At 70.8% G+C, this 57,341-nt stretch carries 53 protein-coding genes and 1 riboswitch (2 of these 54 running past the window's edge); of the genes, 32 read left to right on the top strand and 21 right to left on the bottom strand.

The window, feature by feature from the left end; translation table 11 throughout:
• Positions 1-620, top strand: the 3' portion of a protein-coding gene (locus tag ACEN2M_RS07855; protein WP_441647554.1) for an alcohol dehydrogenase catalytic domain-containing protein. Its footprint begins 427 nt before the window's first position; the window shows 620 of its 1,047 coding nt (coding positions 428-1,047); its start codon lies off the left edge, out of view; the stop codon is at positions 618-620.
• 351 nt (positions 621-971) lie between these two features.
• Here the strand turns inward: ACEN2M_RS07855 and ACEN2M_RS07850 are convergent, their stop codons facing one another.
• Entirely contained in the window at positions 972-2,357 is a 1,386-nt protein-coding gene (locus ACEN2M_RS07850; RefSeq protein ID WP_441647553.1) for a glycine--tRNA ligase, read from the bottom strand.
• 207 nt (positions 2,358-2,564) lie between these two features.
• On the opposite strand from ACEN2M_RS07850, the gene ACEN2M_RS07845 reads away from it, so the two are divergent.
• From ACEN2M_RS07845 to ACEN2M_RS07805, 9 genes are all read left to right on the top strand, one after another.
• Positions 2,565-3,446 (top strand): polysaccharide deacetylase family protein, encoded by an 882-nt coding sequence (locus ACEN2M_RS07845; RefSeq protein ID WP_441647552.1) that lies wholly within the window; start codon positions 2,565-2,567, stop codon positions 3,444-3,446.
• 127 nt (positions 3,447-3,573) lie between these two features.
• Entirely contained in the window at positions 3,574-5,856 is a 2,283-nt protein-coding gene (locus tag ACEN2M_RS07840) for a carbon starvation CstA family protein (RefSeq protein ID WP_441647551.1), read from the top strand.
• 25 nt (positions 5,857-5,881) lie between these two features.
• Complete coding sequence (locus ACEN2M_RS07835; protein WP_441647550.1) at positions 5,882-6,091, top strand: YbdD/YjiX family protein; 210 nt, start codon at positions 5,882-5,884, stop codon at positions 6,089-6,091.
• Positions 6,092-6,159: 68 nt separating this feature from the next.
• Entirely contained in the window at positions 6,160-7,005 is an 846-nt protein-coding gene (locus ACEN2M_RS07830) for a shikimate 5-dehydrogenase (RefSeq protein WP_441647549.1), read from the top strand.
• Entirely contained in the window at positions 7,002-7,433 is a 432-nt protein-coding gene (locus ACEN2M_RS07825) for an NUDIX hydrolase (protein ID WP_441647548.1), read from the top strand. Before ACEN2M_RS07830 ends, ACEN2M_RS07825 begins: the two co-directional genes overlap by 4 nt.
• Before the next feature lie 125 nt (positions 7,434-7,558).
• Positions 7,559-8,908, top strand: a complete 1,350-nt coding sequence (gene gdhA, locus ACEN2M_RS07820; protein WP_441647547.1) for an NADP-specific glutamate dehydrogenase — start codon at positions 7,559-7,561, stop codon at positions 8,906-8,908.
• Between the two features lie 65 nt (positions 8,909-8,973).
• Complete coding sequence (locus ACEN2M_RS07815; RefSeq protein WP_441647546.1) at positions 8,974-9,555, top strand: DUF5655 domain-containing protein; 582 nt, start codon at positions 8,974-8,976, stop codon at positions 9,553-9,555.
• A gap of 249 nt (positions 9,556-9,804) precedes the next feature.
• On the top strand, positions 9,805-10,854 hold the full coding sequence (locus ACEN2M_RS07810) for an iron-containing redox enzyme family protein (protein ID WP_441647545.1): 1,050 nt from the start codon (positions 9,805-9,807) through the stop codon (positions 10,852-10,854).
• 35 nt (positions 10,855-10,889) lie between these two features.
• Entirely contained in the window at positions 10,890-11,102 is a 213-nt protein-coding gene (locus tag ACEN2M_RS07805; protein ID WP_441647544.1) for a CDGSH iron-sulfur domain-containing protein, read from the top strand.
• Positions 11,103-11,134: 32 nt separating this feature from the next.
• On the opposite strand, the gene ACEN2M_RS07800 is transcribed toward ACEN2M_RS07805, so the two are convergent.
• From ACEN2M_RS07800 to ACEN2M_RS07775, 6 genes are all read right to left on the bottom strand, one after another.
• Complete coding sequence (locus ACEN2M_RS07800) at positions 11,135-12,067, bottom strand: PfkB family carbohydrate kinase (RefSeq protein WP_441647543.1); 933 nt, start codon at positions 12,065-12,067, stop codon at positions 11,135-11,137.
• Complete coding sequence (locus tag ACEN2M_RS07795; RefSeq protein WP_441647542.1) at positions 12,064-13,155, bottom strand: ADP-ribosylglycohydrolase family protein; 1,092 nt, start codon at positions 13,153-13,155, stop codon at positions 12,064-12,066. Before ACEN2M_RS07795 ends, ACEN2M_RS07800 begins: the two co-directional genes overlap by 4 nt.
• Complete coding sequence (locus tag ACEN2M_RS07790) at positions 13,152-13,712, bottom strand: cysteine hydrolase family protein (protein WP_441647541.1); 561 nt, start codon at positions 13,710-13,712, stop codon at positions 13,152-13,154. The genes ACEN2M_RS07795 and ACEN2M_RS07790 overlap by 4 nt, the downstream gene beginning before the upstream one ends.
• Positions 13,709-15,199: a purine-cytosine permease family protein gene (locus ACEN2M_RS07785; RefSeq protein WP_441647540.1), complete on the bottom strand. Its 1,491-nt coding sequence runs from the start codon at positions 15,197-15,199 to the stop codon at positions 13,709-13,711. The genes ACEN2M_RS07790 and ACEN2M_RS07785 overlap by 4 nt, the downstream gene beginning before the upstream one ends.
• 88 nt (positions 15,200-15,287) lie before the next feature.
• Positions 15,288-16,196, bottom strand: a complete 909-nt coding sequence (locus tag ACEN2M_RS07780) for a serine hydrolase (protein WP_441647539.1) — start codon at positions 16,194-16,196, stop codon at positions 15,288-15,290.
• Positions 16,197-16,279: 83 nt separating this feature from the next.
• Entirely contained in the window at positions 16,280-18,244 is a 1,965-nt protein-coding gene (locus ACEN2M_RS07775) for a M13 family metallopeptidase (protein WP_441647538.1), read from the bottom strand.
• A 147-nt stretch (positions 18,245-18,391) separates the two neighbouring features.
• On the opposite strand from ACEN2M_RS07775, the gene ACEN2M_RS07770 reads away from it, so the two are divergent.
• The 3 genes from ACEN2M_RS07770 to ACEN2M_RS07760 all read left to right on the top strand — a co-directional run bounded on the left by ACEN2M_RS07770 (position 18,392) and on the right by ACEN2M_RS07760 (position 21,140).
• A complete protein-coding gene (locus ACEN2M_RS07770) occupies positions 18,392-19,321 on the top strand; it encodes an NADP-dependent oxidoreductase (RefSeq protein ID WP_441647537.1) in 930 nt (309 codons plus the stop codon).
• Between the two features lie 62 nt (positions 19,322-19,383).
• A complete protein-coding gene (locus ACEN2M_RS07765; protein WP_441647536.1) occupies positions 19,384-20,814 on the top strand; it encodes a glycosyltransferase family 2 protein in 1,431 nt (476 codons plus the stop codon).
• Positions 20,815-20,819: 5 nt separating this feature from the next.
• Positions 20,820-21,140, top strand: a complete 321-nt coding sequence (locus tag ACEN2M_RS07760) for a hypothetical protein (RefSeq protein WP_441647535.1) — start codon at positions 20,820-20,822, stop codon at positions 21,138-21,140.
• 60 nt (positions 21,141-21,200) lie between these two features.
• On the opposite strand, the gene ACEN2M_RS07755 is transcribed toward ACEN2M_RS07760, so the two are convergent.
• Positions 21,201-21,926, bottom strand: a complete 726-nt coding sequence (locus ACEN2M_RS07755; protein WP_441647534.1) for an SDR family oxidoreductase — start codon at positions 21,924-21,926, stop codon at positions 21,201-21,203.
• Positions 21,927-22,049: 123 nt separating this feature from the next.
• Here ACEN2M_RS07755 and ACEN2M_RS07750 point away from each other — a divergent pair, with 123 nt between their 5' ends.
• The 5 genes from ACEN2M_RS07750 (at position 22,050) to ACEN2M_RS07730 (ending at position 26,800) form a co-directional block, all read left to right on the top strand.
• Positions 22,050-22,526 (top strand): MerR family transcriptional regulator, encoded by a 477-nt coding sequence (locus tag ACEN2M_RS07750; RefSeq protein ID WP_441647533.1) that lies wholly within the window; start codon positions 22,050-22,052, stop codon positions 22,524-22,526.
• 60 nt (positions 22,527-22,586) lie between these two features.
• Positions 22,587-23,864, top strand: coding sequence for an MATE family efflux transporter (locus ACEN2M_RS07745; RefSeq protein ID WP_441647532.1), 1,278 nt, complete (start codon positions 22,587-22,589; stop codon positions 23,862-23,864).
• A gap of 89 nt (positions 23,865-23,953) precedes the next feature.
• Complete coding sequence (locus tag ACEN2M_RS07740; RefSeq protein WP_441647531.1) at positions 23,954-25,177, top strand: MFS transporter; 1,224 nt, start codon at positions 23,954-23,956, stop codon at positions 25,175-25,177.
• Positions 25,178-25,186: 9 nt separating this feature from the next.
• Complete coding sequence (gene nucS, locus ACEN2M_RS07735) at positions 25,187-25,882, top strand: endonuclease NucS (RefSeq protein WP_441647530.1); 696 nt, start codon at positions 25,187-25,189, stop codon at positions 25,880-25,882.
• A gap of 249 nt (positions 25,883-26,131) precedes the next feature.
• The gene (locus tag ACEN2M_RS07730; protein WP_441647529.1) at positions 26,132-26,800 is read left to right on the top strand and encodes an HAD hydrolase-like protein; all 669 of its coding nucleotides are present in this window, start codon (positions 26,132-26,134) and stop codon (positions 26,798-26,800) included.
• Between the two features lie 255 nt (positions 26,801-27,055).
• Here the strand turns inward: ACEN2M_RS07730 and hxlA are convergent, their stop codons facing one another.
• Together hxlA and hxlB are read right to left on the bottom strand one after the other, a co-directional pair.
• Entirely contained in the window at positions 27,056-27,679 is a 624-nt protein-coding gene (gene hxlA, locus ACEN2M_RS07725) for a 3-hexulose-6-phosphate synthase (protein WP_441647528.1), read from the bottom strand.
• Positions 27,680-27,734: 55 nt separating this feature from the next.
• The gene (gene hxlB / locus ACEN2M_RS07720) at positions 27,735-28,343 is read right to left on the bottom strand and encodes a 6-phospho-3-hexuloisomerase (protein WP_441647527.1); all 609 of its coding nucleotides are present in this window, start codon (positions 28,341-28,343) and stop codon (positions 27,735-27,737) included.
• A gap of 113 nt (positions 28,344-28,456) precedes the next feature.
• On the opposite strand from hxlB, the gene ACEN2M_RS07715 reads away from it, so the two are divergent.
• A complete protein-coding gene (locus tag ACEN2M_RS07715; protein ID WP_441647526.1) occupies positions 28,457-29,728 on the top strand; it encodes a LuxR C-terminal-related transcriptional regulator in 1,272 nt (423 codons plus the stop codon).
• A 133-nt stretch (positions 29,729-29,861) separates the two neighbouring features.
• On the opposite strand, the gene ACEN2M_RS07710 is transcribed toward ACEN2M_RS07715, so the two are convergent.
• From ACEN2M_RS07710 to ACEN2M_RS07700, 3 genes are all read right to left on the bottom strand, one after another.
• Positions 29,862-31,583 carry a SulP family inorganic anion transporter gene (locus ACEN2M_RS07710; RefSeq protein ID WP_441647525.1) on the bottom strand — a complete coding sequence of 574 codons (1,722 nt, stop codon included), beginning with the start codon at positions 31,581-31,583 and terminating at the stop codon, positions 29,862-29,864.
• Entirely contained in the window at positions 31,580-32,032 is a 453-nt protein-coding gene (locus ACEN2M_RS07705) for an ArsR/SmtB family transcription factor (RefSeq protein ID WP_441647524.1), read from the bottom strand. Before ACEN2M_RS07705 ends, ACEN2M_RS07710 begins: the two co-directional genes overlap by 4 nt.
• Before the next feature lie 92 nt (positions 32,033-32,124).
• On the bottom strand, positions 32,125-32,268 hold the full coding sequence (locus ACEN2M_RS07700) for a hypothetical protein (protein ID WP_441647523.1): 144 nt from the start codon (positions 32,266-32,268) through the stop codon (positions 32,125-32,127).
• A gap of 330 nt (positions 32,269-32,598) precedes the next feature.
• Between ACEN2M_RS07700 and ACEN2M_RS07695 the strand changes: the two genes are divergently transcribed.
• Positions 32,599-33,570, top strand: a complete 972-nt coding sequence (locus ACEN2M_RS07695) for an FKBP-type peptidyl-prolyl cis-trans isomerase (RefSeq protein WP_441647522.1) — start codon at positions 32,599-32,601, stop codon at positions 33,568-33,570.
• 52 nt (positions 33,571-33,622) lie between these two features.
• Positions 33,623-33,687, top strand: a riboswitch (guanidine-III (ykkC-III) riboswitch).
• 11 nt (positions 33,688-33,698) lie between these two features.
• Positions 33,699-34,022, top strand: coding sequence for a DMT family transporter (locus tag ACEN2M_RS07690; RefSeq protein ID WP_441647521.1), 324 nt, complete (start codon positions 33,699-33,701; stop codon positions 34,020-34,022).
• A 45-nt stretch (positions 34,023-34,067) separates the two neighbouring features.
• On the opposite strand, the gene panD is transcribed toward ACEN2M_RS07690, so the two are convergent.
• Positions 34,068-34,478 carry an aspartate 1-decarboxylase gene (gene panD, locus ACEN2M_RS07685; RefSeq protein ID WP_441647520.1) on the bottom strand — a complete coding sequence of 137 codons (411 nt, stop codon included), beginning with the start codon at positions 34,476-34,478 and terminating at the stop codon, positions 34,068-34,070.
• A gap of 78 nt (positions 34,479-34,556) precedes the next feature.
• Between panD and ACEN2M_RS07680 the strand changes: the two genes are divergently transcribed.
• The 4 genes from ACEN2M_RS07680 (at position 34,557) to ACEN2M_RS07665 (ending at position 40,908) form a co-directional block, all read left to right on the top strand.
• Positions 34,557-37,166, top strand: a complete 2,610-nt coding sequence (locus ACEN2M_RS07680; RefSeq protein WP_441647519.1) for an ABC transporter — start codon at positions 34,557-34,559, stop codon at positions 37,164-37,166.
• Positions 37,167-37,250: 84 nt separating this feature from the next.
• Positions 37,251-38,480: an aminotransferase class V-fold PLP-dependent enzyme gene (locus tag ACEN2M_RS07675; RefSeq protein ID WP_441647518.1), complete on the top strand. Its 1,230-nt coding sequence runs from the start codon at positions 37,251-37,253 to the stop codon at positions 38,478-38,480.
• Positions 38,481-39,539, top strand: coding sequence for a DsbA family protein (locus ACEN2M_RS07670; RefSeq protein ID WP_441647517.1), 1,059 nt, complete (start codon positions 38,481-38,483; stop codon positions 39,537-39,539).
• 82 nt (positions 39,540-39,621) lie between these two features.
• The gene (locus tag ACEN2M_RS07665; protein WP_441647516.1) at positions 39,622-40,908 is read left to right on the top strand and encodes an ATP-binding protein; all 1,287 of its coding nucleotides are present in this window, start codon (positions 39,622-39,624) and stop codon (positions 40,906-40,908) included.
• Between the two features lie 28 nt (positions 40,909-40,936).
• Here the strand turns inward: ACEN2M_RS07665 and ACEN2M_RS07660 are convergent, their stop codons facing one another.
• Entirely contained in the window at positions 40,937-41,668 is a 732-nt protein-coding gene (locus ACEN2M_RS07660; RefSeq protein ID WP_441647515.1) for a FadR/GntR family transcriptional regulator, read from the bottom strand.
• Between the two features lie 260 nt (positions 41,669-41,928).
• On the opposite strand from ACEN2M_RS07660, the gene ACEN2M_RS07655 reads away from it, so the two are divergent.
• Entirely contained in the window at positions 41,929-43,323 is a 1,395-nt protein-coding gene (locus ACEN2M_RS07655) for a GntP family permease (RefSeq protein WP_441647514.1), read from the top strand.
• A 2-nt stretch (positions 43,324-43,325) separates the two neighbouring features.
• Positions 43,326-43,904: a gluconokinase gene (locus ACEN2M_RS07650; protein ID WP_441647513.1), complete on the top strand. Its 579-nt coding sequence runs from the start codon at positions 43,326-43,328 to the stop codon at positions 43,902-43,904.
• Between the two features lie 204 nt (positions 43,905-44,108).
• Here ACEN2M_RS07650 and ACEN2M_RS07645 read toward each other — a convergent pair whose 3' ends face one another.
• Together ACEN2M_RS07645 and ACEN2M_RS07640 are read right to left on the bottom strand one after the other, a co-directional pair.
• On the bottom strand, positions 44,109-44,738 hold the full coding sequence (locus tag ACEN2M_RS07645) for a hypothetical protein (RefSeq protein WP_441647512.1): 630 nt from the start codon (positions 44,736-44,738) through the stop codon (positions 44,109-44,111).
• 151 nt (positions 44,739-44,889) lie between these two features.
• Positions 44,890-45,405 (bottom strand): mycothiol transferase, encoded by a 516-nt coding sequence (locus ACEN2M_RS07640; protein WP_441647511.1) that lies wholly within the window; start codon positions 45,403-45,405, stop codon positions 44,890-44,892.
• 248 nt (positions 45,406-45,653) lie between these two features.
• On the opposite strand from ACEN2M_RS07640, the gene hutH reads away from it, so the two are divergent.
• The 5 genes from hutH to hutI all read left to right on the top strand — a co-directional run bounded on the left by hutH (position 45,654) and on the right by hutI (position 53,073).
• Positions 45,654-47,252 carry a histidine ammonia-lyase gene (hutH, locus tag ACEN2M_RS07635; protein WP_441647510.1) on the top strand — a complete coding sequence of 533 codons (1,599 nt, stop codon included), beginning with the start codon at positions 45,654-45,656 and terminating at the stop codon, positions 47,250-47,252.
• A gap of 48 nt (positions 47,253-47,300) precedes the next feature.
• Positions 47,301-49,073, top strand: coding sequence for a urocanate hydratase (hutU, locus tag ACEN2M_RS07630; RefSeq protein WP_441647509.1), 1,773 nt, complete (start codon positions 47,301-47,303; stop codon positions 49,071-49,073).
• Positions 49,066-50,274, top strand: a complete 1,209-nt coding sequence (locus ACEN2M_RS07625) for an allantoate amidohydrolase (protein ID WP_441647508.1) — start codon at positions 49,066-49,068, stop codon at positions 50,272-50,274. The genes hutU and ACEN2M_RS07625 overlap by 8 nt, the downstream gene beginning before the upstream one ends.
• Positions 50,271-51,695, top strand: coding sequence for a formimidoylglutamate deiminase (locus tag ACEN2M_RS07620; protein ID WP_441647507.1), 1,425 nt, complete (start codon positions 50,271-50,273; stop codon positions 51,693-51,695). The genes ACEN2M_RS07625 and ACEN2M_RS07620 overlap by 4 nt, the downstream gene beginning before the upstream one ends.
• A gap of 181 nt (positions 51,696-51,876) precedes the next feature.
• Positions 51,877-53,073 (top strand): imidazolonepropionase, encoded by a 1,197-nt coding sequence (hutI, locus tag ACEN2M_RS07615; protein WP_441647506.1) that lies wholly within the window; start codon positions 51,877-51,879, stop codon positions 53,071-53,073.
• A 129-nt stretch (positions 53,074-53,202) separates the two neighbouring features.
• Here hutI and ACEN2M_RS07610 read toward each other — a convergent pair whose 3' ends face one another.
• From ACEN2M_RS07610 to ACEN2M_RS07595, 4 genes are all read right to left on the bottom strand, one after another.
• Positions 53,203-54,642, bottom strand: coding sequence for a Mur ligase family protein (locus ACEN2M_RS07610; protein WP_441647505.1), 1,440 nt, complete (start codon positions 54,640-54,642; stop codon positions 53,203-53,205).
• A 261-nt stretch (positions 54,643-54,903) separates the two neighbouring features.
• On the bottom strand, positions 54,904-55,770 hold the full coding sequence (locus ACEN2M_RS07605) for an ABC transporter permease (protein ID WP_441647504.1): 867 nt from the start codon (positions 55,768-55,770) through the stop codon (positions 54,904-54,906).
• Complete coding sequence (locus ACEN2M_RS07600; RefSeq protein ID WP_441647503.1) at positions 55,760-56,767, bottom strand: ABC transporter ATP-binding protein; 1,008 nt, start codon at positions 56,765-56,767, stop codon at positions 55,760-55,762. The genes ACEN2M_RS07605 and ACEN2M_RS07600 overlap by 11 nt, the downstream gene beginning before the upstream one ends.
• Positions 56,764-57,341, bottom strand: the 3' portion of a protein-coding gene (locus ACEN2M_RS07595; protein ID WP_441647502.1) for a LolA family protein. Its footprint extends 484 nt past the window's final position; only the last 578 of its 1,062 coding nucleotides appear in the window; its start codon lies beyond the right edge, outside the window; its stop codon occupies positions 56,764-56,766. Before ACEN2M_RS07595 ends, ACEN2M_RS07600 begins: the two co-directional genes overlap by 4 nt.

Raw genomic sequence — 57,341 nt, 5'->3', positions numbered from 1 at the left:
CCGCCCTGCTCGGCTGCCGGTTCGCCACCTCGTACCGCGGCCTGGTGCACCAGGCGAAGCTCGCGGCCGGCGAAACCCTCGTGGTGATCGGCTGTGGCGGCGTCGGCCTCTCCGCCGTGATGATCGGTGCGGCGCTCGGCGCCCGGGTGATCGCCGTGGACATCAGCGTGGACGCCCTCGCCTCCGCCGCCCGGGCCGGGGCCACCTTCACGGTCAACTCCAGCGGCATGACCGACCCCGAGGTGGTGGAGCGGGTTCGCCTGCTCTCCGACGGGGGTGCCCAGGTGTCGGTGGAGGCGCTCGGCCGGGAGAGCACGGTGGCCATCGCCATCCGCTCGCTGGCCACCCGCGGCCGGCACGTGCAGATCGGCCTGCTCGCCGAAGACCCGGTGCTGCCGCTCGGCGTGGTGATCGGCCGTGAACTGACCGTGCTCGGCAGCCACGGCATGCCCGCAAGCGACTACCCCGAGCTGCTGGCGCTCGTGGCCAGCGGCCGGTTGCGCCCGCAAGACCTGATCAGCCAGCGTATCGGCCTGGCGGATGCCCCTGCGGCCCTGGCCGCGATGTCGGCGCCCCTGCCCGCCGCGGGCGTCACCCTGATCGCCCTGACGCTGCCCTAGCGCGCCGGGCGGCGGCATCCGAAGGGCGTGGCGGCCGGCATCCGGAGGGCGTGGCGGCCGGCATCCGGAGCTGTGCGGGCAAGGCGCCGGTACGCGGGTGGTGCGCCAGGCCCACCGCGGCATCCGAAGGGCGTGGCGGCCGGCATCCGGAGCTATGCGGGCACGGCGCCGGTAGGCGGGTGGCGCGCCACCCGCAGAACGGCGTCTGCCCCGCATTCCGCGATGTGCGGGGCAGGCGCCGATGTGCGGGGCAGGCGCCGTGGTGCGGCGGGCCTTGCCGAGCCAGAGCGGGGCGGGCGGATGCCGCGGGGCTGATTACAGCTCCGGGGCGGGCGGATGCCGCGGGGCTGGTTACGCCCCGCGCAGGCGCACGGCCAGGTAGGCGTCGAGCTCGGCCAGGGGCACGCGCTCCTGCGCCATGGTGTCGCGGTCGCGCACGGTCACGGCCTGGTCCTCGAGCGAGTCGAAGTCCACCGTGATGCAGTACGGGGTGCCGATCTCGTCCTGGCGGCGGTAGCGGCGGCCGATGGCGCCGGCGTCGTCGAAGTCCACGTTCCACGATTCGCGCAGGCGCGCGGCCAGCGAACGGGCCATGGGTGAGAGGGCTTCGTTCCGCGACAGCGGCAGCACGGCGGCCTTGATCGGGGCCAGGCGCGGGTCGAGCTTGAGCACGGTGCGCTTGTCGACGCCGCCCTTCGCGTTGGGCACTTCTTCCTCGTGGTAGGCATCCACCAGGAACGCCATCAGCGAGCGGGTGAGGCCGGCCGCGGGCTCGATCACGTACGGGACCCAGCGCTCGTTCTTGGTCTGGTCGAAGTAGGAGAGGTCCTTGCCGGACGCCTCGGAGTGGGTCTTGAGGTCGAAGTCGGTGCGGTTGGCCACACCCTCGAGCTCGCCGAACTCGCTGCCGGAGAAGCCGAAGCGGTACTCGATGTCGACGGTGCGCTTGGAGTAGTGCGACAGCTTCTCGGCGGGGTGCTCGAACAGGCGCAGGTTCTCGATGTTGATGCCGAGGCCGGTGTACCAGCTCATCCGCTGGTCGATCCAGTACTGGTGCCATTCCTCGTCGCTGCCGGGCTCGACGAAGAACTCCATCTCCATCTGCTCGAACTCGCGGGTGCGGAAGATGAAGTTTCCGGGGGTGATCTCGTTGCGGAAGCTCTTGCCGATCTGGCCGATGCCGAACGGGGGCTTCATGCGCGCGGCCTGCAGCACGTTGGCGAAGTTCACGAAGATGCCCTGCGCGGTCTCGGGGCGCAGGTAGTGCATGCCGGCCTCGTCGTCGATGGGGCCGAGGAAGGTCTTGAGCAGGCCCGAGAACGCGCGCGGTTCGGTCCAGGTGTGCCGGTTGCCGCAGTTGGGGCAGGCGATGCCGTCGAGGCCGCCTTCGGGCGGGCGGCCCTTCTTCTCTTCGAACTCTTCGATGAGGTGGTCTTCGCGAAAACGCTTGTGGCAGCTGGTGCATTCCACCAGCGGGTCGGAGAAGACCTCGACGTGGCCGGAGGCCTCCCAGACCTTGCGCGGCAGGATGACGGAGGAGTCCAGGCCAACGACGTCGTCGCGGCTGGTGACCATGAAGCGCCACCACTGCTTCTTGATGTTCTCCTTCAGCTCCACACCGAGGGGGCCGTAGTCCCAGGCGGACTTGCTGCCGCCGTAGATCTCACCGGCCTGGAAGACGAAGCCGCGGTGGCGGGCGAGGGCGATGACGGAATCAAGACGGGAAAGTGCGGCCACGGTGGCTCCAATGGTCCAAAAGGATGGTCAAAACACCGGGCGGGGGCCCGGGTACGGATTTGTCCATTTTAGCGAGACGGCCACGACCCCCGGTTACGGGCGTTGCCGGTCGCCGCCGGCGCCACTACATTCGGATGCGTTGCGCTCACGCTCCGCTCGCACCGCTGCTCCATCGACAGATCGACAGGCTCCGGGGGGAGGACCACCGTGCGAGCGCACCCCGACCAGACCGCGCCGGCGCCCTTCACCAACGCGGTGCTCGACCGGCGCACCGTGCTCGCCTCGCTGGGTCTCTCGCTCGCGCTGGCCGGCTGCGCGGCGCTGGCGCCGGATGCGCCGCCGGTGGCGACCGGGGCCGTCGTGCCGGCCCCCACCCCCACCGCGCTCCCCCGGCCGCTGCCCGGTGCGATTCCTCCGCCGGTTGCGGTGCCGCTGCCCACGCCCGCCCTCGTGCGGGTGGGAGTGCCGTCCGGCACCCTGTCCGGCCTGCCCGGGGAGGGCTCGCTGCTGGCCTGGACCGTCGACGACGGCTCGAGCAGCGACGTGGTGGCCAGGTACGCGCAGTTCGCCGCCGACACGGGCATCCGGCTCACCTTCTTCGTCACCGGCTGTTACGACGCGTGGACCGACAACGCCGAAGCGCTCCGCCCACTCGTCGCCAGCGGCCAGATCCAGCTGGGCAACCACACGTGGTCGCACCCCGACCTCAGCACCCTGGCCGACGCCGAGGTCACCACCGAACTCAGCCGCAACCACGACTTCATCACCGACACCTTCGGGGTCGACGCCCGGCCGTTTTTCCGGCCGCCGTACGGGGTGCACGACGACAGGGTGGATGCGCTGGCCGCCGACCTCGGCTACACGGTCCCGACCACCTGGTACGGCTCGCTGTCCGACTCCGGCCTCATCACCGACCAGCAGGTCGTCGACTTCGCGACCACCTGGTTCCTGCCGCAGCACATCGTGATCGGGCACCTCAACTTCGATCCGGTCACCCGCGTCTTTCCGCAGCTGCTCGGGCTGCTGCACGAGCGCGCCCTCACCGCCGTCACCCTCAACGACGTGTTCACCAGCGCGGCGCATCCGTGAGGTTCGCACCCGACGACACGTCTTCGGGGGGACCAATGGCACCATTGCCGCCCGCGGCGGATGTTACCGTTGCGGTTACCCGGCAATTTGCTGTGAGTTTCACCGTGTATCTCAAAGAGGAGTACTGATGGGCGCTACGTCCAGCATTCCGCAAGGCGCAACCGAAGAACCAGACCTGACCCAAGACCCGGCCCTCCCGCCCGTGGCCCTTGACCCCACCATCCACGACGCCGAAGAGGCCCACTGGACCCCGCTGAAGATCGCCATCTGGGGGGCCATCGCGCTGCTCGGCGGGCTCAGCTGGGTGATGCTGGCCGTGGTGCGCGGCGAGACCGTGAACGCCATCTGGTTCGTCTTCGCCGCGATCTGCACGTACCTGATCGGGTACCGGTTCTATTCCAACTACATCCAGAAGCACCTGCTGCGCCCGGATGACCGCCGGGCGACCCCCGCCGAGTACAAGGCCGACGGCAAGGACTATGCCGCCACCGACCGCCGGGTGCTCTTCGGCCACCACTTCGCCGCCATCGCCGGCGCCGGCCCCCTGGTGGGCCCCGTGCTCGCCGCCCAGATGGGTTACCTGCCCGGCACGATCTGGATCATCGTGGGCGTCGTCTTCGCCGGCGCCGTGCAGGACTACCTGGTGCTGTTCTTCTCGATGCGCCGCGGCGGCCGGTCGCTGGGCCAGATGGCCCGCGACGAGCTCGGCCGGGTCGGCGGCACCGCCGCCCTCATCGCCACGCTCACGATCATGGTCATCATCGTCGCCATCCTCGCCCTCGTCGTGGTCAACGCACTGGCCGAAAGCGCCTGGGGCGTCTTCTCGGTCGGCATGACCATCCCGATCGCCCTGTTCATGGGCTGCTACCTTCGCTTCTTCCGCCCGGGCAAGGTCACCGAGATCTCCATCATCGGCTTCGTGCTGCTCATCGCCGCGATCGTGGGCGGTGGCGCCATCGCCGGCACCGAGTGGGGTGCGGCGATGTTCCACATCGACAAACTGCCCCTGGCCATCGGCATCATCGTCTACGGCTTCGTCGCCGCGATCCTGCCGGTCTGGCTGTTGCTGGCCCCGCGCGACTACCTCTCCACCTTCATGAAGATCGGCACCATCGGCATGCTCGCGCTGGCGATCATCATCGTGCGCCCCGAGATCTTCGTTCCGGCGGTGAGCGAATTCGCCACCAGCGGCACCGGACCTGTCGTGAGCGGCCAGCTGTTCCCGTTCCTCTTCGTCACCATCGCCTGCGGCGCCCTGTCCGGCTTCCACGCCCTGATCGCCTCCGGCACCACGCCCAAGCTGATCGAGAAGGAACGCCAGACCCGGTTCATCGGCTACGGCGGCATGCTGATGGAATCGTTCGTGGCGATCATGGCCCTCGTGGCCGCGCTGTCGATCGACCGTGGCATCTACTTCGCCATGAACTCCTCGCCCGCCCTCACCGGCGGCACGGTGGAGGGCGCGGTCACCTTCGTCAACAGCCTGGGCCTGACCGGCGTGAACCTCACCCCGGAGATGCTCACCCAGACGGCCAAGGACGTCGGCGAAGCATCCATCGTCTCCCGCACCGGCGGCGCCCCGACCCTGTCGGTGGGCCTCGCGCACATCATGCAGCAGGTCGCCGGCGGCAGCGGCATGATGGCGTTCTGGTACCACTTCGCCATCATGTTCGAGGCCCTGTTCATCCTCACCGCAGTGGATGCCGGCACCCGCGTGGCCCGGTTCATGCTGCAGGACAGCCTGGGCAACTTCTTCCCGAAGTTCAAGGACACCTCGTGGCGCACCGGCGCCTGGTTGACCACCGGCATCATGGTGGCGGCCTGGGGCGCGGTGCTCGTGATGGGCGTCACCGACCCGCTCGGCGGCATCAACACGCTGTTCCCGCTGTTCGGCATCGCCAACCAGCTGCTCGCCGCGATCGCCCTGGCGGTATGCATGGCCATCGTGGCCAAGCGCGGCATGTTCAAGTACCTCTGGATCGTCGCGGTACCGCTGGCCTTCGCGGCCGTGGTCACCATCACGGCCTCGATCCTGAAGATCTTCTCGAGTGTGCCGTCGGTGGGCTACTTCGCCCAGAACGCGGCGTTCTCCAAGGCGCTTGCCGCCGGGGAGACGAGCTTCGGTACGGCCACCTCGGTCGAAGCGATGGAGGCCGTGGTGCGCAACACCATGGTGCAGGGCATCCTGTCGATCATCTTCGTGACCCTCGCGGTCATCGTGATCTTCACCGCCCTGCAGGCCACTTGGCACGCCTGGCGCACCCACGCGAACGCGACCAACGAAGACCTGGCCGTGCCGTCGCGCATCTTCGCTCCGTCCGGCCTGATGGCCACGCGGGCCGAGAAGGCCACCCAGGCCGAGTGGGATGCCCGCCCGAGCACCGGCAAGCGCAAGGCGCGCGAGCACTGATGGCGATCACGTTCGGGGGGCGCTGATGAGCGTGGCCGCCGCGGTGCGCACCGCGGCGGCCGGGCTCGCCTGGTACGTGAAGGGCCTCATGGGTGAGGATGCCTACGAGAAGTACCAGGCGCACCACGAGTCCGTGCACGGCACGGATGCGGCGGTGCCGGCCATGACCGAACGGGAGTTCTGGCGCGACCAGACCGACCGGCAGGACACCAACCCGCAGGGCCGGTGCTGCTGACCCACCCGACGCGCACCACCTACGGCCCGCCCGGGCATCGATCCGGGCGGGTCGTAGCATTGGAGGCGATGACTGACACAACCACGCCCCGACCGAGCAAGCCCGCCCTGAACAAGGACACCCGGCTCTGCATCTCGCTGGCCGCGCGACCGAGCAACTTCGGCACCCGGTTCCACAACTACCTCTACGAGCAGTTCGGGCTCGACTTCGTCTACAAGGCGTTCACCACCACCGACCTGGCCGGCGCCATCGCCGGGGTGCGGGCGCTCGGCATCCGCGGCTGCTCGGTGTCGATGCCGTTCAAGGAGGATGTCATCGCCCTCGTCGACGAACTCGACGCCTCGGCCACGGCCATCCAGTCGGTGAACACCATCGTGAACGACGACGGCTACCTGCGCGCGTACAACACCGACTACATCGCCGCGGCCGACCTGCTGAAAAGCAACGCCCTCGACCCGGCCACCCCGTTCCTGCTGCGCGGTTCCGGCGGCATGGCCAAGGCCGTCGGAGCGGCCCTCCGCGACTCCGGCTTCGCCGCCGGCACCATCGTGGCCCGCAACGAGACCCGCGGCCGCGCCCTGGCCGACGAGCTGGGCTACTCCTGGCTGGCCGAGCCGGGCACCGCGACCGCGCCGTTACTGGTGAACGTCACGCCGATCGGCATGGCCGGCGGCGCGCAGGCCACCGAGTCGGCCTTCACGACCGCGGCCATCGCGGCCGCCGACACTGTCTTCGACGTCGTGGCGCTGCCCGCCGAGACGCCGCTGATCCTCGCGGCGCGTGCCGCCGGCAAGACCGTGATCACCGGCGCCGAGGTGATCGCCCTGCAGGCCGCCGAACAGTTCGAGCGCTACACCGGCGTGCGGCCAACGGCCGCTCAGGTGCAGGCCGCATCGGCCTTCGCCCGCGCATGAGCGACCCGGAGGCCGCGCCCGTCATCGCGCACCCCGACATCCTGGTCGCCGCCGTCGCGCTCATCCGCGACCGCCGGGTGCTCATGGTCACCGCCCGCGGGCGAGACGTCTGGTTCATGCCCGGCGGCAAGATCGATCCAGGTGAGAGCGAGACGGATGCCGCCGCCAGGGAAGCCTGGGAGGAGGTGGCGGTGCGTCTGGACCCCGCCGCGCTCCGCCCCCTGTTCACTGTGCACATTCAGGCACACGGTGAACCAGACGGCCGGCTCGTGCGGATGAGCGTGTTCGGCGCGGAGACCCCCGCCGAGCCCTCGGCAAGCGCCGAGGTGAGCGCCGTGCACTGGGCCAGCACGGCCGACCAGCAGCGGTGCCCGCCGGCCGGCGTCGAGGTGTTGCGCCGACTGCACGCCGCCGACCTGATCGACTGAGTCTCCGGCTGCTGTCGGCACCCGCCTCGAAGGCCGCCGGGGCAGAGCCGGTACGGTGGTGAGGCCGAAACCATCGCGCAGCCCCAGAGCTGCCTTCGGCTTTTCCACGCGTGTGAAGGAGATCTATGTCGGTGCTCGACAAGCAGCTGGTTCCAATTTTCGAGGAAGTCCTCGACCGGAACCCTGGCGAAGGCGAGTTCCACCAGGCCGTGCGGGAGGTGCTCGAGAGCCTCGGCCCGGTGGTGACGAAGCATCCGCAGTACGCAGACGCGGCCATCATCCGCCGTCTCTGCGAGCCTGAGCGCCAGATCATCTTCCGGGTGCCCTGGGTCACCGACTCCGGCAAGATCGAGGTGAATCGCGGGTTCCGGGTGGAATTCAACTCCGCTCTCGGCCCGTACAAGGGCGGTCTCCGCTTCCACCCGAGCGTCAACCTCGGGATCGTGAAGTTTCTGGGCTTCGAGCAGATCTTCAAGAACTCCCTCACCGGGCTGCCCATCGGCGGCGGCAAGGGCGGCTCCGACTTCGACCCCAAGGGCCGGTCCCAGGCCGAGGTGATGCGCTTCTGCCAGTCGTTCATGACCGAGCTGTACCGGCACCTGGGCGAGTACACGGATGTGCCGGCCGGGGACATCGGTGTGGGCGGGCGTGAGATCGGCTACATGTTCGGCCAGTACAAGCGGATCACCAACCGCTACGAGTCCGGCACCATGACCGGCAAGGGCCTGAGCTGGGGCGGATCGCAGGTGCGCACGGAGGCGACCGGCTACGGCACGGTCTTCTTCGTCGACGAAATGCTGAAAACCGCGGGCGAGGGCTTCGACGGCAAGAGGGTGGTCGTGTCCGGCTCCGGAAACGTCGCGATCTACGCCATCGAGAAGGTGCACCGGCTCGGCGGTACCGTGGTCGCCTGTTCGGACTCCGGCGGCTACGTCGTGGACCCGGCCGGCATCGACCTGGCCCTCCTCAAAGAGGTGAAGGGTGTGCGACGGGAGCGCATCTCCGAGTACGCGACCCTGCGCGGGGACGGGGTCAGCCATGTGGCCGACGGCTCGATCTGGGACGTGCCGTGCGACATCGCCCTGCCGTGCGCGACCCAGAACGAACTCGACGCCGTGGGCGCCGAGGCCCTGATCCGCAACGGCTGCCAGATCGTGGCGGAAGGCGCGAACATGCCGACCACCCCGAACGCTGTTCGGTTGCTGTCCGAGGCCGGCGTGCGTTTTGCGCCCGCGAAGGCGGTCAACGCGGGTGGGGTGGCAACCAGCGCGCTGGAGATGCAGCAGAACGCGTCCCGCGACTCCTGGACCTTCGAGCACACCGAGGACCGACTTGCCGTGATCATGCAGGGCATCCACGACCGGTGCCTGGAGACCGCTGACGAATACGGCACCCCTGGAAGCTACGTGGCCGGGGCGAACATCGCCGGGTTCACCCGGGTCGCCGACGCGATGCTCGCACTGGGCGTCATCTAGGGCAGCGCAGTCGGCCGGCGCGCCCCTCGGGTGCGCCGGCCGCCGCTCTGGCGTACCCTGCCTGCATGACCGACCACGTGCCGCTTCCCTGGGACCACATCCGGCTCTGGGAGATCGGGCAGCTGCAGAACGACACCGGGCTCGGCCTGGAGCACTGGCTGGCCCGCATCCGCGATCTCGCCCCGCCCACCGAGGCCGCCCTGCGCGAGTGGCTCGGCAGTGAGGGGGTCAACGGGTACCCGCGGGCGCTGCTCGTGCACGAGACCTTCGGCTACCCGGACTCCACGGTGCGGGCCGCCGACGAACTGATCGACGCGCAGTATGCCGACCGGCCCGCGCTGCGGGCGATCCTCGACGCCGTGCTGCTCTACGCCGGCGACCTCGACGAGGTGAGCATCCAGACCCGCACCAGCCATGTGGCCCTGACCGGGCCGACCCGCACCTTCGCGGTGGTGCAGCCGACCACCCGGCACCGGGTGGACCTGGGCCTGCGCATCAGGATGCCCGAGGAGGCACCCAGCACCCGGCTGCGGCCGGCCAGCGCGCTCGGCGCCGACTTCCCCGCCCGGATCCCGCTCACCGCCGCCAGCCAGGTCGACTCCGAGGTGGCGGCCTGGCTCAAGCACGCTTACGACGCCACCCTCTGACACCGAGCCGCGGCCAGGGCGAGACGTCGCGCCAGCGACGGAAAAACCCCCCGGTTCGTCACGGCAAAACCCCAAGTCCCAGCTTCTCTCAGGGTCATTGTGTTCGGGCCCGGACCCGGCGAGGATCGATTGACCGGTCGCGTCCGCCCGTGTCCACCCGACTGACGAGACCAAGAGGATCCCCGTGTATTTCCACGACGAACAGCCCCTGACCGCCCGCAGCGACGACGGCCAGGCGCGGAGTCGCGCGTGAAGATGCCAGCGGCCCGCGGCCCGGTGAGTTCAGCGCTGTGCACTCTGCTCACCAACCGCGATCCCGCCGCCGAACCTGGCCTGGTCACGGGCTTGCAGGCCAGCGTCCAGACGGCCCTGCACGACGCCGACGACATCCTGCACGACGAGGATCTGCAGGCGGCCCTGTTCACCGCCTACGAGTTGCGGTACAGCGGCCTGGCCGGCGTCGACGATTCCCTGGAGTGGGACCCGGCCGTGCTGGATCTCTGCGCGGCCATCGAGCTCTGCTTCGAGCAGGCTCTGCGCGACCGGGTGCCGATGCCGCCGCTGCCCGCGCCCGGCATCGACACCGTCGCCGCCGCGCTGTTCGAGCTGACCGGGTCGGACTCCGGACCCAGCGTCTCCCGATATCTGGCGAAAAAGGCCACCGATGCCCAGGCCCGCGAGTTCCTCATCCACCGCTCGGTCTACCAGCTGAAGGAGGCCGACCCGCACAGCTGGGCGATCCCCCGCCTCCGGGGCCGGGCCAAGGCCGCCCTGGTCGAGATTCAGGCCGACGAATACGGCGGCGGCCGGCTCGCGAAGATGCACTCCGAGCTGTTCGCCCGCACCATGCGAGGACTCGGCCTCGACGCCAGCAACGGCCACTACGTCGACGTGGTGCCGGCGATAGTGCTGGCCTCGAGCAACCTGATGACGATGTTCGGCACCCACCGGCGCCTGCGCGGAGCCATCGCGGGGCACCTCGCCGCGTTCGAGATGACCTCGTCGCTGCCCAACCGGCAATACGGCAACGGGTTCAGGCGGCTCGGCTACGACCAGGCGGTCACTCACTACTTCGACGAACATGTCGAGGCCGACGCCGTGCACGAGCAGATCGCCGCACGCGACCTTGCCGGCGGTCTCACTGAAGACGAACCCGAGCTGGTGGAAGATGTCGTGTTCGGCGCTGCCGCCTGCCTGTTCGTCGACGGCCTCGCCGGAACCGCCCTCTTGTCGGCCTGGACGGCGGGAGAATCGGCCCTGCGCAGCGACGCGCCCGAGCCGGTCGGGCTGCGCTCGTGAGCGCGGGCAGGATCCCTGCGGATTCCGGCGACCCCGTGAGCATCACCGCGTGCCCGAACGGCCCGCTGCTGGTGCGCGGCGCGTTCGAGATCCTCACCCCCGCCGGCGAGGTTGTGCCCAGCCGACGTAAGACCGTGGCCCTGTGCCGCTGCGGCGTGTCGACGCTGAAGCCGTTCTGCGACGGCAGCCACAAGGCCATCGGCTTCACCACCGAACCGGAGTCACCCGCCCCGCCGCCGGCGGTCTGAGCGCGCGGGCAGCTGCGCAGCCGGAGCGGCGGTCACGGCTCGCTCCAGAGGAGGTACCCCAGCGCCCCGCCGTTCGCCAGCCGCAGGGCCGGGATCGGCCCCCGCCCGGCCGCCAAGGCGGCGACGAGGCTGCCCGTGTGGGCGTCGCCGGCCCCGTTCGTCGAGACGACGGATGCCGGCACCGCGCTGACGTGGAACGGCGGGTGGCCAGGGGCGGCGAGGATGCAGCCCTCGGCGCCGATGCGCACCACCGCGTGCGCCGTCGCGCGGGGCGGCGCATCCGCCCCCGCGCCAGCGGCGGCCAGGCGCTCGGCGAGCTCGGCGGCCGCCAGGCGCGGATCGGCCCTGCCGGTGAGCAGCGTCGCCTCCCGGTGGTTGCAGGTCCACCAGTCGGCCCGGGCGAACAGGGCGGCGAGGTCGACGGGATCCAGTTCGTGGCCGAGCGGTCCAGGGTCGACGACGAGAGTGGCCGCCGGCGGCAACCCGGCGAGCGCGGCACGAATCGCCGAGCGGGTGACCGGGTGCAACAGCCCGTAGCCGGACACGAGCACCGCATCGGTGGGCCGCAGCGGAACCTGGCCCAGCATCGCCGGTTCGAGCAGCCCTTCTGCGCCCGGCAGGGTCACGAAGGTGCGTTCGCCCGAGGGATCGACGAGTACCAGGCAGAGCCCGGTGTCCACCGCGGGAACCGGGGCCAGAACCGTCTGGATGCCGGCCGCCGCGAGGGCCGCCCTGGCCAGGTCGCCGAAGGGCCCGGTGCCGGTGCTGCCGGCGTGCACCGTGACCAGCCCGGCCCGTCGCGCGGCCGCCATGGCGGTGTAGCCGCCGCCGGCCAGCATCGCGCCGCCGGAACCGAAGACGTCGCCGCCGCGCTCGGGCAGCGCGGGCACCCGGGTGACCACGTCGACCAGCACGGTGCCAAAGCTCACCAGCCGCTCGATCGGGCGGACCTCGGGCGTGCTCACCGGCTGCTCTCCCGCCGCTCGACCCGCCGGTCGGCGGCCGGCCCCGGCCCCGCCGGCCGCCGCAGCGCCAGCAGGCCGGCCGCGATCGGTTCGATCCCGAGGTCGTTCACCCGGCGTACGGTTTCGATCGCCTGCGCGGGAAACCCGGCCGTGCCGTGCGCGGCCCCGCCGACGGCTCCGGCCATCGCGGCGATGGTGTCGCTGTCGCCGCCGAGGGAGGCCGCTGCCAGGCAAGCCTGCCACGGGTCGTCCGCACAGAGGGCGAGCACCGCGAAGGCGGCGGGCACCGACTCCTGGCTGGCCAGGCTGGTGCCCACCAGCCGGTAGACCAGCTCGAGAGACTCCGCCGGCCGGCCGGCATCCATCAGCCCGACCGCCCACCGGATGCGCGGGGCCACCTGCCCGGCCGCGACCCAGTGGCCCCTGGCGGCGCCGAGGCCGGCGGCCTCGACGGCCAGCTCGGTTGCCTCTGCCACCGTCGCACCGTCGAGCGCCGCGCTCACCGCGGCGGCGACGGCGGCGGCCCCGGCAATGGCGACCCCGGTGTTGTGGCTGACCAGGGCGGTCTCGGCCACCCTGTCGACGAGGGCGGCCAGGTCGTCGGCGGGCATCAGGATGCCCACACCGGCCACCCGCATCGCCGCGCCGTTGGTCGCCCCGTACCGGCCGGACTCGGCGGCGGGCGCCCCCGCCTGCAGCCGGGCCAGGGCGGCGCGGGTGGAGGGCCCGAGCAGGTCCAGCGACCCGCTCGCCCGCATCCGGGCCTCCCAGGCCAGCAGTTCCCCGGCGAACTCGGTCGCGTCCACGTGGCCGGCGCCCGCCACGAGCATGCGGGCCAGCAGAAGCGCCTGATCGGTGTCGTCGGTCACCGACCCGGCCGGCCGGCCGGCGGCGAGCGGATGGTCGGCGGCCCCGGGTTCGAACCCCACCACCCCGCGCCGCCCGAACCGGTGCAGCACCTCCGGGCGGGACATCATCTGGCTGGGCATGCCGAGGGCATCGCCGATGGCGAGCCCGGTGAGGGCGCCGACCGCCCGGTCGGGGCTGCCGGCCGGCGGGTGTTCCGGCGGGGTGCCGGCCGGAGTCACCTGGCGAGCCCGCGTTCGGCGAGGATGTCCTCGATGGTCACGATCTCGATCAGGGGTGCGTAGAGCGCCATCGTGTCCAGCGCGCGCTGGTGGTCGGTGTCGCTGAGGCCGGCGCAGGCATCCGCCACCACCCGCACCCGCACCCCGTCGTCGGCCGCGGCGAGGGCGGTGGACAGCACACAGCAGTCGGTGGAGACCCCGGCGAGCACGATGTCGCGGGTGTCGCCGAGGGCGGCCCTGGTGTCGGCATCCCACTTGCCGAAGGTGGGCCGGCTGATCAGCACGGCGTCGCCGGCCGGCACCGCGGGCACCAGGTCGTAGAGGTCGGCGTTGGCGGGGTCGAGGGCGAAGGGCCACTGCCGGTAGTAGGGCACCCAGGCGCCGTCGGGCTGCTCGGGTGCCACGAACCGGGTGAGCGCGGTGCGGCCGGGGAAGAGCTGGCGCAGGCGCACGGCACCCGCCTCGGCCCGGGCGAAGCCAGGGGTGAACCAGGCGCTCTGCGGCTCACCGAAGATGCGCTGCAGGTCGACCAGGACCAGCCAGGAGCCGGTGGTCATGCCCGCTCCGCCGCATCCTGCGCGTCGGTCAGGTGGTCACCGCCGGCCAGCGGCAGCGCCTCCTGACGGCGCACCGTGCCGCGGCCGAAGAGCACAGTGCCCCCGAAACCTATCACCAGGGCCACCAGCACGCCGAGGTTCGCGTACGCCCAGTCGCCCTCGCGGCCGCCCAGGCCGAGCGGTTCGAGCAGGTAGCCCTGCCAGGCCAACCAGCCCGCCATGCCGTTGGTGACCATGCCCCAGCCGATCACCGAGCCGAGCGCGATGAGCACGATCGCGAGCACCCGCACGTTGCCGTAGCGGCCGGCGGGATCGAAGAGGTCCTTGGCCGCGTAGCCGGTGCGGCGCATCAGCACGTCGGCCATGAAGATGCCGCACCAGGCGGCCACGGGCACGCCCAGGGTGATCAGGAAGCCCTGGAACGGGCCGAGGAAGTCGGCGGCGAAGAAGACCACGTAGATGGAGCCGAGCACCATAAGCACCCCGTCGATGCCGGCAGCCACGAACCTGGGCACCCGCAGGCCGGTGCTGAGCAGGGCCAGGCCCGACGAGTAGATGTCGAGCACCGCACCGCCGACCAGGCCGAGCACCGCGGTCAGGGCGAACGGGATGAGGAACCAGACCGGCAGGATGGTGGTGAGCGCGCCGATCGGATCGAGCGCGATCGCCGCGCCGAGTTCCGGGGAGGAGCCGGCCAGCAGCAGGCCGAACAGCAGCAGGATGATCGGGGCCAGCGAGGCGCCGAAGGTGGTCCAGCCGACCACGCCGGCGCTGGACGCCGTGCGGGGCAGGTAGCGGGAGTAGTCCGCGGCCGCGTTCACCCAGCCCAGGCCGAAGCCCGTCATCATGAAGACCAGCCCGCCGATCACCTGGGGTGCCCCGCCGCTCGGGATCGCGGCGAGGGTGGCGCCGTCGATCTGGCCGAAGGTGAGCACGATGTAGACCACCGTGAGCACGCCGGTGACGATGGTGATCCACATCTGCAGCTTCATGATGAAGTCGAAGCCGATGATGCCGCCGGCCACGATCAGGGCGGCCACCACGATGAGCGCGACTACCTTGGTGGCGTCGCCGCCTTCCCACCCGAGTTCCCGCAGGACCGTGGCGGTGGCCAGCACGGCCAGCGACGCGAGCACGGTCTCCCAGCCCACCGTGAGCAACCAGGAGATGGCTGACGGAACACGGTTGCCGTTGACGCCGAAGGCGGCCCGGCTCAGGGTCATGGTGGGGGCGTGCCCCCGCTTGCCGGCCAGGGCGACGAACCCGCAGAACAGGAACGACACCACGATGCCGACCAGGCCCACGAGGGTGGCCTGCCAGAACGAGATGCCGAAGTCGAGCAGGAAGGACCCGTAGGCCACCCCGAGCACCGAAACGTTGGCGGCGAACCACGGCCAGAACAGATCGCGTGGATGCCCCTTGTGCTCGCTCTGGTCGATCGAGTTGATGCCATTGAGTTCCACGCTCAGCGTGTTCCGCTCGTCCATGCGACGAGACTACCCGCGACCCGCGACCCGGGCGCAAGAAAAAATGCCCGGTCTGGAGCCCGGGTCTCGTCGCCCAGGCTGCGTGGGCTCAGTGCACGTATTCGAGCAGGTCGAGGCCGACCGACCGCATGCCGTCGAGAACCGACAGGCGCGACGAGAGGTTGTGGTCGTCGAAGAAGATCGAGACGGCGTATGCGGCCCCGGCGCGCGGGCCGCGCAGCACTCCCACTTCGCTTCGCACTCCGTTGTCGGTGCCGGTCTTGTTCACCAGCAGCACCCCGTGCGACGGTTCGCGGTGCGCGTGCGGCGAGAAGCCGAACGCGCTGGCCACCATGGAAAGGTCGGAGTTCAGCGACAGCCAGCCGAGCACCCGTTCGCTGCCTTCGTCGTCGAGGATCTCGCCGCGGGCCAGCGCCGTGAACAGCCAGGTGAGCTCGCGGGCGCTGCCGACCGAGAGGTTGGGGGCGTCGTCGGGTCCGCGCGAATCGCGCACCAGGTCGAGCAGGCCGGTGCCACTCAAGCCGAGTTCCTCGGTGCGCCGACGTACGGCGTCCAGGCCCACGGCGCGCAGCAGCACGTTCGTGGCCAGGTTGTCGTTGGTGGCGCCAACCAGCGCCGCGAGGTCGGCGACGGGCAGCGACGGGGCCTGCAGGTGCTGCCAGAGACCGGAGCCGTCCACCGAGTCCTTCACGGTGCGGTCGAGGATCGTGTACGCGCCGAAATCGGCGTCCCGCAGCCTCGAGGCCACCTCGATGAGCAGCAGTACGGTTCCGATGCCGGCAGTGGGCATCACGACGTGGTCGTCGACGGAGAAGAGCACCCGCCCTGTGGCCAGATCGGTCGCTCTGGCCGACACCTGGGCGCCGCCCATCGCGAGCTCGCCGAGCGACTGGAAGCCGCGCTCGAAGCTGGACGGCACCGCGGATTCCCGGTGCCTGCCGCCGCGCTCCACAGCGTGCCTGGAGCGTCGTTCTGATTCCTGTGCTGGCGCGACCACTGCTGCGTTGTCCTCTAATTCATCGGTGCTGTTGAGCCCCCGCGAACACCCTAACCCACCGGCTGCCGGGCCGGCCGGGGGCGCTACCAGATCGTGACGCGCTTCTCAGGGTCAAGCCACGCCGCATCCGTTTCGGTGACCCCGAACGCCGTGTAGTACTCGTCGATGTTGCGCACGATCTGGTTGCAGCGGAACTCGTTCGGCGAGTGCGGGTCGATGGCGAGTAGGCGGATGGCCTCCTCGTCGCGCAGCTTCATCTGCCAGGCCTGCGCCCAGGAGAGGAAGAACCGCTCGGCGCCGGTGAGCCCGTCGATGACGGCTGGTTCGGCGCCGTCGAGCGAGAGCAGGTACGCCTTCCAGGCGATCGACAGACCGCCGAGGTCGCCGATGTTCTCGCCGATGGTGAGGGCGCCGTTCACGTGGTGGCCGGGGACCTGGGCGGGCGTGAGAGCGTCGTACTGCTCGATGAGCGACGCCGTGCGCTGTTCGAACGCGGCCCGGTCGGCCTCGGTCCACCAGTCGGTGAGCCGGCCGTCGCCGTCGTACTTGGAGCCTTGGTCGTCGAAACCGTGGCCGATCTCGTGGCCGATGACGGCACCGATGGCACCGTAGTTCGCGGCGGCGTCCCGCTGCACGTCGAAGAACGGCACCTGCAGGATGGCGGCGGGGAAGACGATCTCGTTGAAGCCCGGGTTGTAATAGGCGTTGATCGTCTGCGGGGTCATGAACCACTCGTCGCGGTCGAGCGGGTTGCCGATCTTGCCGAGCTCGCGGTGGAACTCGAACTCGCCCGTGGCGCGCACGTTCTTGATCAGGTCGCCGGGCTCGATGGCCAGACTGGAGTAGTCGCGCCACTTCACCGGGAAGCCGATCTTGGGGGTGAACTTGTCCAGCTTCTCGAGGGCCCTGGCCCTGGTCTCCTCGGTCATCCAGTCCAGGCCGGTGATGCTGGCGCGGTAGGCCTCGACCAGGTAGCCGACCAGTACGTCCATGCTGGTCTTGGCGTCGGGCGAGAAGTGCCGGTCAACGTAGATGCGGCCGACGGCCTCGCCGAGCGAGCCCTCCACGAGCGAGACGCCGCGCTTCCAGCGGGCACGCATCTGCGGGGTGCCGGTGAGGGTGCGGCCGTAGAAGTCGAAGTTGGCCTCGACGAAGTCGCTCGACAGGTACGACGCGCTCGAGCGGATGACCTGCCAGCGCAGCCAGTCCCGCCAGGCGTCGAGCCTGTCTTCGGTGAGCATCTCGGCCAGGCCCACCACGAAGCTCGGCTGGCGCACGACGACCTCGGCGAAGGCCACGGCCGGGGCGTCCAGGCCCTCCAGCCAGAGGTCGAGGTCGGCGCCCGCGGCGAGCGCGGAGAGCTGATCCCAGGTCTTGAGGTTGTAGGTCTTCTCGCTGTCGCGGGTGCGCACGTTGTCCCAGTGGTGGCTGGCGAGCTCGGTTTCCAGGGCGAAGACGCGTGCGGCGCGACCGGGGGCGTCGTCGATGCCGGCGAGGGTGAGCATCCGTTCGACGAAGGCGAGGTAGGCCGTGCGAACGTCGGCGAATTTCTCGTCGCGGTAGTACGACTCGTCCGGCAGGCCGAGGCCGGCCTGCTCGACGAAGACCAGGTAGCGCTCGGGGTTGCCTGGGTCGTTGTCGACGTAGAGCTGGAAGGTACCCGCGACGCCGGCCCGCTCGAGGCGGCCGAGGGTGGCGAGGAACACCGGCACGCTGCTGATGCCGTCCACGGTGGCCAGGTCGGCCGCGAGCGGAGTGGCGCCGAGCTGCTCGATGCGTTCCTCGTCCATGAAGCTGGCGTAGAGGTCGCCGAACTTGCGTTCCTCAGTGCCCGCCGCGGCGGTCTGCGCCTCGAGGATGATGGCCTGCACTGCCTTCTCGGCCTCTTCGGCGAGCAGGTAGAACGAGCCCCAGCGCGCCTTGTCGTCGGGGATCTCGGTCCGGGCGATCCACTTGCCGTTCACGTGGCGGAAGAGGTCGTCCTGCGGGCGTACGCCCGGGTCGAGTTCGTCGGTGTCGATTCCGGATGCAGTCACCTGATCAGTCATCTATGCAGCCTAACCTCACCGTGCCCGGGTGCGGATGCGACGGGGCGGTGGGACTATGGGCCGTGGTGTTGGGTGCGCCGGGCGTGGGAGCATAAACAGAACGGCGCTCCAGACGGGTCGCTGGTGACCCTGACCCAGGAGACCCCCATGCGCGTCATCACCCTGCCCGAGTTCGGCTCCGCCCTCGAACTGAGCGAGATCGACACCCCTCAGCCTGCCGCCGGTGAGGTGCGGGTGCGCGTGCACGCCGCATCCGTCAACGGGTTCGACCTGGCCGTGGCCGCCGGCTACCTCAACGGCCTGATGGAACACCGCTTCCCGGTGGTGCTGGGCAAGGACTTCGCCGGGATCGTGGATGCCGTCGGAGCCGACGTCACCGCTTACGTGGTGGGCGACCGGGTCTTCGGTGTCGTCACCAAGGCCCACCTGGGCGACGGCTCGTTCGGCGAGTTCGTGGTGGTACCCACCGCGACGGGTCTGGCGAAGCTGCCCGAGCAGGTCGACTTCGCGCGCGGCGCCGCCCTCGGACTGGCCGGCACGGCAGCGCAGGCCGCCGTGGATGCCGCCCAGCTCACCCCCGGCAGCACCGTGCTGGTCGTCGGCGCCACCGGCGGTGTCGGCAACCAGGCCCTGCAGCTCGCCGCCGCGGCCGGCGCCACCGTGATCGCCACCGCCCGCACCGCGCTCGGCATCGCCCAGGTGCGTCTGCTGGGCGCCAGCGAGGTCGTCGACCACACCCAGAACCTCAGCGAGGCCGTGCTCGCCGCCCACCCCGACGGCGTTGACGTGGTGCTGCACTTCGCCGGTGACGCGGCCACCGTGCTGCCGGCGCTGCGTGCCGGCGGCCGTCTGGTCTCCACCCTGATCGGCTCGCCCGACCAGCTCGCCAGCGGCACCGTGACCGTGGTGCCGATCCTCGCCGACCCCACCCCCGAGGTGCTGACCCGCCTGGCCGAGAGCCTCGCCGCCGGCCGCACCTCCGTGACCGTGCAGGGCAGCTACGCCCTCGCCGACGTGGCCGAGGCCTTCGACGACTTCGAGTCCGGCGCGCGCGGCAAGCTCGTCATCCTGCCGTAGAGCGTCTCGCCGGCGCCCGGACTGCCGGGCTGCCGGCGGGTCGACCCGATACGATCTGGAGCATGAGGGCACGGGCACTGGGACGATCGGTCGGCCTCGTCATCGCGGGTCTGGCCACGAGCGCGGCGGCACTGCTCTGGTTCGCAGTCGCAGCGGGCAATCCGACGCCCGATGCGGCCCCCTTCCGGTACCTGATCTTCGGCGTGCTCCCGATCTTGTACGATCCGAGCAGTCCAGCGCTCTGGGCGATCCTGGGGGCCGTCGCCCTGGCCGCGATCTCCGCCGCCGGCATCGCCCTGCTCGAACGCCGGGCGACGAACAGATCGCGGCGGTCCTCGAACGCGAGCCGTAACCCGCTCGCGCCGAGAATCGTGATGGCCCGGAACGGCGGTGCCTTCGCCGGACCCGTGACGGTGACCGTGCTGATCCCCGCGCACAACGAGCAGCTCTCGCTACCGGCGACGCTGGCCTCGCTCTTCGCGCAGTCGCACAGGCCGGAGCGTGTCATCGTCGTCGCCGACAACTGCACCGACGACACCGTCGCCATCGCCCGCGCGTCCGGCGTCGAGGTCTTCGAATCCGTGCACAACAGCAAGAAGAAGGCCGGCGCCCTGAACCAGGCGCTCACCCGGGTGCTGCCGGGACAGCTCGACAACGACGTGATCATGGTCATGGACGCGGATACCGCGCTCGACGACGGGTTCCTCGCCGAGGCTGTCACCCGGTTCACGAGCGATCGCGCCCTCATGGCGATCGGAGGCCTCTTCTACGGTGAGCCGGGGTTCGGCCTGATCGGGCTGCTCCAGCGCAATGAGTACGTGCGCTACTCCCGGGAACTCGCCCGGCGACGCGGCCGCGTTTTCGTGCTCACCGGCACGGCTTCGATGTTCCGGCCCCTCGCGCTGCGTTCCGTGGCCGGGAACCGCGGCATCACCATCCCGGGCGTCCACGGCGATGTCTACGACACGCACGCGCTCACCGAGGACAACGAACTCACGATCGCACTGAAATCGCTCGGCGCCCTGATCACCTCCCCCGCACAGTGCACGGTGGTGACCGAGCTGATGCCGACCCTGCCGGCCCTCTGGAAGCAGCGCCTGCGCTGGCAACGCGGCGCCCTGGAGAACATCGGCGCGTACGGGCTGACCCCGGCAACCCTGCGCTATTGGGCGCAACAACTCGGCATCGGCTACAGCGTCATCGCCCTGACCTCATTCCTGACCTTGATTCTGGTCACCCTGCTCGCCGCGAGCTCCTGGGTGTGGTTCCCGTTCTGGCTCGGCCTCGGCACGATCTTCGTCACCGAACGCGTGGTCACCGTGTGGGAGGGCGGCTGGCGGGCCCGGTTGCTGGCGCTCACGGTGCTCCCCGAACTCGGCTTCGATATGTTCCTGAACCTGGTCTACATCAAGGGAATCATCGACATCACCCTCGGCCGGCAGGCCAACTGGGAACACGCGAGCACGCCGCCCCGGAAGGTGAGGGCCGCCTGATCCCGGTGTCACCGCTCCTCACGTTGCTGTCGCTCCTCCCGCCCCGGGCGGTGCCCACCGGCATCCTGTTGCCCGATTCGGCCTTGGCGTCGCCCTTCTTCGCGATCTTTTCGGCGTTCGTCGGGATCAACACCGTCATCTATGTCGCACTCGCTGTCGCGAAGATCCTGCCGAAGATCTACCTCACGGACTGGGTCAGCGGCAGGAACCGTCGGTCCGCTGCCCGCAGCATCTACGGGGTGGATCATCCGTCGCCCCTGCCGCCGACACCGCAGTCCCCGCCACCCGGCACGGGCGCCGGGCCAACGCCGCCCAGCATCCGATAGCCGTCCCGCCAGGGAATCCCCGGTCGGCGTGCGCGTGCGGGCGTTCCAGGGCGCCGCCGGCTAGTTGGCGCCGAGCAGGTGGGCGACCTGCTCGTAGAAGGCGGCCGGGTCACCGGCGAGCGACGCCTTGACCATCGCGGTCCAGTCATCGACAACAACCTCGATGGCGCCCGTGGCGAGGCCATCGAACGACGACCGGGGAACATCGCGAGGATCGATCTTGGGTCCGTCGTAGCCGGCGGTGATGTCGGTGTCCGCGGCCCCGAGCAGGACCCCCTGAACAAACGTGCCCTGGTGCGCGAGCTCCAGACGCACACCGTTGGTCATGTTCCACTCGGCCGCCTTGGCCGCCGCATACGAACCCGAGCCCGGGGCGGCGAACCAGGAGAGCGCCGACAACACGTTGACGATCGCGCCGCCACCGTTGGACGCCAGGGCCGGTGCGAATTCGCGGATGACGTCGAGCGTGCCCCAGAAGTGCGTGTCCATCTCGCGGCGGATCTCGCTCAGCTCACCCGTGACCAGCGAGGCACCGGTCGAGATGCCGGCGTTGTTGACCAGCAGGGTCACGTCCGGTGCGGCGGCCGCCGCGGCGGCGACGGACTCGTGATCGAGGAGGTCGAGCCGGATCGGCACCACCCGGTCGTCACCGAAGTCGAGGGTCTCCGGGCGTCGGGCGGTCGCGTAGACCTTGGCGGCGCCGCGCTCGAGCAATTCGAGGACGAACTCCCTGCCGATCCCGCGGTTCGCTCCGGTGACGAGGGCGATCTGGTTCGTGATGTTCATGTGACTCGTGCCTTCTTCTCGTGGTGACCGGGTCGGGTACGACCCGGCTTCGACTACGCTAGATGTTGACGTTGACGTCAAGGGCAAGTCCTGCCCGCAGATCCAGACGAGAGCGGAGACCGCATGCGCATCGGTGATGTCGCCCACCAGGCCGGGGTCAGCCCGCGAGCACTTCGCTATTACGAGGAACAGGGGCTGCTCACCTCGGAGCGCACGGTGGCCGGTCAACGCGTCTACCCGGTCTCGGCCGTCGAGCGCGTGCGGCTGATCCAACAGTTCTTCACCGCTGGTCTCGCGAGCCGGACGATCCTGCAGATGCTGCCGTGTGTCGAAACTGGAACGGCCTCCCCCGAGGTCTTCGAGGTCCTCGAGGCGGAGAGAACGCGCATCAGCGCCGCCATGGCGGATCTGGCCGCTGCCCGCGATGCGCTCGATCGTATGATCGAGATCGCTCACCATCCGACGCCTGAACACTGCCCGGCGCTGCGTGAACCCGCCTGGGTGCCGTACGACCCGGCCGCTGCGGCCGAACCGGTCTCGGCCACATCCGGTGGTGGGGCGACGCACACCGGCGCCAAGGCTGCCGCTGGCAGAAACTAGAGTCGAAGCATCAACCTTCTACGCACAAAGCCCATCGACCGTGAGATCCGCCGGCTGGCCGTGCCCGCGCTCGGCGCGCTCGTGGCCGAGCCGATGTTCCTCCTCGCCGACTCCGCCATGATCGGCCATCTCGGCGCCGTTCCCCTGGCCGGCCTCGGCCTGGCCAGCGCTGTGTTGCAGACCATTATCGGGTTGATGGTGTTCCTCGCGTACAGCACCACCCCCGCCGTGGCGCGGTGGCTCGGCGCCGGGGACCGCAGCCGGGCCGTGTCGGTGGGTGTGGACGGCCTCTGGCTCGCCCTCGGGCTCGGTCTCCTGCTCGGCGCGGCCGGCTGGTTCAGTACCCCCGCCCTCGTGGGTGCCTTCGGCGCCGAAGCGGATGTGACCCAGGCCGCGATCGGCTACCTGGGCCTGTCGATGCTCGGGGTTCCCGCGATGCTGCTGGTCTTCGCCGCGACCGGGTTGCTGCGGGGCCTCCTGGACACCCGCACCCCGCTCTGGGTCGCGGGGATCGGCTTCCTGGTGAACATCCTGCTCAACCTGTGGTTCATCTACGGGCTGGGCCTCGGCCTGGTCGGGTCTGCCCTGGGCACGGTGCTGGCCCAGTGGGGCATGGTGGCCGTGTACCTGGTGGTGGTGGTGCGGCACGCCCGCCGCGAACGGGCCTCACTCCGGCCGCACCGGGGCGGGATGCTGCGGGGGGCGACGAGCGGCGGTTGGCTGTTCCTACGCACCGCGAGCCTCCGCGCCGCGATGCTGCTGGCCGTGTTCGTGGCCACCAGCCTCGGCTCCCCTGAGCTGGCGGCGTTCCAGATCGCGATGACTCTGTTCGCCACGCTGGCCTTCGCCCTCGACGCCCTCGCCATCGCCGCGCAGGCCCTGGTGGGCCGGGCGCTCGGCGCCGGAGACGCCCAGCAGGTGCGCCAGGTACTGCGCCGCTGCCTGGAATGGGGCATCGGCGGCGGTGCGGTGCTCGGCCTGGTCATCCTCGCGGCCAGCGGCGTGCTCGGCCGGGCCTTCACCAGCTCGGCCGCGGTCACCGACCTGTTGCCGCTGACCCTCGTGGTACTCGGTCTGTCGGTACCGCTGGGCGGCCTGGTCTTCGTGCTCGACGGCGTGCTGATCGGGGCCGGCGACGCCCGCTACCTCGCCCTCACCGGCCTGGTCAACCTGGCCGCTTTCGTGCCGCTGGCGGGCCTGGTGCTGGTCTGGGCACCCGCCGGCGCCTCGGGTCTCGCCTGGCTGATGGCCGCATTCGTCTTCGGTTTCCTCGGGGCCAGGGCGGTGACCCTGAGTTTGCGTGTCCGGGGCACCCGCTGGGTGCGCCTAGGCGCCTGACCGGTTCGCGAACCGTGAACCAAGCCCCGGAATGGCGCGGTTTCTGGGCGCTCTGCTCACGGTTCGCGGGGGGCGGTAGCGTGGGTGCAATGACGAACTCTCGAGGCCGGCTCGAACTCACCCGGTGGCGGAACGCCGTCTTTGTGCTGTTTTTCGTGAGCGGGCTCGGCTTGGCGTCGTGGGTGTCCCGCATCCCCACCGTGCGCGATGACCTGGCCCTCCGCACCGACCAGGTGGGCCTGTTGATCTTCGGGCTCTCCGCCGGGTCGATCCTCGGACTCATCGCGGCCGTCTGGCTGATGTCGGCCTTCGGCGCCCGCCGCGCCCTGCTGATCAGCATCGCCACCTCGTCGGCGGGGCTGCTCCTGGTGGGCGCCGCCGCGACAGTGTGGGGGTCGGCGCCGATAGCGTTCGCCGCCCTGGCCCTGGTGGGCTTCGGCATGGGCTCGACCGACGTCATGATGAACGTCGAGGGGGCCGCCGTCGAACGCGAACTCGGCGTCACCCTGATGCCGTTGCTGCACGCCTGCTTCAGCCTGGGTACCGTGGCCGGGGCGCTGCTCGGCGCCGCTGCCGCCGGGCTCACGGTGTCGGTGGGTTGGCACCTCAGCCTTGTCGCCGCCCTCGCGCTGGCCGCCGCCGCGATCGCCGTGCGATTCGTGCCGCTCCGGCCGACCCTCGGCGACCCCGCCGATCACACCGTCGTGCGGCCGAACTGGGCCGAGCGGATGCGCAGCAGCCTCGCGGTCTGGCGCGACCCGAGCATCCTGCTGATCGGCGTGATCGTGCTCGGTATGACCTTCGCCGAGGGGTCGGCCAGTGACTGGCTCGCCCTGGCCGTGGTGGACGGGCACGGGCAGAGTGACGCCACCGGCGCGCTGGTCTTCGGGGTGTTCGTGTCGGCGATGACCGTGGGCCGGGTGGTCGGCGGCCCGGTGCTCGACAGGTTCGGCCGGGTGCCCGTGCTCCGGGCCTGCTCGGTGCTCGGCGTGGCCGGGCTGCTGCTGGTGATCCTCGCACCGTCGGTGTGGCTGCTCGTCGTGGGCACTGTGCTGTGGGGCCTCGGCGCCTCGCTCGGTTTCCCGGTGGGCATGTCCGCAGCGGCCGACGACACCGCCAACGCGGCCGCCCGGGTGAGCGCCGTGGCCATGATCGGCTATTTCGCGTTCCTGGTCGGGCCGCCGCTGCTGGGCCTGATCGGCGAGCGGGTGGGCATCCTGAACGCCCTGGTCGTGATCGTGGTGCTGATGGCCCTGGCCGGACTCGCCGCGCCGGCCGCTCGCGAGCGCACGCGCACCCCTGCCGCCGGTTAAGCTCGTTCAGTGCGCCTCGTAATAGCTAAATGTTCTGTGGACTACGCCGGGCGCCTCAGCGCGCACTTGCCGCTGGCCAACCGCCTGCTCATGCTCAAATCCGACGGCAGCCTGCTCGTGCATTCCGACGGCGGTTCCTATAAGCCGCTCAACTGGATGAGCCCGCCGTGCAGCCTGGCCGTCTCCGCGCCCGACGAACTGCAGGCCGAGGCCGGCGTCACCGAACTGTGGACCGTGACGCACACCAAGACTGCCGACCAGCTCATCGTGAGCATCTATGAGGTCGAGCACGACTCCGCCCACGAGCTCGGCATCGACCCCGGCCTGATCAAGGACGGCGTCGAGGCTCACCTGCAGAAGCTGCTCGCCGAGCACATCCACCTGCTCGGCGACGGCCACACCCTGGTGCGCCGCGAGTACATGACGGCGATCGGCCCGGTCGACATTCTGGCCCGGGATGCCCAGGGGGCCTCGGTCGCCGTGGAGCTCAAGCGGCGCGGCGACATCGACGGGGTCGAGCAACTCACCCGCTACCTCGAGCTGATGAACCGCGACCCACACCTGGCGCCCGTGGTGGGCGTGTTCGCCGCGCAGCAGATCAAGCCGCAGGCGCGCACGCTGGCCGAGGACCGCGGCATCCGCTGCCTGGTGCTCGACTACGACGCCATGCGCGGGCTCGACGACACCGCCTCGAAGCTGTTCTAGGCCCGGGGCCGGACGGCCCCGCCGGCGCAACTGTTGCCCGTGCGGACTTCTGCACCCGGTGTGCCGGCACCAATTGTCCGCACCGGGAACAGTTGCGGGTGGCCGGCGGGCCGGCCGCGTTCCGGCTGACCAGCGGTGGGTTTGTCGGGCGTCGGGGCGATCGCGCTGACCGGCGGGTGGCGTCTCGCCCATACCCTGATTGGGGTGCAGGTGCAAGAGAACTGCCCGCTCGCACCTAAGATATTGCGAGTGAACCCCACCTTGACGCGCACCTGGAGCGCGATCCTCTTCGACCTCGACGGAACCATCACGGATTCCGCCCCCGCGATCACGAACTCGCTGGCCCGCACCTTCGCTCTGCTCGGCCGTCCAGTTCCCACCGACGCGGAGCTGCTCGCCTACGTCGGTCCGCCCCTGCTCGCCGCGTTCGGCGAATACGCGGGCATGACGCCCGATGAGGCCCTTGAAGCGTTGGCCGTGTACCGCGCCGACTACCAGGGCCCGGCGTCGCTGGACACTGCCGTGTACCCCGGCGTCGCGGGCCTGCTCGAGCGCATCCACGAGGCGGGAATCCCGATCGGCCTCGCCACGAGCAAGCCGGAGCACACCGCGATCGCGATTCTGGAGCACTTCGACCTCGCCAAGTACTTCACCGTCATGGTGGGCGCCACCGAGAACGAGTCCCGCAGCAGCAAGGCCGACATCATCGCCGAGGCCCTCGTGCGCTTCACCGCGGCCGACATCGACACCTCGGCCGTGGTCATGGTCGGCGACCGCATCTACGACGCCGAGGGCGCCAACGCGAATGGCGTGCCCACCATCCTCGTCGAGTGGGGCTACGGTTCCCCCGCGGAGGCCGCCCTGGCCACCGCCGTGGTGCACTCCACCGACCAGCTCGGCAAACTGCTCCTCGGCTGATCGGGCGTGCGGCCCATCGGCTGCACCCACCTGCCGCACAATGCCCCTTCACGCCGTGTGAAGGGGCATTTTCGCGCCACTCGCGAAAGACACCGGCACCCAGTTGCGGCACAGTGCCCCTTCAGCTCACGCGAAGGGGCACTTTCGCGCAGCTCGCGGATGCGGCGGTGCGCGGATGCGGCGGCGGACGCTGATGATGCGGATGCGGATGCGGGATGCGGGATGCGGCAGCGCCGGCAGCGGCTGCAGCGGGCGCTAGCTGATGGCGGCGCGCAGCTCGGCGGCGGCGGCAGCCGGGTCGTCGGCGCCGTAGATGGCGCCACCGGCCACGGCCACGGAGGCGCCGGCCTTCTGCACCAGGGCGATGGTGGCCACGGAGACGCCGCCGGCCAAGGAGAACGGCACCTTGGCGGTCTCGCCGGCGCTGAGCAGGGTGTCCAGCGAGAAGCCCTCTTCGGCCTGCTCGTCGAGGCCGGCGTGCATCTCGACGAACACGGCGCCGAGAGCGGTGACCTCGCGGGCACGGGTGACCTTGTCGGCCACGCCGATCAGGTCGACCACGATGCCCTTGTTGTGCTTGGTGGCGGCCTGCACGGCTCCGGCGATGGTGCTGTCCCCGGCCGTGCCGAGCACGGTGACGAGGTCGGCCCCGGCGGTGAAGGCGATGTCGGCCTCGAGCTCGCCGGCATCCATCGTCTTGAGGTCGGCGAAGACGATCTTGTCGGGGTGGGCCTGCTTGATGGCCGTGACGGCGCGGAGGCCCTCGGCCTTGATCAGCGGGGTGCCGAGCTCGATGATGTCCACGTACGGGGCGACCTTGCCGGCCAGGGCCAGCGCGTCGTCGGTGGTGAGTACGTCCATTGCAACCTGAAGCTTCATGGGGATCTACTTTCTGTTTCTGGTGGTGGTGGTGAAGTGAGTGGGAAGGCGAGGGCTATTCGAGGTTGGCGTGCCGCGGCCAGAGCTCGGCGGCGGTGGCCCCGGATGCCTGCCAGAGCGCGTGGAAGAGCGCGTCGCCGATGAGAAGGACCGACTGTTCGAACAGGCCCCCGGAGTACTGCGCCGAGAGGGCCCCGTCGTGGTCCTGCTTCTCGGCGGCCGGCACGATCACGCTCACCTGGGCCAGCCCGGCCAGCGCCGAGGACGCCGCCGTGGTCAGGGCCAGAACCGTCGCGCCCACCTCGTGCGCGGTCTCGGCGGCCCGCACGATGCCGGCGGTGCTACCGGAGCCGCTGGCCACGAGCAGCGCGTCGGCGGCCGTGATGGCCGGCGTGGTGGTCTCGCCGACGACGTGCACGGTGAGGCCCAGGTGCATCAGGCGCATCGCGGTCATCCGCAGGGCCAAGCCGGAGCGGCCGGCCCCGAGCACGAAGATGCGCTCGGCCCCGCGCAACCGGGCGGCCACATCGTCGAGCCTCGCGGTGACCTCGGTGTCCGCGCTGAGGCGGGCGACCACGGCGGTGTTCTCCGCCAGGATGGTCTCGAGCGCGGCTGTCACGGAGGTGCTGGCGGTGTCGGTGCGGCTGGTGCTGATGTGGGGCATCCCCCAATGGTCGCCGCAGACGGCCGGGACTGCGGCCCACCGAACGGACGGGTCACCCATCCGGATGGGTAGGGCCGGGCGGCTCGCCACCCGCATTCGGGTAGGCTGACCCGGTGAAGTCGCTCGCCGTTACCCACTCAACCGAATTGCTCGACGCTCTGCAGAGCGTTGTTGCCAGCTCCCTGCTCGAGATCGCCGGCGGCTTCTCGGCCCTGCTCGCGCCGTTCATCGGCCACAGCGCGCTGGTGATCTTCACCGAGGACTGCACCGGGCGGCCGCAGAAGAAGGCCGGTGACCCGGCGATCATCGACGAGGTCACCCTCGTCGAGCTCGATGCCGTGCGCCGATCGCTCAGCAGCGAACCGTCCGACCCGTGGGGCCGGCGGGCCGTGATCGGGGGAACCGATCGCCCGATCACCGCGTGGTCCGCCTCCACCGGCGCCCTGCTGGTGCTCACCGACCCCGAACTCACCGCGGCCGGCGCCGCTGACCCCGAGGCGACCCTCGGCTTCGTGGGCCGGTTGTGGCAGCTGGTGGCCACGAGCATCCGTCAGCAGGTGGCCGCGGCAACCCCCGCCTACCTGCTCGACTCGCGGGCGGCGTCGGCCGAGCGCGCCAAGCTCATCGCCGACCTCACGGATGCCCATTCCACCACCCTGGAATCCCTGCTGGCGGTGCTGCGCTCGAGCACCGTGAGCGCCGAGGCCGCCAGGCAGACCGCCACCGACCTGGCCGCGAGCGCCATGGTGACCCTGCGCGCGGTGTCCGACCGGGACCGCTCGCTGGCCGAGGAACCCGTGGCCGAGGCCTTCGCCCGGCTGCGCGACGACCTGCGGCCACTCGTGCGCTTCGGTGACCTCGACGTGCAGTTCGTCGAACCACCGGCCACCGGCCGGGCGCTGCCGGGCGAGGTGGCCCACGCCGGTCGCGCCATCGTGCGCGGCGCCGTGCTGGCCCTGGTCGAACAGGCCGGTGTGAGCCGGGTGCGGGTGCAGTGGGACTGCGACGGCAGCAACCTGCTCATCCAGATTCGGGACGACGGCGCCGGGGCCCTCTCCACGGACTCGCCGGGGGTCGCTCCGCTCACCGCCAGGGTGGCCGCACTCGGCGGCAGCTTCGGGGTGCAGGCCACGGCAGGTTGGGGTTCGGAACTCTCGGTGTCGCTGCCGCTCGACGCGCCGCTGGCGCCGCTGGCCCCGTCCACGGAGTGGGGGCTGAGCCCCCGCGAGCAGGGTGTGCTCACCCTCGTCGCCTCCGGGGCCCGTAACAAGGCCATCGCGGCCGAGCTCTCGATCAGCGAGAACACCGTGAAGTTCCACGTGGCCAACCTGCTGCGCAAGGTGGGCGCATCCACCCGCGCCGAGCTGGCCTCGCTGGCCCGCTAGCGACGCACGGCTAGCGACGCACGGTGATCAGGAAAAAGGTCGCGAACAGGGACCGGAACTGCGCTTTTCGTCCTTGTAATCTCACTTTTTCCTGATAAACGGCACCGGTGCGGCACCGGATGGGGCGGGTGAGCTAGTCCCTGGGCAGCCGGATCGCGCTGGTCCAGCCGAAGTCGCCCACATCCGTGCCGCCGGCGGCCGTGGCGGCCCGGGTGACGTGACTGCGGGCGTGCTCGATCGCGGCGTCCAGGTCGGTGAACAGGTGGTTGCGGTGCCGCAGACTCGTGATCACGCCCACCCGGGTGACGAGCTTGAGGTGCCGCGGCTGAATGCCCTTGACCAGCACCGTGATGCCACGGCGTTCGAGTGCCTGGATCATCTCGGTGATCACCCGGGCGCCGGTGGCGTCGAGTACCTGCAGCTGCGACATCCGGATGATCACCACGGTGATGTGGCTGGTCTGGTTGACCCGCTCGAGCATCCGTTCGGCGGCACCGAAGAACAGGGCGCCGTCGAGCCGGAACAGGGCGATGCGTTCGTCGCCGGGCACCGCGGTACCGGGTAGCTCCTCGCGGTGCACACCGCTGGAGGCGGACACCGAGCGGAGCGCGAAGAACGCCGCGACGGCAATGCCGATGCCCACGGCCACGATGAGGTCGACCGACACGGTCACCAGGGCGGTGATGATGAAGACGGTGGCGTCCGACCCCGTCGATCCGATGATGCTGCGCACGGTGGCGATGGAGATCATGCGGGCGGCGGTCATCATGAGCACGCCGGACAACGCGGCGAGCGGGATCTGCGACACCACCCCGGTGGCGAGGTAGACCACGCCGATGAGCACGATCGAGTGCACGATGGCGGCCAGCCGGGTGCGGCCGCCCGAGCGGATGTTCACGGCCGTGCGGGCAATCGCACCGGTGGCCGGCATGCCCCCGAAAAAGCCGGAGGCGATCGAGGCCAGGCCCTGGCCCACGAGCTCGCGGTCGGCGTCGTACGGGCCGGTGTCGGAGAGGGTGACGGCCACGCGTGCCGAGAGCAGGGACTCGATCGCGGCGAGCGCCGCGATGGTGAGCGCGGGGCCCACCAGCGAGCCGAGCAGGCCGGCATCGACCTGCGGCAGCATCGGCGACGGCAGCGAGCTCGGCAATTCGCCGATGCGCGCCAGCGGAAGGTTGGCCAGGTTGGCGATCACGGTGACCACGATGATGGCCACGATCGACCCGGGCAGCTTCCTGTGCACGAGCGGGGCCAGCAGCATGATCGCGGCCACGACGACGACCATCGCCACGGGCACGATCACGGTGGACCAGTCCACGGTGCCGAAGGACTGCACGGCGGCCACGAACGCGTTGCTGCTCGGCCCGGGCTTCGAGCCGATCGCGGCGGGCACCTGCTGCAGGAAGATGATGACGGCGATGCCGAGGGTGAAGCCCTCGATCACCGGCCAGGGGATGAAGGTGACGGCGCGGCCGAGCTTGAGTGCGCCGGCGGCGATCACGATCAGGCCGGCCATGACGCTGAGGATAGCGACGACGCCCACCCCGTGGGCGGCCACGACGGGGCCGAGCACCACGACCATGGCGCCGGTGGGCCCGGACACCTGGATGTTGGAGCCGCCGAACACGGCGGCGATGACACCGGCCACGATGGCTGTGATGAGGCCGCTCTCGGCGCCGGCGCCGGAACTGACGCCGAAGGCCAGCGCCAGCGGAAGCGCGATGATGCCCACGGTGAGGCCGGCGACGATGTCGCCGCGCCAGGTGCGCTTCACGTCGCGGTAGTCCTGCCAGCTGGGCAGCAGGGCCCGCAGGTAGCGGCCGGTCGTGCCGGCCGCGGTGCCGATCGCACTCACCGGGACACCGCGTCGCTCGGCAGCACGTCGGCCGGCCGCGCGGCGGGCGGCGCCGCATCCATCGACCCGAGTCGGGGCAGGCCCACCGTGTTGATCAGTCGCTGCTGGGTGGTCTCGAGAATCTCGACGAGCAGCTGCCTGGCCACCGCCAGCAGGTCGGCGACCTGCGGATAGGCCAGGCTGTAGAACACCAGGCTGCCGCGGCGTTCGGCCACCACGAGGTTGTGCCGGCGCAACACCGAGAGGTGCTGGGAGAGGTGTGAGGCCTCCAGGCCGGTGTCGGTGAGCAGGTCGGAGACCGACAGGTCGGTGTCGGCGTTCGCGAGAACCTCGAGCACCCGCACCCGCACCGGATGCGCCAGGCCCTTGAAGAGGTTCGCCTTCACCTCGTACAGCGGACGGTTGGCATCCGTGAAGTTATCGGTCGGGTCCTGACTCAGCGGTTCCATAAATTCATCATATCGCGCTATCGCGAGGACGACCCTGGACCAAGGTCCCGTCAGAGACCGTGCGACCGCCCCCGGCATCCGCCGGCGGCGGGCTACTCGGCGTTGGGGTCGGCTACCGTGGCGGCCGGTGCGGCCGAGGGGACGTTGCGGTGGGTGCGCCAGAAGTATTCACGCTTCAGGCTCTCCCAGCGGTCCAGGCTGACGGCGTTGGTGGAGGTCGACTTTTGGTCGGACACGACGGGCTCTTTCTTTTGCACGTACATTCACCACATCGAGCGGCGTTCGAGGGGGTGAGGCAGGGCGTCAATCAAACTGAACTGGTGCCGTGAGGAGCATGGCGCCACTGTCGGTGGGTTCGGTCACCATCGACCAGCTCGGCCCGACGAATTTCTGAGGCCGTGCATCCAGTTTAGATCGCCGCCGCTCCCCCCGTCAGGGGACGAAAGTCCCAATCGAACGCACCTGGGAGCCGGCCGGGTAGAGCCGCCGCGCGCCGACGAACTCAGCACTTCCATAGGTGCACAGGGCAGACTGTTCGAGGCCCGAATCTGACTGGAGACTTCTGCGTGCGCACACTTCCTACCTTCCTCACCCTGACCGCGGTTGCCGCGCTCGCCCTCACCGGATGCTCGGCGTCGCCCGATCCGGGGGCGACGCCGTCGGCCACGACCGCCGCGATCGAATGCACCGATGCCGGGGCGACCTCGGATTCCGTGGCCGTCAGCGGTGATGCCGGCGTCGAACCGACCGTGACCTTCCCGTCTCCCCTCACCGCCGAGCAGACCGAACGCACCGTGGTGACGCCCGGCGACGGGGACGCCGTAGAGGAAGGTGACGCCGTGGCCATCGCCTACACCGCCTACAACGCCACCACCGGGGCCAAGCTCACCGCGGGCGGCTTCGGTGACGACGCCGGCCTCACCGTCAACGTGGTCAACAACCAGTCCGTGATCCCCGGCATCCTCAAGGGTGTGGCCTGCTCCAACGTGGGCGACCGGGTAGCCGTTGTCTTCCCGCCCGCCGACGGCTTCGGCGAGGCCGGCAACACCGACCTCGGCGTGGCCGGCACCGACCAGGTGCTCTTCGTGATCGACATCAAGGAGAAGCTGCCCACCCGCGCCACCGGCGAAGACCAGGAGCCGACGGACGGCTTCCCCACCGTGAAGCTCGCCAAGGACGGCGCGCCCACCGTGACCATGCCCAAGGGTGACCCGCCCGCCGACCTCGGCGTCGAGGTGCTCAAGAAGGGCGACGGCGCGACCGTGACCGACACGTCCACGGTGACCGTGCAGTACACCGGTGCCATCTGGGACTCCGGCAAGGTGTTCGACCAGAGCTGGGGCTCCGGCCCCACCACGTTCCCGGTCTCCGGTCTGATCACCGGCTTCAGCCAGGGCCTGGTCGGGCAGACCGTGGGTTCCCAGGTTGTGATCGTCATTCCGCCGGGTGAACTCGGTTATGAAGGCGGCAACAAAACGGCAGGCATCAGCGCCACCGACACCCTCGTCTTCGTCGTCGACATCGTCGCCGCCGCGTAGGCACGCCGGGCGGCCTGCCCAGTTCTTGCTCAGGCCGCCGGGCTAGTCTTCTGGGAGACCGCTCACCGCGGTCCCGGACGACGGATCAGTACCCGGCACGCGACAAGACTGGCCACAGGAGTGCTGTCATGTCGTGGATCATTTTGATCGTGTCCGGTGTTCTCGAGGCCGTCTGGGCGACGGCCCTCGGAAAATCCGTGGGCTTCACCAAGCTCTGGCCGACGGTGGTGTTCGGAGTCGGCCTGGTGCTCAGCATGGGTGGCCTGGCCATCGCGATGCGCACCATCCCGATCGGCACCGCGTATGCGGTGTGGGTGGGCATCGGCGCGGCCCTGACCGTGCTCTACGCCATGATCTTCGGCGGTGAGCCGGCGTCGCTCGTCAAGATCCTGCTCATCCTCGGCCTGGTCGGCTGCGTCATCGGGCTGAAGCTCGTCGACGGCAGCCACTGAGCCGACGGCGGGGTCGCCCGCCAACCGCGGGGTGCAACGGCGGGGTCAGACCGCGAGCGGCGGGCGCTCCAGGTCGTCGCCGTGCGCGGCGGCCGGGTCGGTTCCCACGGCGATGATGGCGTTGGCGCCGTCCACGTGCACGACAGTGGGCAGGTACGCCCTGGCCTTCTTGGTGCTCATCTGGGCGTAGGAAATGATGATGACCAGGTCACCCTGGTGCGCCATCCGGGCCGCGGCGCCGTTGACGCCGATCACCCCGCTGCCGCGTTCGCCCGCGATCAGATAGGTCTCGAACCTGGCCCCGTTGTTCACGTTCACGATGCTCACCAGCTCGCCGGGCAGCAGGTCGGCGGCGTCGAGCAGGTCGAGGTCGACCGTGAGCGACCCCACGTAGTGCAGGGCGGAGTGCGTCACGGTGGCGCGGTGGATCTTGGATTTGAACATGGTGCGACGCATGGGTGCGGGGGCCTTTCGAGGATCGACCTCCTTGACGATACGCGCCCAGTGTCAGTGGGTCGAACTAGAGTCGTTCGAATGCCTCTCTCCTCAGACATCTCTGCAGACGCGACCGCGGCCGGTCTCACCGACCCGGCCGCCCATCCAGGCGCCGATGGCTTCGTGCGCGTGCGCGGCGCGCGCGAGAACAACCTGCGCGACGTGAACGTGGACGTGCCCCGCGACGCGATCGTCGCCTTCACCGGGGTCTCCGGTTCCGGCAAGTCCTCGCTGGCGTTCGGCACCATCTTCGCCGAGGCCCAGCGCCGGTTCTTCGAGTCCGTCGCTCCCTACGCCCGTCGGCTGATCCAGCAGGGTCACACCCCGCACGTCGACCTGATCACCGGCCTGCCGCCGGCCGTGGCCCTTCAGCAGCGCCGCGGATCGCCCAGCTCCCGCTCCAGCGTGGGCACCGTCACCACGCTGTCCAACTCGATGCGGATGCTCTACTCCCGCGCCGGCACCTACCCGGCCGGGTCGGACCTGCGCCTGGACTCCGACGCCTTCTCCCCCAATACGGCCACCGGCGCCTGCCCCGAATGTCATGGGCTGGGCATCTCGCACACCGTGACCGAGCCGCTGCTGGTGCCGGACGCGAGCCTGAGCATCCGTGACGGCGCCATCGCGGCCTGGCCCGGCGCCTGGCAGGGCAAGAACCTGCGCGACATCACCGGGGTGCTCGGCTACGACATCGACGTACCCTGGGCCGAGCTCAGCCGCGAGGCCCGGGACTGGCTCCTCTATACCGAGGAACAGCCCGTCGTGGAGGTCACCCCGCAACGCGACAGGGTGGCCAAGCCGTACAAGGGCCGGTTCTGGAGCGCGAAGAGCTACGTGATGCACACCCTGGCCGACTCGAAGAGCGCCCAGATGCGCCAGCGGGTGCTCGCCTTCGTCGAGACCGGCCCGTGCCGGCTCTGCGGCGGCAGCGGCCTGCGCGCCGAGGCCCTCGCCGTGCTCTTCGCCGGTCGCCCGATCAACGAACTCAACGGCCTCACCCTCAGCGACCTCGCCGAGGTGCTCCGGCCCACCGCCGAGCTCACCGGGGCCACCGGCTCGCACCGCTCCATCCAGTCCGGTGAGGTCACCGAGGTGGCCGTCACCGTGGCCGGCGACCTGGTGCGCCGGCTCGAGGTGCTCATCGACCTGGGGCTGGGCTACCTCAGCCTGAACCGGGCCACCCCCACTCTCTCCCCCGGCGAGATGCAGCGCCTGCGCATCGCCACCCAGCTGCGCAGCGGGCTGTTCGGCGTGATCTACGTGCTCGACGAACCCTCCGCCGGCCTGCACCCGGCCGACGCCGAACCGCTGCTGGTGGTGCTCGAACAGCTCAAGGCATCCGGCAACTCTGTCTTCGTCGTCGAGCACAACATGGACGTCGTGCGCCGCGCCGACTGGCTCGTCGACGTGGGCCCGCGCGCCGGCGACGGCGGCGGCGAGGTGCTCTACAGCGGCCCGGTGGCCGGCCTGGCCGAGGTGCAGACCTCGGTCACCCGCGGCTACCTGTTCCCGGCCGCCGCCGATGCCCCCGCCCCCGCCCACCGCGAACCGACCACCTGGCTGGGCCTCACCGGCGTCACCAGGCACAATCTGGTGAACCTCGACGTCGAGGTGCCGCTCGGCGTGCTCACCGCGGTCACCGGCGTCTCGGGGTCGGGCAAGTCCACCCTGGTGAGCCGGGTGCTGGCGGATGCCGTGGGCCGGGAACTCCGCCAGGGCTCGGTCGACACCGTGGCCGCGGGCAGCTCCGCCGCCGACAGCGCCGACCCGGCCACCGACGAGCAGTCCGCGATCGAGGACGAGGCCGGCGCCGACCGGGCCGCCACCGTCGTCGACGCCGTCACCGGCGCGGGCGCCATCGACAGGCTCGTGCGGGTGGACCAGAAGCCCATCGGCCGCACGCCGCGGTCGAACCTGGCCACCTACACCGGCCTGTTCGACGCCGTGCGGTCCACCTTCGCAGCCACGGATGCGGCCAAGGCGGCCAAATTCGGCGCCGGCCGATTCTCGTTCAACGTGCCCGGCGGCCGCTGCGAGACCTGCCAGGGCGAGGGGTTCGTCGCCGTGGAACTGCTCTTCCTGCCCGGCAGCTACGCACCCTGCCCCACCTGCGGCGGCTCCAGGTACAACGCCGAGACCCTCGCGGTGCTCTATCGCGGCAAGTCGGTCGCCGACGTACTCGGCCTCACCGTGGACGCGGCCGCCGAGTTTCTGGCCGATGTGCCCAGCGCCTCCCGCAGCCTGGAAACCCTCCGCGAGGTGGGCCTCGGCTACCTGCGGCTCGGCCAGCCGGCCACGGAGCTCTCCGGCGGCGAGGCGCAGCGCATCAAGCTGGCCACCGAGCTGCAACGCGCCCGCCGCGGGCACACCCTCTACCTGCTCGACGAACCCACCACCGGGCTGCACCCGGCCGACGTGGACCTGCTGATGACCCAGCTGGGCCGGCTCGTCGACGCGGGCAACACCGTGGTCGTGGTGGAGCACGACATGGGCGTGGTGGCGGCGGCCGACTGGGTCATCGACCTGGGGCCGGCGGGCGGCAGCGCGGGCGGGCGCATCGTGGCGGAGGGCACCCCGTCCGCCGTCGCGGCGCATCCGCACAGCCGCACAGCGCCCTATCTCGCCGCACGCTTGGAGCTAGCTGTGTAAAGGGCGCTACACCCGGTCAAACGGGACTTTGGTCCCCATTCCCGGCTCAGCCCCGAATCTAAGCTGAGCCGGGAGTTGAGACAGATGAAGCGCAGCACGCTGTTCCGCAGGCCGGCCGCCGAGCCGCTCGACCTGGGTCAATCGGGTGATTTCGGTTACCTGCAACCCGGCGAGATCTACCTCGACGCCGCCTGCCAGAGCCTGCGCCCCCAGCCCGTGATCGACGCCCTCACCGACTACTACACGACCTACAACGCCTGCGGCGGGCGGGTGAAGTACGCCTGGGGCCAGAAGGTCGACAATGCCGTGGCCGACACCCGCCAGGCCGTGCTCGGCCTGCTCGCGCTCTCGGCCAAGAGCTACGCCGTGTCGTTCACCCTCAACACCACCTTCGGCCTCAACCTGCTGCTGCAGCAGCTGCCGCTGGGCCGCTTCGACCGCGTCGTGACCAGCCACATCGAACACAACTCGGTGTTCCTACCAACCATCACGGCCGCCCGCCGGCTGGGCGTTGACCGCCTGGTTCTGCACCGGGCCGCCGACGGCGCCCTGCTCTACGAGCCCGCCCAACTCGAGAAGGCCGTCGTGGTGGTCAACGCCGCCTCCAACATCGACGGCCGCCAGCTCACCAACCTCGCCGAGCTCGTGCGCGACACCCACGCCCGCGGCGGCATCGTCATCGTCGACGCCGCCCAGGCCATGGGCCACAGCCGGGCGCTGCTGCAGAAGACCGAGGCGGATGCGGTCTGCTTCTCCGCCCACAAGATGTACTCCGCCAGTCTCGGCGTCGTCGTGGCGCGGCACGAGCTGCTCGCGTCCCTCGAGCTCTCCTTCGTGGGCGGCGGCATGGTGCAGGACGTGCGCGAGGAGGACTTCGACCTCGTGCAGGGCGACCCCGGGGCCCTGCTCGAACCCGGCCTGCAGGCCTGGGGCGAGATCATCGCGCTCGGCCGGGCCATCGACTGGCTCGCCGGCGCACGCCCCGGCGGCCTCGCGCCGGCCGAGCACATCGCCGGCCTGTCCGACCGGCTCTACAACGGTCTCGCCGAGATCCCCGGTCTCACCCTGGTCAACACCCAGGCCAGTCCGGTGATCAGCGTCTACGCCCCCGCGCAGGACTCGCACCGGCTCGCGGTGTTCCTCTCCAAATCCCGGATCTCCGTGCGCAGCGGCTACTTCTGCGTGCACCACCACCTCAAGCAGCAGCTCGGGCTGCCCCCGCTGCTGCGCTTCTCGCTCGGTCTGCACTCGACCGAGTCGGATATCGACACGGCCATCCAGGCCCTCGCTCGGCTGATGAAAGGCCTCTCCTAAGTGTTCTGCATCGCCGCATTCATCGTCCTGGTCGTCATGGCCGCCTTCTCCGCCCGCTACCGGCGCTACGTCGGCAAGGCCTGGAACTGCACCTGGCGCCGGGTCACCTTCCGGCCCTGCGACACCACCTTCAAGCAGGACATCAAGGACCACCTGCTCGCGCCGCTCGCGGTGCGCCGCCCCGGCCTGGTGAAGCCCGCCAGCATCGGCCTCGAGATCCTCGCCGTGCTGGTCATCCTCACCACCATCTGGTCGGGGTACACGGTGATCAAGAGCGCCGTGAACCTCTACGTATACGGCACCTGCAACAAGCAGGACTCGGCCTCGTGCACCCTCGGCGCCGAAGCCTGCTCGATCCCGGATGAGACGCCCGGCTTCATGGAATCCCTCGGCGCCTTCGACGTGCTCGGCGCGTTCGGCAACGAGTTCGGCAGCCTGGGCGAGACCTTCGCGGCCATCCCGGCCCGCCTGCAGACCTGGACCGCGGAGGACTACCTGCCCGCCAACGCCAGCTACCTCACCGAGGACGCCGCGAACCCGATCGCCGTGGAGGTCATCGACCCGGGCTGCACCTTCTGCCGCGCACTGTTCCAGAACATCGAGGAGGCCGGCTTCGAATCCAGCCACAACCTCACCTACATCGCCTACCCGATCGCCGGCACCGACGGCTACAAGTTCCCCAACTCGCTGCTGGTGACCCAGTACCTCGAGGCCCTGCGGCTGCACCCGCTGGACGGCGCCGAGACCCCGGTCGACTGGCAGATCCTGGAGCGCATCTTCACCGAGAAGGCGGAGTCCGGACTGCCCTGGCAGGACACCATCAACTCGATGGACGCCGATGAGGCCACCGCGACCATGACCGACTGGCTGGGCGAGTTCGGCCTGAGCCAGGACCAGATCGACGTGGTCGTCGCCGAGACCGGCTCCGACACCGTCGCCGACATCATCGCCGCCAACAAGACCCTGGTGGAGGAAGACATCCATACGGTGAAGATCCCCAGCATCATCTTCGACGGCCGCCGGCACGACGGCCTGGTCTCGGTCGACGGCCTGCAGTAGCAGCGCCTGCCGGTCGAGCCCCGTCTCGACCACCGGCGCCCGGAGGGTGGCATAGTGGCCGCAGACCCCGAGGGAGAGGCCGATGACCGAGTGGCGCATCCGTGACTTTCACACCGACGACCTCGACGGCATCCTGCGATTGTGGGAAGAGGTCACCGCCTCCCGCACCGACCCGGTCTATGCCCTGTCCGAGGTGCTCGCCTCCTGCCAGAAGGACGACGCCGTGGTGGCCGTGCACGGCGACGAGGTGGTCGGGGCCGCGGTCGGCCGGGCCGCGCACGCTCAGGGCTGGATCGTGTTCCTCGCCACGACCGCACCGTGGCAGAGCCGCGGCATCGGGTCGGCCCTGCTCGCCGCCCTCGAGAGACAGATGGCCCCGCACGGCCTGGCCAAACTCTCGGCGCTGATGCCGGAGACCGCCACCAGGGTCGACGCGTTCCTCAACCGCGGGTTCGAGATCAAGAACCACCTCAGCTACTTCGAGCGCCGCATCCCGGTGCAGGGCCAGGAGATTCGGGCGCTGGCCGACCTCGGCGGGCGCATCCTGCCCCGGGACCTGTGGGCGAATGTGGGTGGCATGGTGCGGGAGAAAGACCTGCTCGAGCGGCGCCTCGTGATGCCCCTGGCCCGACCGGAGATGGCCGAACAGTACGGCGTCGTGCCGCCCAAGGCCGTGGTGCTTTTCGGCCCGCCCGGCACCGGCAAGACCACCTTTGCCAAGGCGATCGCGTCCAGGCTGGACTGGCCGTTCGTGGAGGTCTTCCCGTCCCGACTGGCGACCGACCCGCAGGGTCTGGCCGGGGCGTTGCGGCAGACCTTCGGCACCATCGACGACCTCGACCACGCGGTGGTCTTCATCGACGAGGTCGAGGAGATCGCCGCCCAGCGCGGCGGCGAACCGCCCTCGCCGCTGCAGGGCGTGACCAATGAGCTGCTCAAGCTCATCCCGGCCTTTCGCGAGCGGCCCGGGCGGCTGCTGGTCTGCGCCACCAACTTCATCCGCACGCTCGACTCAGCGTTCCTGCGGCACGGCCGGTTCGACTACGTCGTGCCGATCGGCTTGCCGGATGCCGCGGCCCGGCAGGCGATCTGGGAGCGGTACATCCCCGCCGCCGTGACCGGCACCGTCGACCTCGCGGCCCTCGTCGCAGCCAGCGACGGGTTCTCCCCCGCCGACATCGAGTACGCCGCCCGGCGGGCCTCCCAGCAGGCGCTGGAGGACGCCCTCTCGGCGGGAGCAGACGAATCGGTGCCCGGCGGGCCGGGCACCGAAGACTACCTGGCCGGCATCCGCGGCACCCGCACCACCGTTTCGGCGCAGGTGGCGGCCGAGTTTCTCCAGGACATCGAGCGGCTGGCCCGGCTCTGAGCGGCTCCGGCCCGGGACGGCGCGGCTTCTAGTCCGCGGAGCCGTTCACGCCGGAGGACTCCTGCACGAACTCGGTCAGCGTGGCGTCGATGGTGGCGTAGGCGTGTCGGTAGGCGGCGTCCTCGTCGCCCGCGAGGATGGCGTCCGCCAGATCGTTGTGGCGGTGGGCGGATGGCGGGGTGTAGTCGGTGATCGTGAAGCGCTTCTCCTGCTCGCGGGTGCGCAACAGGGCCTCCACGGTGCTCGCAAAGTGCGCCATCACGGTGTTGCCGGCACCCTGCAGGATGAGGGTGTGGAACTCGACATCGGCCTCGAGGTAGGTGCGGCCATCTTGCGCCAGGTCGGCGGCCACCATGCCGGCGGCCGCGCGGGAGACGGCCTGGCGCTCGGCATCCGACATGAGCCGGGCGCTCAGCCGGGCGGCCACCGGCTCGATGCCCAGGCGCAGCTCGAGCATCTCGCGCATCTGGGTGAAGTAGTCGCCGAGGCCGCGCCAGTGGATGATCTGGGGGCTGAACAAGTCCCAGGACTGCCGCGGCAGCACCTGCGTGCCCACCCGCTGGCGGGGTTCGACCATGCCGAGCGACTGCAGCACCCGCAGGGCCTCGCGCAACACCGAACGCGACACCGCGAATCGTTCACTCAGCCTGTCGAGGTTGAGGATGTCGCCCTGGGCGTAACTGCCCTCGACGATCTCCTGGCCGAGAGAGTTCACCACCTGGGCGTGCAAACCCCGGTCGCGCCATGTTTCGCTACCCATTGCAGCCATCCGTCGATCCCTCACTCACCCGATGCGAGAGCGTCGCATCGATTTTTGCCGGCCCGCGGCATCGCACACTGTATTGGCGGCGCTGTTGACCGCACCACCACGGTGTGTAACACTTCATTAATCCGATTAATCAGATTAATCAGATTACGTGCCATCACTTCACTATGCCGCATCAGCCGCGGTGAGGTGGTTCGCATCTTCACCACATGACGAAGAGGTCGCAGGGACGCGTCCTCGGAACGGATTTCGAGATGAATGTGACCCGAGCGATTCAGGCGGTGGAACCAGTGGTTCCCGCCGGCAGCACCGCCCAACTCATCCTCGCGGCGGTCATCGGCGTCGCCGTGATCATCGTGCTGATCACCTGGCTCAAGGTGCACCCGTTCCTCGCCCTCTCCATCGGCGCCGTCGGCGTGGGTGTGGGCGCCGGCATGGCCCCCAACGCCGCGGTCACCAGCTTCGGAGCCGGCTTCGGCTCCACCATGGCGGGCGTGGGCGTTCTCGTGGGCTTCGGCGCCATGTTCGGCAAGCTCCTGGCCGACTCCGGTGGAGCCGACCGCATCGTCGACGCCCTGGTCAGCCGCTCGAGCGTGCGCACCCTGCCGTGGACCATGGCGCTCATCGGTGGCCTCATCGGCCTGCCGATGTTCTTCGAGGTCGGCCTGGTGCTGCTCATCCCCGTGATCATCCTCGTCGCCCGCCGCAGCGGACAGTCGCTCATCCGCATCGCCATCCCGGCCCTCGCCGGCCTGTCGGTCATGCACGGCCTCGTGCCGCCGCACCCCGGCCCGCTCGTGGCCGTCACCACGCTGAACGCCAACCTCGGCCTCACCCTGGCCATCGGCGTGCTCATCGCCATCCCCACGGTGATCATCTCCGGCCCGCTGTTCAGTAAGTTCGCGGCCCGCTGGGTCAAGGTGCCGGTGCCCGAAATGTTCATCACCGCCGCCGACCAGGGCCTGGACGAGAACATCAAGCGCCCGAGCTTCCTGGCCACGATCACCGGCATCCTGCTGCCCGTCGTGCTGATGCTCGCCCGCTCGATCGCCGACGCGATCAACCCGGGCTCCACCGACCCGCTGAACGCCACCCTGGACTTTCTCGGCACCCCGATGATCGCGCTGGGCATCGCCGTGATCTACGCCATGGTCGTCTACGGTCGCGGCGGCGGCATGGACCGCGCGGCGGTCTCGAAGTCGCTGGCCGACTCGCTGCCCCCGATCGCCGGCATCCTGCTCATCGTCGGCGCCGGCGGTGGCTTCAAGCAGGTGCTCATCGACACCGGCATCGGCACCGTCATCGCCGACGCCGTCAACGGCTCCAGCGTCTCGGTGCTGCTGCTGGCCTGGATCGTCGCCGCGCTCGTGCGGGTCGCCACCGGGTCGGCCACGGTCGCCACGGTCACGGCCGCTGGCATCCTCGCTCCGGTCGCCGCCAGCCTGGGCAGCACGGATGTGTCGCTCATGGTGCTCGCCATCGGTGCCGGTTCGCTGTTCCTCTCGCACGTGAACGACGCGGGCTTCTGGCTGGTCAAGGAGTACCTCGGCACCAGCGTGCCGCAGACCCTGAAGACGTGGACCGTGATGGAGTGCCTGATCTCCGTGACCGGCCTGGCCGGCGTGCTGCTGCTGAACGTGGTGATCTAGCCATGCTGGACAACCAGCAGCCGGTGCTCGTGATCATGGGCATCTCCGGTTCGGGTAAGTCCACCGTGGCGGGCATCCTCGCCGGGCAGCTGGGCTGGGACCTCGAAGAGGGTGACGACCTGCACCCGCAGGAGAACATCGACAAGATGTCCTCCGGGGAGCCGCTCAACGACGAGGACCGGGCACCCTGGCTCGACACGATCTCGTCGTGGATCATCGAGCACACCATGGCGGGCGTGCCCGGCATCATCACCTGCTCGGCGCTCAAGCGCCGCTACCGCGACGTGCTGCGCGAGCACAACGTGATCTTCGTGCACCTGACCGGATCGAAAGACCTGATTGGGCGGCGCCTGGCCACCCGGCACGACCACTACATGCCCACCTCGCTGCTCGACTCGCAGGTGGACGCCCTCGAGCCGCCCGAAGCCGACGAGAACGCGATCACCATCGACGCCGGCCGGAAGCCCGCCGAGGAGGCCGCCGAGATCGTGCGCCGCCTGGGCCTGACCCCGAGCCCCGGCTCGTCCACCCTGGGTGCGCCGGAACCCGGCCACTCCTCGGTCGCCCGCCCGACGGCCTAGCCCCGCGGCCCCGGTCATGACTGGCCCATTTTTGCTAGTGCGCGACATCCGTCAACTAGCAAAAATGGGCCACTCCTGGTCTGCGCCCGCCTGGGTGGCCCGAATTTGCTAGTGCGCGACATCCGTCAACTAGCAAAAGTGGGCCAGTCCTGGTGGGGCGGCGCGCGGTCTGCTGTGCCACAACGGATGGCCGTTGACCGGTGGTCAGGCCAGGGCGGGATGCCCGGCGGGCAGGGCGTGCCGCTGGCCCGCGGCGTGGAGCTTGAGGTTTTTCGCTTCCCAGTCGCCCAGCGCCTGGCGCACCGGGCCCAGCGCCCGGGCCTCGGGGCAGGCGGCGGCCGACTTGCCGCATCCGCAGTGCTGCGGGTCGGCCGGCCGCACCCGGTGCAGCTGATCGACCTGCCAGAGCACCGCCATGGCGGCATCCGTGCGGCGCTGGCCCAGTTCGGCCTTGCGCTCGGCGCGCTTGAGCACCTCGGTCTCGAGTAGGTTGCGCAGGCCCCGGTCGGGGCCGTGGTCGAAGCGGCCGGCCACAATGCCGGTGAGGTCGGCGACCTGCGCGGCGAGCGCCGCGATTTCGGCGTCACGCTCGGCGATGGTGGCCGCGGACGTGGCGGTGAGCTCCTGCAGGGTCCGCTGCTGCGCGGCGAACTGGCCCAGCCAGAGCTGCACATGGTCGGTGTCGCGCTGCTCCGCCTTCTCGGCGCCGAGGTGACGCACACAATGGGTGCACACCACCTGGTCGGTCGCCGAGGTGAAGTGGAACGGCTGCAGCGACTGGCAGCAGAAGCACTGCGCCAGCACGTTCACATACAGCGGATACGAGTGGGCCACGGGCTCTCCAGGGTCGAGGTGCTGACCCGAGCCTAACCGGGTGGCCGGTCTCGCGAGAGCGGGGGTGTGGTCACCACAGCGCAGCCAGGCAGCCACACGACCGCTTTCGCGGAACCAGCCCCTCGCGAGAACCAGCGTGCGCCGGTGCGCCTCAGTGCAGCCCGGCCCGCTGTGCCAGCCCGCGCACATACGAGGCCTGGCCGGCGTGCTGCAGGTCGTCCGCGATCACGCTCACCAGCCGCACGGCCAGGGTCACCGGCGGCGTCCAGTGCGTGTCGACGACGCGGCTGAAGTCGTCCTCGTGCAGGGTGCCCAGGTAGGCCACCGTGCGCTCGTGCACGGCGTCGAAGTAGCCGAGCAGCAGATCGGCGCCCACCCGCACGGCGGCCACCTCCGCGGCGTCTTGGCCGTATCCCGTCGCGGCGACGGGGAAGGGCAGATCGAAGCGTTTGTGCCAGCCATCGGTGGTCCAGAGCTGCGGCTCGTGCATGAGGTCGGCCACGTGGTTGTCTTGCACCCGGGTGAGGTGCCAGACCAGCCAGGCGATCGTATTGGCCTCGCGGTCGGGCCGGTAGTGCAACAGCTCGAGTCCGGCCCCGACGAGGCTGGCATGCACCGCCCCCTGCACCCGGCCGAAGGCGTCGCGCAACAGGTCCGTGGAGAGCATCCGGGTTCCTCCTCAGGTCGGCGATTCGGCTCGCTGCGCCGGGCCGGTCTCGCGCCAACCCTAACCCGACCCGGCGAGCACAACTCCTGCTCTTTCCTGAATTCACGCCGAAACGGTCGCTTCCGAGCCGCTGTGCTGAGAATTGCTGGGGTTATGACCACCCCACGGCTCGCCGACTGTCTCGTATCCGAGACACCAACCGCACAATTCCGGGCGCGGCAACGCTCCCCGAGGAGTCAGATGGGAGCATGCAGCCCATCGACACCGCCCTGTCCGCCACTTCGCCCCACGCCGAGTCTGCGTTCGCGCCGGCCCCCGTCACCGTGGGCACCGGGCCGGTCTCGATGACGGATGTCGTGGCCGTCGCCCGCCATGACGCCCGGGTGCTCCTCGGCGACGACGCCCGCGCCGCCGTGGCCGCCAGCCGCACCACCATCGAGGTGCTTGCCAGCGACACGGCCCCGCATTACGGCATCTCCACCGGGTTCGGCGCCTTGGCCACCACCTTCATCGGCGCCGACGACCGCACCCGGCTGCAGCAGAGCCTGGTGCGCTCGCACGCGGCCGGTTCCGGCCCGGAGGTGGAGCGGGAAACCGTGCGCGCCCTGATGCTGCTGCGCCTGTCGACCCTGCTCACCGGGCGCACCGGCATCCGCCTGTCGACCGCCGAGGCCTACGCCGGCCTGATCAACGCCGGCATCACCCCGATCGTGCGCGAGTACGGCTCGCTGGGCTGCTCGGGCGACCTCGCCCCGCTGGCCCACTGCGCCCTGGCCCTGATGGGCGAGGGCACCGTGCGCGACCGCACCGGCACCGAGATGCCCGCCACCGAGGCCCTCGCCGCGGCCGGACTCGAGCCGGTGCTCCTTGCCGAGAAGGAGGGCCTGGCCCTGATCAATGGCACCGACGGCATGCTCGGCCAGCTCAGCCTGGCCCTGCACGACCTGCACACCCTGCTCGGCACGGCCGACGTCGCCGCGGCGATGAGCATCGAGGCGCTGCTCGGCACGGATGCCGTCTTCGCCGCCGACCTCGCCGGCCTCCGCCCGCAGCTCGGCCAGCAGGCGTCCGCCACCAACCTCCGGCACCTGCTCGCCGGCTCCCCCATCGTGGCCAGTCACAAGGGCCCGGAGTGCACCCGGGTGCAGGACGCCTACTCGCTGCGCTGCGCCCCGCAGGTGCATGGCGCCGCCCGCGACACCATCGAACACGCGAGCCGCATCGCCGACCGCGAGCTGGCCAGCGCCATCGACAACCCCGTCGTCACGATCGACGGCCGGGTCGAATCCAACGGCAACTTCCACGGCGCCCCGGTCGCCTACGTGCTCGACTTCCTCGCCATCGCCGTGGCCGACGTCGCGAGCATGTCCGAGCGCCGCACCGACCGGATGCTCGACCCGGCCCGCAACAACGGCCTGCCCGCGTTCCTCGCCCACGACGTGGGCGTCGACTCCGGCCTGATGATCGCCCAGTACACCGCCGCGGGCATCGTCTCCGAGCTCAAGCGGCTCGCCGTGCCGGCCTCGGTCGACTCCATCCCGTCGTCGGCCATGCAGGAGGACCACGTGTCGATGGGCTGGCACGCCGCCCGCAAGCTCCGCACCGGCATCGACGGCCTCGCCCGGGTGCTCGGCATCGAGGTGATGACCGCCAGCCGCGCCCTCGACCTGCGCGTCCCGCTCACGCCCGGGCCCGCCACCGGCGCCGTGCTCGCCGAGGTGCGCCGCGAGGTGGCCGGCCCCGGCCCCGACCGGTTCCTCTCCCCCGAGATCGAGTCCGTCGCCGCCTCCGTGCGGACCGGCGCCGTGCTCGCCGCCGCGCAGACCGTCACCGGCACACTCTCCTAACCCGCACACAACCCCGCACGCTCAGTTCTCGAGAAAGCAGCCCCGCTCATGCCCGACCTGACCGAGACCAGCACGACCGATGCCGCCACCGCCGGCACCACAGCGTCGGATGCGACCCCCACCGACCAGCATGCCCCGCGCGTCGTGCGCGCCGCCCGCGGCACCACCCTCACCGCCAAAAGCTGGCAGACCGAGGGCCCCTTGCGGATGCTGATGAACAACCTCGACCCCGAGGTGGCCGAGCACCCGGAGAAGCTCGTGGTCTACGGCGGCACCGGCAAGGCCGCCCGCAACTGGGAGGCCTACGACGCCATCGTGCGCACCCTGACCAGCCTGGAGAAGGACGAGACCCTGCTGGTGCAGTCCGGCAAGCCCGTGGGTGTGTTCCGCACCCACGAGTGGGCCCCGCGGGTGCTGATCGCCAACTCCAACCTCGTCGGCGACTGGGCCACCTGGCCGGAGTTTCGCAAGCTCGAGGCCCTCGGCCTCACGATGTACGGCCAGATGACCGCCGGTTCCTGGATCTACATCGGCACCCAGGGCATCCTGCAGGGCACCTACGAGACCTTCGCCGCGGTGGCCGCGAAGAGGTTCAACGGCACCCTGGCCGGCACCCTCACCCTCACCGGCGGGGCCGGCGGCATGGGCGGCGCCCAGCCGATGGCGGTCACCCTCAACGAGGGCGTCGTGCTGATCGTCGACGTCGACCCGTCCCGGCTCGAGCGCCGGGTGGAGCGCGGCTACCTCGATGAGATGACCGACGACATCGACGACGCGATCGCCCGGGTGCTGGCCGCCAAGGCCGACCGCCGGCCGCTCTCGGTGGGCCTGGTCGGCAACGCCGCCACCGTCTTCCCCGAACTGCGTGCCCGCAAGGTGCCGATCGACATCGTCACCGACCAGACCAGCGCCCACGACCCGCTGGCCTATCTGCCCGAGGGCGTGACGGTCGCCGACTGGCACGCCTACGCCACTGAGAAGCCTGAGGAGTTCACCGATCGGGCCCGCGCCGCGATGGCCAAGCAGGTGCAGGCCATGGTCGACTTCCAGGATGCCGGCGCCGAGGTCTTCGACTACGGCAACTCCATCCGCGCCGAGGCGCTGCTCGGCGGCTGCGCGCGGGCGTTCGACTTTCCAGGCTTCGTTCCGGCCTACATCCGGCCGCTCTTTGCCGAGGGCAAGGGCCCGTTCCGCTGGGCCGCTCTCTCCGGCGACCCGGCCGACATCGCGGCCACCGACAGGGCCATCGTGGAGCTGTTCCCGCACGACGAGCACCTGCGCCGCTGGATCACCGCGGCCGGAGAGAAGGTGCGCTTCGAGGGCCTGCCCGCCCGCATCTGCTGGCTCGGCTACCAGGAACGCCACCTGGCGGGCCTGAAGTTCAATGAGATGGTCGCATCCGGTGAACTCACCGCACCCATCGTGATCGGCCGCGACCACCTCGACTCCGGCTCGGTGGCCTCGCCCTACCGCGAGACCGAGGGCATGAAGGACGGTTCAGACGCCATCGCCGACTGGCCACTGCTGAACGCGCTGCTGAACACCGCCTCCGGCGCCACCTGGGTCTCGATCCACCACGGCGGCGGGGTCGGCATCGGCCGCAGCATCCACGCCGGCCAGGTGATCGTGGCCGACGGCACCCCGCTGGCCGCAGAGAAGATCGCCCGGGTGCTCACCAACGACCCCGGCACCGGCGTGATGCGGCACGTCGACGCCGGCTACGAGCGCGCCGAGGAGGTGGCCCGCGAGCGCGGCCTGCGAGTGCCGATGTGGGAGAAGGATGCTCCCGCCGCCGCCGTCACGGATGCGCCGGATGCCTGACCTCGTCGCCCACGGCCTGCTCGCGGGCCTCGACGAGATCGCCGGCACCGGCCGCGACCCGCGTGCCGGCGGCTACTCCCGGCACCTCTGGACGAGCGCCGAGCTCGACCTGCGCGCCTGGTTCACCGAGCGCGCCGAACGCCTGGGCCTGGCGGTCGAGTTGGACCGCAACGGCAACACCTGGGCCTGGTGGGGAGCTCCCGGGCCGGATGCCGTTGTCGTCGGCAGCCACCTCGACTCCGTGCCCGGCGGCGGCGCCTACGACGGGCCGCTGGGTGTGGTCTCCGCACTCGACGCCGTCGCCCGGTTGCAGGCAGCCGGCTTCGTGCCCACCCGCCCGTGCGCGGTGCTGGTCTTCGCCGAGGAGGAGGGCTCCAGGTTCGGGGTGGCCTGCCTGGGCTCCCGGCTGCTCTCCGGCGCGATCGACGCCGACCACGCCCGCCGCCTCACCGACCGGAACGGCGTCACCCTCGCCGAGGCTGCTGCGACGGCGGGCCTCGACCCCAACCACCTCGGCCGCGACCAGGAATCGCTGGACCGGATCGGCATATTCCTGGAACTGCATGTGGAGCAGGGCCGCGGTCTGATCGACCTCGGCGAGCCCCTCGCGGTGGCCTCGTCGATCCTCGCGCACGGCCGCTGGCGGTTGAGTTTCACCGGCCAGGGCAACCACGCCGGCGCCACCCTCATGACCGACCGCCGCGACCCGATGGTCGCCGCCGCGCACGCGATCGTCGCCGTGCAGCAGGCCGCACTGGCCAGCCCCGGCGCCCGCGCCACGGTCGGCCGGATCGAGGCGGTGCCCGGCGGCACCAATGTCATCCCCTCCGCGGTGCACGCCTGGCTCGACGCCCGCGCCGCGACCGACACCCAGGCCCGTGCCGTGGTCGCCGACATCACCGCCCGGCTGCAGTCCCCGCACGCCGGCTGCGCCGCCACCGTGCTGGAGGAGTCCTGGACGAGCACCGTCACCTTCGACCCGGAACTGGCCGCCCGGCTGGCCCTGGCACTCGGCGGCATCCCCGCCCTGCCCACCGGCGCCGGCCACGACGCCGGCGTGCTCGCCTCGCGCGTGCCCACGGCGATGCTGTTCGTGCGCAACCCCACCGGCATCTCGCACTCGCCCGAGGAGTTCGCCACCCTCGACGACTGCCTCGCCGGCGTCGAGGCCCTCGACACCCTGCTGCGGGAGCTGCTGTGAGCACCGCCCGGACGGCCCCGGCACCGGCACCGGCACCGACCACGAGCTACTGGTGCGAGACCCTGCTGACCGAGGTCGGGGCCCGCTCCGGGGTGCGCCTCACCGTCGGCACCGACGGCTGCATCGAGGCTCGGGCCCACGACGTGCCGGCCGAGCCCGGCGACATCCGCCTCGGCACCGTGCTGCCCGGCCAGGCCAACGCTCACTCACACGCGTTCCACCGGGCCCTTCGCGGCCGCACCCACGACCAGGGTGGCGACTTCTGGCGTTGGCGGGAGCGGATGTACACGGTGGCGCAGACGCTCACCCCGGAGCTGTACCTGCACCTCGCCCACGCCGTCTTCGCCGAGATGCTGGTCAGCGGCTACACGGCCGTCGGGGAATTCCACTACCTGCACCACCGCCCCGACGGCACGCCGTACCCGCAGGAGCACGCCATGGAGCTCGCGCTGGCGACCGCCGCCCGCGAAGTGGGCATCCGCCTGGTGCTGCTCGACACCAGCTACCTCACCGGCGGCCTGGGCACCCCGCTGCGGCCGGAGCAACGCGCGTTCGGCGACGGCTCGGCGGCCGGCTGGCTCACCCGGTGGGCCGCCCTGCGCGAGACTCTCACCGCGGATGCCGCCGCCCGGCCCGGCGAGCCGGCCCTGGTCACCCTCGGTGCGGCGGTGCACTCCGTGCGGGCGGTGCCGCGTGAGGCCATCCGCGAGATCCTCGCCGGGCTGCCCGCCGAACTGCCCGTGCACATCCACCTCTCGGAGCAGCCGCAGGAGAACGCGGACAGCCTGGCCGCCTACCAGGCCACCCCCACCGGCGTGCTGCACGGCCTCGGCGCGCTCACCCCGCGGCTGAGCGTGGTGCACGCCACCCACCTCAGCGACCACGACCTGCGCCTGCTCGGCGACAACGGTGTCACCGTGGTCATGTGCCCCAGCACCGAGGCCGACCTCGGCGACGGCATCGGCCGGGCCAGGGAGCTGGCCGCCGCTGGCTGCCCGATCGCCCTGGGCTCCGACCAGAACGCCGTGATCGACCCATTCCTCGAGCTGCGCGGCCTGGAGATGGCCGAGCGCCTCGCCGCCGGCTCCCGCGGCCGGTTCACCCCGGCGGCCCTGCTGCGGGCGGCCGGCACCCACGGCTATGCCGCCCTCGGCCTCGGGCCGGCCGGCCTCGCACCGGGCGACCCCGCCGACCTCGTCGAGATCGATGCGGGCAGCATCCGCACCCTCGGCGCCCACCCCGACCAGCTCGTGCTCGCCGCGACCGCGGCTGATGTGCAGCGGGTGATCGTGGCCGGTCGCATCGTGGCCGACCGCGGCCGCCTGGTGGGCACCGCCGCGGCCGCCCGCGCACCCCACGGCGCGCCCGCGGCGCTGCTCCGCGACGCTCTCCGCGCCCTCGACCCCGGCGACCCCGCATGACCGCCGCCGGCGTCTTCTGTTCCCCGTGCGGACAATTGGTCCCGGCACACCGGCCACAATTGTCCGGAACGGGAACAGTTGCACCGGGCCGGAAGTCCGCGCCGAGCTCCACCGGGCGAGCACGCCGCACTCCGCACCCGCCGACTCCCCCCGTTCTTCAGCCCAACCGAAAGGCCGCACGATGACCGCCGAACTGATCACCGGAATCAGCGAGCTCACCACCCAGGCCGCCGAAACCAGCCACGACGACGACAGGCTCACGGATGCCGCCCTCGTGATCGAGAACGGACGCATCGCCTGGATCGGGCCGGCAGCCGAGGCCCCCGCCGCCGACACCGCCGTGGATGTGGGCGGCCGGGCCGTGCTGCCCGGCTGGGTCGACACCCACACCCACCTGATCTTTGCTGGCGACCGTGCCGCGGAGTTCGAGGCCCGCATGGCCGGGGAAAGGTATGCCGCCGGCGGCATAGCCACCACGATGGCCGCCACCCGGGCCGCCACCACCGCCGATCTCCTCGCCAATGCCCGGCGTCTGCGCCGGGAGGCCGAGGCCCAGGGCACCACGTTCCTGGAGACCAAGACCGGCTACGGACTCGACCTGGCCAGCGAGCTGCGCTCCGCCCGGGCGGCGGCCGAGGTCGCCGACGTTGTCACGTTCCTCGGCGCCCACGTGATGCCACCGGGCCTGGACCGCCGCGACTACCTCGACCTGGTGACCGGTCCGATGCTCGCGGCCGTGGCGCCGCACGTCGACTTCATCGACGCCTTCTGCGAGACCGGGGCGTTCGACGTGGACGAGTGCCGAGAGGTGCTGCTCGCCGGCCGGGCCGCCGGGCTCGGGCTGCGCCTGCACGGCAACCAGCTCGGCGCCGGGGGCGGTGTGCGCCTGGCCGTGGAACTCGGCTGCGCGAGCGTGGACCACTGCAACCACCTCGAACCGGCCGACATCGACGCGCTGGCCGGCTCCGACACCGTGGCCACGCTGCTGCCGGCCTGCGACCTGTCCACCCGGCAGCCGTTCCCACCGGCCCGCCGGTTGCTCGACGCCGGCGCGCACATCGCGCTGGCCAGCAACTGCAACCCGGGCACCTCGTACAGCACGTCGATGCCGTTCTGTGTGGCCACGGCGGTGCTCCAGATGGGCCTCACGGTGCGCGAGGCGGTCTGGGCGGCCACCCGCGGCGCTGCCCGGGCGGTCGGCCGCGAGCACGGGCCGGATGCCGTGGGCTCGCTGAGGGTCGGCGGCCGCGCCGACCTGCAGGTGCTCGATGCCCCCGCGGCGGCGCACCTGGCCTACCGGCCCGGCGTGCCGCTCTGCCTGGCCACCTGGACCGAGGGGGTGCGTGCCCGCCCGGCCCAGAACCGCACCGCGTTCTGAGGAAATAGTGCGGTAAAAAGGACGGAAATTGGCGCAGCGTCCTTGTGTGCGCACTTTGTCCTCATAAGCGTCCGTCGCGCAGCCGCGCAAGACTCCGCCGCTGGCACAAGCTGCCGCGGTGTGCCGGGGTCAGGCCTTGCTGTCGACCGGCCAGCCGTGCCGGGCGAGGGCCTCGCGGGCCAGCGCGCGCGCCGAGTACGGGGTGCGCACACCCCTGATGTCTCGGTAATCCTGGTGGCCGGGTCCGGCCCAGAGGATGGCGTCGCCCTCGTCGGCCAGGTCGACCGCGTAGTCGATCGCGGCCTCGGGTGGGGAGACCTCCACGATCTGCTTGCTGGGGAAGGCTTCCCTGGCGGCGTCCACCAGCATCCGTCGGATGCTGGCCGGGTCTTCGAAGCGGGGGTGGTGGTCGGTGATGACGACGATGTCCGAGCCCGCGGCCGCGACGCGGGCCATTTCGGGCCGCTTCACCGGGTCCCGGTCGCCGTCGGCGCCGAACAGCATGATGACCCGACCCGGCGTGACGGCCTTGACGGCCCGCAGGGTCTTCTCGAACGCGTCCGAGCTGTGGCCGAAGTCAACGTAGACGCGCGGGCCGGTCGGTCCGGACACGCTCTCGGTGCGGCCCGGGATGTACACCTCGATGCCGTCCTGCAGCGCGGCCTGAATGCGGTCGGCCGGGTAGCCGGCCTCGACGATCATCGCCACGGCAAGCCCGGCGTCCGCCACCAGGTGATCGCCCAGCAGGGCGACCGTCGTCTCCACGGACTCGCCGGCCCGGTTCTGCACCCGGAACCGGGTGGACTCCGGCAGAGCCTCGAGAATCTCCAGGCGCCAGTCCGGGTCGGCCGCGGCATCCGCCGAGATCGACGTGACCGGGATGGCCGGTTCGGCCAGGAGCTTGAGGCCCCACGAGGTCTCCATGCTCACGACACCCTTGCGGGAGCGGTCCGGCCGGAAGAGGAGCTCCTTGGACTCGAAGTAGCTCTCCATTGTGCCGTAGTCGTCGAGGTGGTCGATCGAGAGGTTGGTGAACCCGGCGACGTCGAAGACGATGCCGTCGACCCGGCCGTGGGTGAGGCCCTGGGCGCTCACCTCGAGCACCACGGCTTCCACGTGCTGTTCCTTCATGCGGGCCAGCAAGGCGTGCACGTCGGTGGCCTCGGGCGTGGTGAGCCTGGAGACGAAGACCTCGCCGGCGATGTGGCGTTCCGCCGTTGTGGACAGGCCGGTGACCAGGCCCATCTGGCGCAGCACGGCTTCGAGCACGTATGCGGTGGTGGTCTTGCCGTTGGTTCCGGTGATTCCGAAAATTGTGGGGTTGCTGTCGGCGGTGCCGTAGACGAAGGCGCTGAGCTCGCCCAGGCGCCCGCGCAGGTTGTCGCTCACAATCACGGGCACGCCGGCGGCCAGCGCCGCTGCCTCGCCGTCGGCGTCGGTGAGCACGGCCACGGCGCCGGCCTCGACGGCACGGTCGGTGTACGCCGCGCCGTGGCCGTTCTTGCCGGGCAGGGCCACGAACAGGTCGCCCGGCTGCACGGACTGGGTGGAGAGGGCGATGCCCGTCACGATGGTGCCCGCGTCCGCCGAAGCGCACGTGGTGTCAGCCCGGCCGGCGACGTCCTCCAAGCGGACCCGCGGTGGGGTGCTCGGACGAACGACGGGTGGGGTGCTTTCTACTGCCAAAACTGATGCCTCCGGATTCACCCCCCGAATGAGGGCACAATATTACCGTAAGCGCCCCGCCTGCAAGGGATCTGCAATACCGGCCCGATCCCGCACTCTCATATCAAGTGCATAGAAAGCGGCAAGGTCACCGGCCGTGAGGCGTCAGCTCAGGATGTCTTTGGTGACGAATCGGCCGTAGGCGAGCGCCCCGAATACCAGCAGGTAGCCGCCCTGCAACAGGGCGTTGGCACCGAACGAGGAGAAGTCGACGGGTTGGCGCAGCAGGTCGGCGAAGTCGAGCCAGTAGTGGCTGAACAGCCATGGATGCAGCCAGTCCAGCTGCGGCAGCGAGTCGAGCACCTGCGCCACCACCGAGAGCACGATCGTGGCCGCCATCGCCCCGACGGGCACCACGGTGAGGGTGGAGAAGAACAGGCCGATCGCCGAGAGGCCGAGCAGCGATACCGTGACGTAACCGGCGATGAGCAGCGCGCGCAGGAACGACTCGCCCAGGCTGATCGTGTCACCGGAGAGCAGGGTGAGCGGTCCCACCGGGAACAGCGCCAGCCCCGCGAGCACACCGGCGGTGACGACGGTGAGCGTGGCCGCGAGGCAGAACACGGCGGCGCCGACGTACTTCACCGCGAGCAGCCAGACCCGGCCGGCCGGGGCCGCGAGCAGGTAGCGCAGGGTGCCGAGCCCGGCCTCGCCCGCGATGGTATCGCCGGCGACGACGCCGACGGTGAGCGGCAGGAACAGCGGGATCGACACGATGAGACCGGTCACGGCCACGAACAGGCCGTTCTGGGTGACCTGGTCGAGGAACGGCGGCCCGCGGCCGGGCGTCGGCGCCTGCGAGGAGAGTCGCACGGCGACCGCGATGAGCACGGGCACCGCGGCGAGCGCGAGCAGCAACGCCCAGGTGCGACGGCGACGGAACAGCACGACGAGCTCGGAGACCAGCAGGGCCCAGGCGCCGCCGGGCCGGGCGGTGGCGCTCGGCAGGGTGGCCGTCGAATTATCGGACAACGTCGAACCCCTCTCCGGTGAGTGCCACGAAGCGGTCCTCGAGGCTGGTGTTCTGCACGTGGAAGCCGCGCACCCGCACCCCGCCGGCCACGAGCGCGGCGACGAGGGTCTCGGGAGGAACGTCGCCCGGCTCGAGGGGGGCGCTCACCCAGCGGTCGACGGAACCGTCGGCCGCGAGGCCGGCGCCCCGGTCGCCGAGGTCGTCCGGGGCGGGCTCCACCCCGGCCACGAGCCCGGAGCCGGCCAGAACCCGGATGGCGGCCGCGGCATCCGGGGTGCACACCCGCACCCTGGCCTCACCGGCGCGCAACTCGTCGAGGGTGCCCTGGGCCACCAGTCGCCCCGCGCTCATGATGGCCGCGTGGGTGCACATGTGCTCCACCTCGGCGAGCAGGTGGCTGGAGACGAAGACCGTGGTGCCCTCACCGGCCAGCGACCGCACCAGTGCGCGCACCTCGCGGGTGCCCTGCGGGTCGAGGCCGTTGGTGGGCTCGTCGAGCACCAGCAGGCGGCGCGGCATCAGCAGGGCGTTGGCGATGCCCAGGCGCTGTTTCATGCCCAGCGAATAGGCGGAGACCTTCTTGCCGGCCGCGTTGGACAGGCCCACCCGCTCGAGAGCGCGGTCGACCCGGGCCCGGCGAGTGCGGGTGGGCGCGGCGCGGTCGGCCGAGTCGAGCCGGCCCAGGTTGGCGGCGCCGGAGAGGAACGGGTAGAACGCTGGACCCTCCACCAGGGCGCCCACCTGCGGCAGCACCCGGCTGAGCCGTCCCGGCATCGGCTCGCCCAGCAGACTCACCTCGCCGCTCGTGGCGGCGGCCAGACCGAGCATCACGCGGATGCTGGTGGTCTTGCCCGAGCCGTTCGGGCCGAGGAAACCGAACACCGAGCCCAGCGGCACCGCGAGATCGATGGCGTCGACGGCGGTCTGGTGGCCGAAGCGTTTGGTGAGGGCCCGGGTCTCGATGGCCAGGTCGCCGGCCCGGGCGTGCGGTGTCACTCCTGGGCTGCGGCGGCCTGCAGCCGCTCCACCGGTACCGACCCGGCGAAGACCCGGCCGTCGTCGGTGATGAACACGCTCACCAGCGTGGTGCTCAGCGCGCGGCCGCCGTCCACGGCCTCGGTGAGCTGGCTGTAGAGCGGCGAGGCGGTGAGTTCGGCGAGCTGGTCGGCATCCGCACCGGCGGGCATCGTCACCACGGCATCCCAGCCGGTGCCGATCACGGTGGCGCCGTTCGGCTCGGTGCCGGAGTGGCCGAGGTCGGCAGCGCTGGGCAGGGTCTCCTCGGTGACGGTGGCGCCGGCCGGCGGGGTGAAGGCGAAGAGGTCGGCGGCCGGGGCATCGAGGCTGAGCGTGGTGAAGGCCACGCTGACCGCGGGCTCCTCGGCGTTCCTGGCGTCAACCTGCACCCGCAGCGGCAGTCCGGTTTCGGAGTCGACCGCGATCGACACCGATCCCACCAGGGTGTCGTCGGTGTTCGGGGTCAGCACGAGCTCGTACGCGGTGCGGCCCGCCACCTGGGTGTTCTCGGCCAGGGTCACCGCGGTGCTCGGCGACACGTCGGCGAGGAACT

The sequence above is a fragment of the Cryobacterium sp. W22_MBD10_FK3 genome, from assembly GCF_052113745.1.
Classification (GTDB): domain Bacteria; phylum Actinomycetota; class Actinomycetes; order Actinomycetales; family Microbacteriaceae; genus Cryobacterium.
This window is presented reverse-complemented; position numbering and strand designations above follow the sequence as displayed.

Coding starts and splice junctions, on each gene's coding strand:
- hutU (WP_441647509.1), top strand. CDS start 47,301: ATGCCCGACCTGACCGAGACCAGCACGACCGATGCCGCCACCGCCGGC.
- ACEN2M_RS07765 (WP_441647536.1), top strand. CDS start 19,384: ATGAGGGCACGGGCACTGGGACGATCGGTCGGCCTCGTCATCGCGGGT.
- hxlB (WP_441647527.1), bottom strand. CDS start 28,343: ATGCCCCACATCAGCACCAGCCGCACCGACACCGCCAGCACCTCCGTG.
- ACEN2M_RS07775 (WP_441647538.1), bottom strand. CDS start 18,244: ATGACTGATCAGGTGACTGCATCCGGAATCGACACCGACGAACTCGAC.
- hutH (WP_441647510.1), top strand. CDS start 45,654: ATGCAGCCCATCGACACCGCCCTGTCCGCCACTTCGCCCCACGCCGAG.
- ACEN2M_RS07680 (WP_441647519.1), top strand. CDS start 34,557: ATGCCTCTCTCCTCAGACATCTCTGCAGACGCGACCGCGGCCGGTCTC.
- ACEN2M_RS07740 (WP_441647531.1), top strand. CDS start 23,954: ATGACGAACTCTCGAGGCCGGCTCGAACTCACCCGGTGGCGGAACGCC.
- hxlA (WP_441647528.1), bottom strand. CDS start 27,679: ATGAAGCTTCAGGTTGCAATGGACGTACTCACCACCGACGACGCGCTG.
- ACEN2M_RS07815 (WP_441647546.1), top strand. CDS start 8,974: ATGACCGACCACGTGCCGCTTCCCTGGGACCACATCCGGCTCTGGGAG.
- ACEN2M_RS07675 (WP_441647518.1), top strand. CDS start 37,251: ATGAAGCGCAGCACGCTGTTCCGCAGGCCGGCCGCCGAGCCGCTCGAC.
- ACEN2M_RS07640 (WP_441647511.1), bottom strand. CDS start 45,405: ATGCTCTCCACGGACCTGTTGCGCGACGCCTTCGGCCGGGTGCAGGGG.
- ACEN2M_RS07665 (WP_441647516.1), top strand. CDS start 39,622: ATGACCGAGTGGCGCATCCGTGACTTTCACACCGACGACCTCGACGGC.
- gdhA (WP_441647547.1), top strand. CDS start 7,559: ATGTCGGTGCTCGACAAGCAGCTGGTTCCAATTTTCGAGGAAGTCCTC.
- ACEN2M_RS07655 (WP_441647514.1), top strand. CDS start 41,929: ATGAATGTGACCCGAGCGATTCAGGCGGTGGAACCAGTGGTTCCCGCC.
- panD (WP_441647520.1), bottom strand. CDS start 34,478: ATGCGTCGCACCATGTTCAAATCCAAGATCCACCGCGCCACCGTGACG.
- ACEN2M_RS07755 (WP_441647534.1), bottom strand. CDS start 21,926: ATGAACATCACGAACCAGATCGCCCTCGTCACCGGAGCGAACCGCGGG.
- ACEN2M_RS07790 (WP_441647541.1), bottom strand. CDS start 13,712: ATGACCACCGGCTCCTGGCTGGTCCTGGTCGACCTGCAGCGCATCTTC.
- ACEN2M_RS07840 (WP_441647551.1), top strand. CDS start 3,574: ATGGGCGCTACGTCCAGCATTCCGCAAGGCGCAACCGAAGAACCAGAC.
- ACEN2M_RS07750 (WP_441647533.1), top strand. CDS start 22,050: ATGCGCATCGGTGATGTCGCCCACCAGGCCGGGGTCAGCCCGCGAGCA.
- ACEN2M_RS07690 (WP_441647521.1), top strand. CDS start 33,699: ATGTCGTGGATCATTTTGATCGTGTCCGGTGTTCTCGAGGCCGTCTGG.
- ACEN2M_RS07825 (WP_441647548.1), top strand. CDS start 7,002: ATGAGCGACCCGGAGGCCGCGCCCGTCATCGCGCACCCCGACATCCTG.
- ACEN2M_RS07625 (WP_441647508.1), top strand. CDS start 49,066: ATGCCTGACCTCGTCGCCCACGGCCTGCTCGCGGGCCTCGACGAGATC.
- ACEN2M_RS07830 (WP_441647549.1), top strand. CDS start 6,160: ATGACTGACACAACCACGCCCCGACCGAGCAAGCCCGCCCTGAACAAG.
- ACEN2M_RS07770 (WP_441647537.1), top strand. CDS start 18,392: ATGCGCGTCATCACCCTGCCCGAGTTCGGCTCCGCCCTCGAACTGAGC.
- hutI (WP_441647506.1), top strand. CDS start 51,877: ATGACCGCCGAACTGATCACCGGAATCAGCGAGCTCACCACCCAGGCC.
- ACEN2M_RS07785 (WP_441647540.1), bottom strand. CDS start 15,199: ATGGACGAGCGGAACACGCTGAGCGTGGAACTCAATGGCATCAACTCG.
- ACEN2M_RS07705 (WP_441647524.1), bottom strand. CDS start 32,032: ATGGAACCGCTGAGTCAGGACCCGACCGATAACTTCACGGATGCCAAC.
- ACEN2M_RS07660 (WP_441647515.1), bottom strand. CDS start 41,668: ATGGGTAGCGAAACATGGCGCGACCGGGGTTTGCACGCCCAGGTGGTG.
- ACEN2M_RS07650 (WP_441647513.1), top strand. CDS start 43,326: ATGCTGGACAACCAGCAGCCGGTGCTCGTGATCATGGGCATCTCCGGT.
- ACEN2M_RS07835 (WP_441647550.1), top strand. CDS start 5,882: ATGAGCGTGGCCGCCGCGGTGCGCACCGCGGCGGCCGGGCTCGCCTGG.